The following is a 55,965-nucleotide window of genomic DNA, read 5'->3' on the forward strand; positions in this document are numbered from 1 at the left end:
AGAAGCGCAGCGTCCGCGTCGACACGTCGAATTCGCGGGTCAGTTCGGTGATCGAATAATATTCCCGCATCGTCACTCCAAATGCCGGAATCCCGGGTGATCGCCATGCGGCATCGCCCTCCCGTCCCGAACCAAACCCATGCCAAGCCGGAATCGACACAGCACCCCGCGCAAGCCTCGCACGGCATTTACGTAAAAGTCAATTGACGGCGCTACGCATGCTTCAGGGCACCCCGAACCACCACGTGGCAATGCCAAGGAAGGCGAAGAAGCCGACGACATCGGTGACCGTGGTGACGAAGACCGCCGAGGCGACCGCCGGGTCGACCTTGAAACGGTCGAGCAGCAGCGGAATCAGAATGCCGGCCAAGGCGGCCGCGAACATGTTGATGATCATCGCCGCGGCGATGATGCCGCCCAGATTGTTGTCGTGGAACCAGGTCGCGGCGACGATGCCGATCAGGATGGCGAACACGATGCCGTTGATGAAACCGACGCCCATCTCGCGGCGGATGATGCGGCCGGCATTGTAGATATCGAGATCCTTTGTCGCCAGCGCGCGCACCGTCACCGTCATCGTCTGCGAGCCGGCATTGCCGCCCATGCCGGCCACGATCGGCATCAGCACCGCCAGCGCCACGATATGCTCGATCGTGCGGTCGAACAGGCCGATCACCGAAGCCGCCAGAAAGGCGGTCAGAAGATTGACCAGCAGCCAGGGAACGCGCGAACGCGAGGTCGAAAAAATACTGTCGGAAAGCTCTTCGTCGCCGACACCGCCCATGCGCAAGAGGTCTTCTTCCGCTTCCTGCTGGATGACGTCGACGACGTCGTCGATGGTCAGCACGCCAACCAGCCGCTCGTTCTCGTCGACGACGGCGGCCGACAAGAGGTCATATTGCTCGAATTCCCGCGCCGCCTCTTCCTGGTCCATGGTGGCCGGAATGGCGTGCCGCGTCTCATGCATGACCTCCTCAACCTTGACAGCGCGCTTGGTGCGCAGGATCTGGTCGAGGTCGATGGCGCCAAGCAGCTTGAAGGTCGGATCGATGACAAAAATCTGGCTGAAGCGCTCGGGCAAGTTCTTGTCCTCGCGCATGTAGTCGATGGTCTGGCCGATGGTCCAGAACGGCGGCACCGCGACGAACTCGGTCTGCATGCGCCGGCCGGCCGTCTCTTCCGGATAGTCGAGCGAACGACGCAGCCTGATCCGCTCGGTGAACGGCAGTTGCGACAGGATCTCGTCCTGGTCTTCCTTTTCGAGGTCTTCGAGAATGTAGACCGCGTCGTCGGAATCGAGCTCCTGCACCGCCTGCGCAATCTGCGCATTGGGCAGGTTGTCGACGATCTCCATGCGGATCGCCTCGTCGACCTCGGTCAGCGAGGAGAAATCGAAGTCGGCGCCCAACAACTCAACCAGCAGGCGGCGCTGTTCGGGATGCAGCGCCTCGAGCAGGTCGCCAAGCTCCGACTGGTGCAGATCGTCGACTTCATGCTTGAGCGTGAGCGTGTCGCGATCGGCGATCGCCGCGCCGATCTGGGCCAGGAACGACGAAAGGACGACGCCGTCCTCGCCATAGATGTCGGCGTGGTGCTCGTCGGCGGCCCTGGCGCCGGTCGTCCGTTCGTCCTGGCCTTCCACTAGCGCCTCCCGCCATCGCGATCCCGGAAAAGGTGCCTCTCAGGTCTAGAGCATCGGACCCAAAAGTGGAAACCGGTTTTGGGAGAATCCGATGCTCAAGAAGAAGGTGGCGTAACGCGCGGGAATATCAAACGAAATGAGCCCAGCCCGCCGTTGGGCCGGAGGCCGACACAGATCAGATTCTGGGAAGAGAAAATGGTGCGGTCGAGAAGACTCGAACTTCCACGGGTTGCCCCACAGCGACCTCAACGCTGCGCGTCTACCAATTCCGCCACGACCGCACGTGGTAGGAGCCGGAACCGACCGGCTCGCGGCGTGTAGCAAATCGTTTCCGGCGAAACAAGTGCACGGCAAGCAATAATCTCCGGCGATTGGCATAACACTCCACAGGATTGGAAAGCGTGGCCGGAGCTGGACGTTTCAGCCTGATATCGCCATATGGAGAGCAAATGCATATCGCCCAGGAGTGCAAGGCGGTTTTGGGTACGATATGCATAAGCAAAAGCGACACGCCATGCCAGAACGCAGCCAGATCGCCACGTCGTTCCTGCCGTTGCCCGGTTCAGCGCCGGTCGAATGGCGCATCGAGCCCGGCCTCACCGCCTATCCCGATGCACTTGCCTTCATGGAGGCTCGCGCCGAGGCGATCCGAAGCGGCACCGCCGGCGAAATGGTCTGGCTGGTCGAGCACCCGCCGCTCTACACCGCCGGCACCAGCGCCCGCATCGAGGACCTGATCGACGCCAACCGCTTCCCGGTGTTCGCGGCGGGGCGCGGCGGCGAATACACCTACCATGGGCCGGGCCAGCGGGTCGCCTATGTCATGCTCGACCTGAAACGGCGGCGCGAGGATGTCCGCGCCTTTGTCGCCGCGCTCGAACAGTGGATCATCGGCACGCTCGCCGCCTTCAACGTGCATGGCGAGCGCCGCGAGGACCGCGTCGGCGTCTGGGTGGTACGGCCGGATCGCCCTGCCCTGCCGGACGGCTCACCGGCCGAGGACAAGATCGCCGCCATCGGCATCAGGCTGCGGCGCTGGGTGAGTTTTCATGGCATCGCCATCAATGTCGAACCAGATCTCGACCATTTCGGCGGCATCGTGCCGTGTGGCGTGCAGGACCACGGCGTCACCAGCCTCGTCGACCTCGGCCTGCCCCTGACAATGGCCGATCTGGACCTGGCGCTGAAATCCGCCTTCGAGGACGTCTTCGGTCCCGTCACGGCGTCGCATGTGGAAGCGGCCCGCAAGATCGGTTGACGCTTCCGGTCTGCGACTCTGTTCAGGTCAACTGCGCCGACGCCCACAAGACGCCATAGCCATGGATGGCGAACACCGCCAGCAGCGCTGCCGCCATGGCGAGGCGGTCGATAGTGCGGATCGGCTTCAGCTCTTGGCGCGGCTTTACCCCGCTGCCAACGGTCAACAGGCTGAGGATTGAAAAGATCGCTCCGGCCGCGAGCAGAAAGCCGGAGGAGAAGCCGGCCTGCCGGCCAAGCGCCAGGAAGGCAGAAAGCAGGAAGAACGAGGCCAGCGCCAGCGCGATCGGCCCCGGACAGATCTGGCGCAGCACCTGGCCGCCGTCGAACTTCCAGACCGGCACGAGATTGGCGATGTTGAACAAGGCGACGCAGCCAGCCAGCGTTGCCAGCAGCATCGCCGCCAGCCGATGTCCTTCCGCGCCGGCAAAGGTACTGGCGGCGATGACGACCGGTACCAGGAAGGCGGAAAAGCCGGCGCCCATCAACGCCACGAAAGCCACCTCGAAACGGCTGTCATAGGGCCGGCCTCCAATGGCGATGCCGCCGAGCATTGGGATGAAGATCATCCGCGCCTTGCTGTGCCCCATAAGGCGAAACGCCGCCATGTGGCCGAGCTCGTGCAAGGCCACGACCGACGTCAGGATCGCGGCCACCGCCAGCCCGCCGAGGTGAAGGCCGAAGAACGGCCACAGAATCAGCGCCGAAAGACCCGCGAAGCCGACCTGGCTCAGCGGATGCTCGAACCAGCCGCCCTTGCGATACTGTCCGGTCCTGGCCCAGCGCTGCAGCTTGCCGAGTTCGCGGCGCATGGCGAAATAGCGAAACACCAGGAAGGCAACGCCGCGATAGCGGTCGGTCTGTCTGAGCGTCACCCGCGTGCTGCCGCCCTCGGAAACGAGTTCGACGCTTTCGCGGTAGTTCGCCCAGAACGAGGCATCGAGCGCCGTGTCCTCGATGACGCGCATCGAGAAACGGCTACCCTCGACAACCTCCTCGAACCGCGACTTGCGCTCGATCGGCTTGCCGTCGCGGCCTTCCCAGGACAGCACGATGCGGGCCAGGCCCTTCCCGTCCAGCGCCTCGGCGGAAAGGATCTCGCCGGACCAGCCGGCATCGCTGCCCAGCGGCCACAGCGCTTGCCAGAGGCGGTGGCGATCCATCGCCACCAGGCGGCTCAGCCTGACCGTGCGCAAACCAAGCGGCACGGTCATCAAAAGAAAGATCAGCCCGAGATTGCTGGCCACGAGGATGGCCGTGACGATGGGCGGCACGTGACATTGCTCCTTGCCTCAGCAGGGACACCCTAACGTCACGACGGGCAAGAAAAGCTTAACGGCGGAGCGGTCTTTGCCCGCGCCGAGCAGTTCATCGTTTCACGGAAACGCAGAACTGCTCGGTCCCTTTGATTTGGCGCAATTCCCAAGGGAAGGCGCTAGGCGCTTTTCCCGAGAAAACCGTTTCACACATTTCCTGAATTGCGCAGCAACAGCAGCGGCTGATGCCGCCAGCTCACATGGCTCCGATCCAGATCGCCATGGAAATGAGAAAGGTGCTCATGCAGACCAGCGAGACGACATCCTGAACCAGATCGGTCATAACTCTCTCCTGTTGTTGATATGTTCTCAGTTTGTTCTAATTTTGTGCTATTGTCAACGACCAGGGTCCGGCCGCATCCGGAATTTCCGGTCGATCAGATCGGCAGGGTTAAGGAAAGGTTGACGGGCGTGCGGCGAGCACATGGTGGAGCGCAAACACGCCCCGGTGGCGGACTATCGGTGAGCCTGCCAGGCTATGTCGAGATTGAAGATCAGCCCGAGCCGAGGGGCACGACCTTGCCGTCGGCGAGCGTGACCCGCCGGTCCATGCGCGATGCCAGTTCGTGATTGTGTGTGGCGATCAGCGCCGCGAGGCCCGATTGCTTGACCAGTGCGCCCAGCGCATCGAACACATAGGAGGCGGTGACCGGGTCGAGATTGCCGGTCGGCTCGTCGGCCAGCAGCACCAGCGGTGCGTTGGCAACCGCACGCGCGATGGCAACGCGTTGCTGCTCGCCACCGGAGAGTTCGGATGGCCGGTGCGACGCGCGCTTGCCGATCTGCATGTAGTCGAGCAGCTGCGCCGCGCGCTCGGCTGCCTCCTTGCGCGGCAGCCCTTTGATCAGCTGCGGCATCATGATGTTTTCCAACGCCGAGAATTCCGGCAGCAGGTGATGGAACTGGTAGACGAAACCGACATCGTTGCGACGGATCGACGTGCGTTCGTCGTCGGAGAGCCGGCCGCAGGCACGACCGGCCAGAATCACGTCGCCAGCGTCGGGGCGCTCCAGCAGGCCCGCAGTATGCAGCAGCGTCGACTTGCCGCTACCGGACGGCGCCACCAGCGCCACCATCTCGCCGCGCTTCAGCGAGAAATCGGCGCCGTTGAGAATGGTGAGCTTGCGCGGACCCTGGACGTAGTGCCGCTCAACGCTCTTCAGCTCGATAATGGCCTCGGCCATCACTCATACCTCAAGGCTTCGACGGGATCGAGCCGGGCGGCCCGCCACGCCGGAAACACCGTTGCCAGGAAAGACAACCCGAGCGCCATGATGACGACATAGGTGGTCTCGCGTGGATCCATCTTCGCCGGCAACTGGCTGAGGAAGTACAGCTCCGGGTTGAACAGCACCTTGCCGGTCATCCACGAGAAGAACTGGCGGATGGATTCGATATTGGTGCAGATGACGATGCCCAGCAGAACGCCGGCGAGCGTGCCTGTCACGCCGATCGCAGCCCCCGTCATCAGGAAGATGCGCAGGATGGCCCCTCGGGTAGCGCCCATGGTGCGCAGGATGGCGATGTCGTGCCCCTTGTCCTTCACCAGCATGATCAGGCCGGAGATGATGTTGAGCGCCGCCACCAGCACGATCAGCGTCAGGATCATGAACATGACGTTGCGCTCGACCTGCAGGGCGGAAAAGAAGGTCTCGTTGCGCTGGCGCCAGTCGACGAGGTCGATCGGCCGCTGCGCCGCCTCCTCTACCTTCGGCTTCAGCGCGTCGACGTTGTCGGGATTGTCGACATAGATCTCGATCGTCTGCGCCCGGCCGTCCATGTTGAAATAGAGCTGCGCCTCCGAGAACGGCATGTAGACGATCGAACTGTCATACTCCGACATGCCGACTTCGAAGATCGCGGTGATCGGATAGCCCTTCATGCGCGGCGTCGTGCCGAGCGGCGTAACGTCGCCGTCGGGCGATATCAAGGTGATGGTGTCGCCGAGCGCCAGGCCGAGATTCTCGGCCATGCGCTTGCCGATGGCGACGCCCTCGCCCGTATCGAAACCGGCGATCGAACCCTGCTTGATGTTGCCGGCCACGATGGCGATCTTGCCCAGATCCTCGCCGCGTATGCCGCGCACCAGCGCGCCAGTGCCGCCACCGACATTGCCTTGCGCCAGCACCTGGCCGTCGATCAGCGGGATAGCGTATTTGACGCCGGGCACGCCGTTGATGCGGCCGGCGACCTGCGCATAGTCCTCAAGCGGCGAATCGAGCGGCTGCACGATCAGATGGCCGTTGACGCCGAGGATGCGCGTCAACAGTTCCGCCCTGAAGCCGTTCATCACCGCCATGACCACGATCAGCGTGGCGACTCCCAGCATGATGCCGAGGAAGGAGATCGAGGCGATCACCGAAATCACCGTCTCCTTACGCCGCGAGCGCAGATAGCGCCATGCAACCATGCGCTCGAAGATGGAAAAGGGTCCGGCGCCCGCCGATCTTGCCGCCACCGCCTCGCTCATGCGGCGACACCGAAGCGCTTTTTCGCGGCGGCGACCGGCAGCGTTTCGCGCTCGCCGGTCTTGCGATTCTTGATCTCGATCTCGCCGGCGGCGACGCCGCGCGGCCCGACGATCACTTGCCACGGCAGGCCGATCAGATCGGCGGTCGCGAACTTGCCGCCAGGCCGCTGGTCGGTGTCGTCGTAGAGCACGTCCTTGCCGGCGGCGACGAAAGCGGCATGCAGTTCGTCGCAGACGCGGTCGCACTCGGCGTCGCCCGCCTTCATGTTGATCAGCCCGATGTCGAACGGCGCCACCGCTTCCGGCCATATGATGCCGTTATCGTCATGGCTGGCTTCGATGATCGCCGCCACCAGCCGCGACGGCCCAATGCCGTAGGAGCCCCCGGAAACGAAATGATCCTTGCCGTCGGGCCCGGTCACCTTGGCTCCCATCGGCTTGGAATATTTGTCGCCGAAATGGAAGATGTGGCCGACCTCGATGCCGCGCGCCGAAACCTTGTCGTTTTCGCCGATCTTTTCCCAGGCCGCCTCGTCATGCATCTCGTCGGTGGCGGCGTAGGGCGTCGTCCACGTCTTGACGATGTCGCCGATCTCGGCGTCGTTGGCGAAGTCGGTATTCTCGCCGGGCACATCGAGCGAAAGATAATCGCGATGGCAGAAGACCTGGCTCTCGCCGGTGTCGGCGAGGATGATGAATTCGTGGCTGAGATCGCCGCCGATCGGCCCCGTGTCGGCCCGCATCGGAATCGCCTGCAGCCCCATGCGCGTGAAAGTCCTGAGATAGGACACGAACATGCGGTTATAGGCCGCCTTTGCTCCCTCGAAGTCGAGATCGAAGGAATAGGCGTCCTTCATCAGGAATTCTCTGCTGCGCATGACACCGAAGCGCGGCCGCACTTCGTCGCGGAACTTCCACTGGATGTGGTAGAGATTGAGCGGCAGGTCCTTGTAGGATTTCACGTAGGCGCGGACGATCTCGGTGACCACTTCCTCATTGGTCGGACCGTAAAGCATGTCGCGATCCTGGCGATCCTTGATGCGCAGCATCTCCTTGCCATAGTCGTCATAGCGACCGCTTTCGCGCCACAGATCGGCCGATTGAATGGTCGGCATCAGGATTTCCAGCGCACCGGCGCGGTTCTGCTCCTCGCGGATGATGCGGCAGACCTTGTCCAGCACCCGCTTGCCGAGTGGCAGCCACGAAAAACTGCCTTGCCCCTGCTGGCGGATCATGCCTGCGCGAAGCATCAGCCGGTGCGAGACAATTTCGGCCTCTCGCGGATTTTCTTTGAGTATAGGCAGGAAATAGCGCGACAAACGCATGGACTGTTCCGTGAGAGAGGATGGCCCCGCCGGAATCGGCGCGACGCAGGCTGCTTGCCCCGGCTTCATAGCCATTTCATGACGGAATGGAAACCCGGACGCATCGGCCCGAAAATCGGAAAATCAATTTTCAGAATAACACGACGCCTGGGGTCAAAAGGGTTGCAGCGCCCATCGCGTCCAGTGGATGCCCGGCGATCCAAGGCGCCGCGATTGCCTTGCACATCTTACTGGCCGTTTCCCAAGCAACGCCTGCCGCACTATTGTGCAGTGCAGCACGAGAATGCCCGTTTCAAGGCAAAATTCTTCGTGACATTTTCATTCGCGTTAGGCTAATGTGCCCTGATAACCGAGAGGGTAGAAAAAAATCTGCTCTCCTACGCGGTCAAAGTCTTGGGAGGATGCGATCTAGGCGCGGTTACTCGCTGCCGCCGGAAACCGGAAACAGATCGGACGCGTTTAAATTGCAAGGCCTCGTGCCTTGCATTTTTTTTGTGCAATCATCTGCTTAGCGCAACGAGTTGCCAAGCCACTTTACCTTGCGTCAGCAGCCATCTGGCGTGAGACGCGCTGTCGCTTCGCGAGAGAGAATGCATTGGTTCCGCGGGCCGAAAGGCCGTTGCCGGGCGGTCTATTTCGAGGGAGTCTGGCCGAAGTCCGGCACGATGTGCGGGATGTCGTTGAGGCTGTATCCCAGCCCATGCGTCAGGCCGTAGAAAATGCCCATCAGAACCGCCGTGGCGATGGTGGTGCGCACGACCGCGCGCAGCATATGGGGGCCGCGCGGCGCGCTTGGAACCGTGCCCAGCGTCACGTCGTGATCCTCATCCTGCGTCCTGATGCTGAACGGCAGCACGGCAAACAGCACCACCCACCAGGTCGCGAAAAACAGCGCGGTGAACGAAACCCAGCTCATGATTGCTCCAGTTCGATCAGCGTGCCGAAGAAATCCTTCGGGTGCAGAAACAACACCGGCTTGCCATGGGCACCGGTCTTCGGATTGCCGTCGCCCAGCACACGGGCGCCGGAAGCCTTGAGTTGATCGCGCGCGGCCAGGATATCGGCGACCTCGTAGCAAAGATGATGCATGCCGCCGGCAGGGTTCTTGTCGAGGAAGGCGGCGATCGGCGAGCCCTCGCCCAACGGCTCGAGAAGCTCGATCTTGGTGTTGCCGACATTGACGAAAACCACGGTGACGCCGTGCTCCGGCAGCGCCTGCGGTTCGGTCACTTCGGCGCCGAGCGTATTGCGATAGGCGGCAACGGCCGCGGCCAGGTCCGGCACGGCAAGCGCGACATGATTCAGGCGTCCGAGCATAGGGTGCTCCGTGGAAAGTCGGGGGAGGAGCAGGGCCTACTCCCCTGTGCCTCACCTCGTGACGAACACCGTCACCAGTGGTTTCTTGCCCCAGGCTTCGTTGGCCGCACCGCGCACCGCGCGCCGTACGGCTTCTTGCACGAGGTCGAGGTCTTTTCGGCGCTGACGGGGGATCGAGTCCACCGCGCCGATTGCCGCATCGATCATCAGGTCCTCGAGCGTCTCGCCGCCGGCGTCGGCCTCGGCGACGCCAATGGCCACCAGATCGGGATCGCCGGCGAGCTCGTACTTCTCGTCAAGCACGACATTGACCGCGACATGGCCGGCGAAGGAGAGCTTGCGCCGGTCGCGAATGCCCATCGCCTGGTCGGTGCCGATCAGCCTGCCGTCCTTGTAGATACGGCCGAACGGCACCTGGTCGATGATGGTGGCAGGGCCAGGCGCAAGCCTCAGCATGTCGCCGTCGCGCACCTGCGCCACCTGGCCTATGCCTGAGGTCGACATCAGCGAGCCCTGCGCCACCAGATGCGCGGCTTCGCCATGCACCGGCACGCCGATCTGCGGTCGCACCCACTCATACATCTTGCGCAATTCGCTGCGGCGCGGATGGCCGGAGACATGCACCAATGCGTCGCCGTCCTCGATGATCTTGATGCCGAGATCGATCAGCCGGTTCTTGATCTCGAGGATCGCCTTCTCGTTGCCGGGAATGGTGCGCGAGGAAAACACCACCGTGTCGCCAGCCGTCAGCGACACCGATTTCATCTCGTCGCGTGACAGCTTGGCAAGGGCCGCCAGCGGCTCGCCCTGGCTGCCGGTGCAGATGATGACGAGGTTTTCGCGCGGGATGAAGCCGAAATCCTCTTCGGCGATGAACTCCGGCAGCCCGTCCATGTAGCCGAGCTCGTCGGCCACGTCGATGACCCGCTTCAGCGAGCGGCCAAGCACCAGGCACTGGCGGCCAGCATCGCGCGCCGCCTTGGCAATGGAGACAATGCGCCCGACATTGGAGGAGAATGTGGTGACGGCGACACGGCCCTTGGCGGCCTGGATGACGCCCTTGAGGCCTTCGCCGACGGCCACTTCCGAAGGCGAATCGCCTTCCCTCATCGCATTGGTCGAATCGCAGATCAGCGCCAGGACGCCCTTGTCGCCATAGGCGCGGAAGCGCGCCTCGTCGGTCTTCGGACCGATCGTCGGTTCCGGATCGATCTTCCAGTCGCCGGTGTGGATGACAGTGCCGGCAGGCGTGGTGATCGCCAGCGACATCGGCTCGGGGATCGAGTGCGCGACAGGAATGGCTTCGATCTCGAAAGGACCGACGGTGAATTTCTCCCCTCCCCGATAGATCGTCAGCGGGATCTTCGGCGCACCCTGCTCGCCCTGCCGCTTGGCTTCCAGCAAACCGGCGCTGAACGGTGTCATCCACACCGGCGCCTTCAGCTTCGGCCAGGTGTCGAGCAACGCGCCATAGTGGTCTTCGTGCGCATGGGTGATGATGATGCCGCGCAGATTGGCGAGATTCTCCTCGATGAAACGCGTGTCGGGCAGCACCAGGTCGACGCCAGGCAGGCTGGCATCGGGAAAGGTCACGCCGACATCGATGACGATCCACTCGCGCGCGCTCGGCGGGCCGTAGCCGTAGAGAGCGAAGTTCATACCGATCTCGCCGACGCCGCCGAGCGGCACGAAGACGAGTTCGGCGTTTTCCGCTTTCGCCATGATTTTTTCCTTCCTGGCCCTCAGGCCAAGCCCGTTAGATCCGGGCAGACGCGACCGCGCCGAAATGCACGTCGCCGGCGGCGATCGTCAGAACCGAACCTTCATCGTCGCGGATCACGAAACGGCAGTCCTCGTCAATGGTTTCAAACACCCCACGCACCACATTACCGTCAATTCTGACAGCAACCTCGCCGCCGAGCCCCGCCGCCCGAGCCAGCCAGCGTCGCCTGACGGCGGCAAGTCCGCGCCCCTCATCCCACAGCCTGGCATTCTCGCTCCAGGCATCCGATAGCGCCAGGAACAGCGTTTCGGCATCGCATGTCGCGCCCAATGCATTGAGCGAAGTCGCGGGATAAGGCAAATCCTCGGGATAAGCCACAACATTGACGCCGATGCCAACCGCCACCGCGAAGCGGCCGCCTTCCAGTATCGCCGATTCCAGCAGGATGCCGGCCAGCTTGGCGCCCGAGGCAAGCACGTCATTCGGCCACTTCAGCTCGAACCGGTTTTTGCCCGCGCTTGCACCGTCGAGGCCGATGGTGATCCGGCCCTTCGGGACGACGGCGTCGAGCGCATCGGCAAGCGCCAGGCCGGCGACAAAGCCGAGCGTCGCGGCAAGGCGAAGCTCGGCACTGGTGATGACAAGCAGCGTCGCCGCCAGATTGCCTTCGGGCGTCGCCCACACACGGCCGCGGCGGCCGCGCCCGCTTTCCTGCTTCTTGGAAACGACCCACAATTTGCCCGAGTCGCCCGCCCGGGCGTGGTCCAGCGCCAACGCATTGGTGGAGCCGACGCTGTCATGCGCCTCGAGCCGGAACCCTTCCGACGCCGAGGTAGGAGCCAGCCGAAATCCCATGCCGGCTAGAAAAAGGTCTTGGCGGCGGCTTCGGCATAGGTGCCGATCGGACCGCCGATCAGCACGTAGAACAGCACGAAGGCGCCGGAGACGCCGAGCACGAGGCGCAGTTCACTGGCCATCGGCACGAAGCCGCCGACCGGTTCGTCGAACCACATGATCTTGATGATGCGCAGATAGTAATAGGCGCCCACCACCGAGGCCAGCACGCCGATGATCGCCAGCGCGTAGAGGTTGGCGTTGATGGCGGCGAGGAACACGTACCATTTCCCCCAGAAGCCGGCGAGCGGCGGAATGCCGGCCAGCGAGAACATCAGGATGGTGAGGATCGTCGCCATGATCGGATTGGTCGACGACAGACCGGCCAGATCGCTGATCTGCTCGACATTGCCTTCCTTGCGCCGCATGGCGAGGATGAAGGCGAAAGTGCCGAGCGTCATCACCAGGTAGATCAGCATGTAGATGGCAACGCCACGCACGCCGGCCTGGCTGTTGGCGGCAAGACCGACCAGCGCGTAGCCCATATGGCCGATGGAGGAATAGGCCATCAGCCGCTTGATGTTGGTCTGGCCGATGGCGGCGAATGCGCCGAGCGCCATCGACGCGATCGAAATGAAGACGATGATCTGCTGCCAGTCGGCGGCGATCGGCTTGAACGCCCCCATGGTGACGCGCACCATCAGTGCCATCGCCGCCATCTTGGGTGCCGCCGCCAGGAAGGCCGTCACCGGCGTCGGCGCGCCCTCATAGACGTCGGGCGTCCACATATGGAACGGCACCGCCGAGATCTTGAAGGCAAGGCCGGCCAGCACGAAGACGAGGCCGAAGACGAGACCAAGCTGGCGCTCGCCGCTGCCCAGCGCCGTGGCGATCTCCTGGAAACCGGTGTTGCCGGTGTAACCATAGATCAGGCTGATGCCATAGAGCAGCATGCCCGACGACAGCGCGCCGAGAACGAAATACTTCAGGCCGGCCTCGGTCGAACGCAGATTGTCGCGGTTGATCGCCGCCAGCACATAGATCGCCAGCGATTGCAGTTCGAGGCCGAGATAGAGCCCGATCATGCCATTGGCCGAAATCATCAGCATCATGCCGAGCGTGCAAAGCAGGATCAGCACCGGATATTCGAACTTGTCGAAATGCTCCGTCTTGGCAAAGCGCATCGACATGACCAGCGTTACAGCCGAGCCGATCAGGGCCAGCACCTTCATGAAACGGGCGAAGGAATCCTGGATGAAGGCGTTGCCATAGGCGCTGCCCTGCCCCGTGGAAAAGATCAGCCAGGCGCCAGCGATCACCAGCACGGCGACGGCAAGGCCGGTCACGGTGTTGGCGGTGTTGGCGCGCGAATAGGCACCGACCATCAGCAGCGCCAGCGCGCCGATGGCAAGGATCAGCTCTGGCGTCGAAAGCGACAGGCTGGAGAGAAGGTCCGGCGTCATGGTTCGCAAAACCCCTGGTCAGTTCGCCGCCGCGGTCTGCGCGGCGCCGATGGATGCAGTGACATTGGTGACGAGCGACTTGACCGATTCGGCCGTCGCGTCGAAGACCGGTGCGGGATAGACGCCGAAGAAGATGACCAGCACGACCAGCGGATAGATGATGACCTTCTCGCGCGTCGACAGGTCGAGCAGGCCCTTCAGGCTGTCCTTGGTCAAGGCGCCGAAGATCACCCGGCGATAGAGCCACAACGCGTAGGCGGCCGACAGGATGACGCCGGTGGCGGCGAAGAACGCCACCCAGGTGTTGACCCGGAATACGCCGAGCATGGTCAGGAACTCGCCGATGAAGCCGCTGGTGCCGGGCAGACCGACATTGGCCATGGTGAAGATCAGGAACACGGTGGCGTATTTCGGCATGTTGTTGACCAAGCCACCATAGGCGGCGATCTCACGCGTATGCATGCGGTCGTAGATGACGCCGACGCACAGGAACAGCGCGCCGGAGACGAGGCCGTGGCTGAGCATCTGGAAGATGGCGCCCTGCACGCCTTCCTGGTTCATGGCGAAGATGCCCATGGTGACGAAGCCCATATGGGCCACCGACGAATAGGCGATCAGCTTCTTCATGTCCTCCTGCATGAGCGCCACCAGCGAGGTGTAGATGATGGCGACGACCGACAGCGCGAAGACCAGCGGCGCGAACATTTCGGAAGCCAGCGGGAACATCGGCAGCGAGAAGCGTAGGAAACCGTACCCGCCCATCTTCAAGAGGATGGCCGCCAGGATGACCGAACCGGCGGTCGGCGCTTCGACGTGCGCGTCGGGCAGCCAGGTGTGCACCGGCCACATCGGCATCTTCACCGCGAAGGAAGCGAAGAAAGCGAGCCACAGCCATGTCTGCATGTTGGCCGGGAAGTTGTGCGTCAACAGCGTCGGGATGTCCGTCGTGCCGGACTGATAGAACATCGCCATGATGGCGAGCAGCATCAGCACCGAGCCGGCCAGCGTATAGAGGAAGAACTTGAACGAGGCATAGACGCGCCGCTTGCCACCCCAGACGCCGATGATGATGAACATCGGGATCAGGCCGGCTTCGAAGAAGACATAGAACAGCACGATATCCAGCGCGCAGAACACGCCGATCATCAGCGTCTCGAGCAGCAGGAAGGCGATCATGTAGGCCTTGACGCGCTTCTCGATCGATTCCCACGACGCCAGGATGCAGAGCGGCATCAGGAACGTCGTCAGGATGACGAACAGCATGGAAATGCCGTCGACGCCCATGTGATAGGAGATGCCGGAATCGAGCCAGGCGACCTTCTCGACGAACTGGAAGCCGGACTGCGAATTGTCGAAGCCGGTCCAGATGAACAGCGAGATGATGAACGTGAACGTCGTCGTCAGCAGCGCGATGGCGCGGATGTTGCGGCGCGCGTTTTCACTGTCATCATTGATGAACAGGATGAGCAGCACACCAACCAGCGGCAGGAAGGTGACCAGCGAGAGGATTGGCCAAGCGGTCATCAGAGCATCATCCAGGTGACGAGTGCGGCAACGCCGATCAGCATGGCGAAGGCATAGTGGTAAAGGTAGCCGGTCTGCAGCTTGACGACGCGGTTGGTGACATCGACGACACGTGCCGAAATGCCATCCGGACCAAGTCCGTCAATGACGGTGCCGTCGCCGGTCTTCCACAGGAAATGACCGAGGCGCTTGGCGGGCCGCACGAACAGGAAGTCGTAGAGCTCGTCGAAATACCATTTGTTGAGCAGGAAGGCGTAGAGCCCGCGATGCTGCGCCGCAAGGTTCACCGGCATTTCCGGCGAGCGGATGTAGAACTTCCAGGCCAGCGCGAAGCCAATCAGCATGGCGATGAAGGGGGACAGCTCGACCCACAGCGGCAATTCGTGGATCTCGTGCAGGATGTGGTTGTCCGGCAGCATGAACAGCGACGCCTTCCAGAATTCGGCATAGCCCTCGCCGATGAAGGCGCCGTGGAAGATGATGCCGGCAAACAGCGCGCCGGCGGCCAGGATGAACAGCGGCACCAGCATCACCGGCGGCGATTCATGGACATGGTGCATCACCTCGTGGCTTGCCCGCGGCTTGCCGTGGAAGGTCATGAAGATCAGCCGCCAGGAGTAGAAGGAGGTGAAGCAGGCGGCGATGACCAGGGCCACGAAGGCGAGGCCGGCAACCGAATTGTGGCCGGCGAAGGCGCTCTCGATGATGGCATCCTTGGAGAAGAAGCCGGCGGTGCCGATGACCGTCACCGGAATGCCGACGCCGGTCAGTGCCAGCGTGCCGATCACCATCATCCAGTAGGTGGTCGGGATCAGCTTCCGCAGGCCGCCCATCTTGCGCATGTCCTGCTCGTCGGAGACGGCATGGATCACCGAGCCCGAGCCGAGGAACAGCAGCGCCTTGAAGAAGGCATGCGTGAACAGGTGGAAGATCGCGGCACCATAGGCGCCGACGCCGAGCGCGACGAACATGTAGCCGAGCTGCGAGCAGGTCGAATAGGCGATGACGCGCTTGATGTCGTTCTGGACGAGACCGACGGTCGCCGCGAAGAAGGCGGTGAAGGCGCCGATGAAGGTCACGACCGTCAGCGCCGAATGCGACAGCTCGAACAGCGGCGACAGGCGCGCCAGCATGAACACGCCGGCCGTCACCATGGTGGCGGCATGGATCAGCGCGGACACCGGCGTCGGGCCCTCCATGGCGTCCGGCAGCCAGGTGTGCAGCGGCACCTGCGCCGACTTGCCCATCGCGCCCATGAACAGCAGCAGGCAGACGACGGTCATTGCCGCCTGCTTGTCCAGCGCATGGCCGAGGAAGGTCAGCACGGCAGCGCCCTGCGGGGCGCCTTCGGCCGGGATGAACGTCGCTGCATTGGCGAAAATGGTGCCGAGGTTGACCGAGCCGAACAGCACGAAGAGGCCGAAGATGCCAAGCGCGAAGCCGAAATCGCCGACGCGGTTGACGACGAAGGCCTTGATGGCGGCGGCATTGGCCGACGGCTTCTTGTACCAGAAACCGATCAGCAGGTAGGAGGCGAGGCCCACCCCTTCCCAGCCGAAGAACATCTGCACCAGATTGTCAGCCGTCACCAGCATTAGCATGGCGAAGGTGAACAGCGACAGATAGGCGAAGAAGCGCGGCCGGTTCGGATCGTGGTGCATGTAGCCGATCGAATAGATGTGAACCAGCGCCGACACGGTGTTGACCACCACCAGCATCACCACCGTCAGTGTGTCGATCCTCAGCGCCCAGGATGCCTCGAGCCCGCCGGACTGGATCCAGCGCAGCACCGGCACGGTGAACACCTCGCCATGGCCGAAGCCGACGGTGAAGAAAGCGATCCACGACAGCACCGCCGAAATCACCAGGAAACCGGAGGTGATATATTCGGACGCCTTGGCGCCGAGCGACGTGCCGAACAGGCCGACGATCAGGAAGCCGAGCAGTGGAAGGAAGACGATGGCCTGATACATGGTGGTTCCGTCAACCCTTCATCATGTTCACGTCTTCGACCGCGATCGAGCCGCGGTTGCGGAAGAAGACGACGAGAATGGCAAGTCCGATGGCAGCCTCGGCCGCCGCGACCGTCAGCACGAACAGCGCGAACACCTGGCCGACCAGATCGCCGAGCGAGGCCGAGAAGGCGACGAAGTTGATGTTGACCGCAAGCAGGATCAGCTCGATCGACATCAGGATGACGATGACGTTCTTGCGGTTGAGGAAGATGCCGAACACGCCGAGCGTGAACAGGATCGCCGATACGGTCAGATAATGCGCGATGCCGACAACCATCTCAGAGTCCCTCGCCCGTCTTGACCTTGCGGATTTCCATGCCGGTCGCCGGCGTACGGCCGACCTGGGCTGCGATCGACTGCCGCTTGACCCCTTCCTTGTGGCGCAGCGTCAAGACGATGGCGCCGATCATGGCGACCAGCAGGATGAGGCCCGAAATCTGGAAGTAGTAGAGGTAGTCCGTATAGAGGATATCGCCGAGTGCGGCCGTGTTCGAACGCGTTGCGAGATCCGGGATGGGTTTCGAGACCGTCGAGGCGAGCTGCGGCGCGAATGTATAGCCGCCGAGCACGACGATCAGCTCCGCCGCCAGGATCAGCCCGACCAGCGCGCCGATCGGCGCGTATTGCAGGGCGCCGCTCTTCAGTTCGGCGAAGTCGACGTCGAGCATCATGACGACGAACAGGAACAGCACCATCACCGCGCCGACATAGACGACGAGCAGGATCATCGCCAGGAACTCGGCGCCCGTCAGCATGAACAGGCCGGCGGCGTTGAAGAAGGTCAGGATCAGGAACAGCACCGAATGCACCGGGTTGCGCGACGAAATGACCATGAACGCCGACGCCACCGCGATAAAGGCGAAGAGGTAGAAAAAGGCCGCCTCTAGTCCACTCAACATGGGGTTCCCCCGGGTTCCTGTCCGGACGGGCTCTCACCCTGTCCGCTTCTTTGGCCTGGTCCCGCCTCGGGGTTCCAAGCCGCGTTGTCCTTAGACGAGGCCCCTCGCCCCGTCCATGCGTCAAATATCAGCGATACGGCGAGTCCAGCGAGATATTGCGCGCCAGTTCGCGCTCCCACCGGTCGCCATTCGCCAACAGCTTGTCCTTGTCGTAGTAAAGTTCCTCGCGCGTCTCCGTCGCGAATTCGAAATTCGGCCCCTCGACGATGGCGTCGACCGGGCAGGCTTCCTGGCAGAAGCCGCAATAGATGCACTTCACCATGTCTATGTCATAGCGCACCGTGCGGCGGGTACCATCATTGCGGCGCGGACCCGCCTCGATGGTGATCGCCTGTGCCGGGCAGATCGCCTCGCACAGCTTGCAGGCAATGCAGCGTTCCTCGCCGTTGGGATAGCGGCGCAAGGCGTGCTCGCCACGGAAGCGCGGACTGGTCGGCCCCTTCTCGTGCGGATAGTTGATCGTCTCCTTCGGCGCGAAGAACTGGCGCATCGACAGGAAGAAGGCGCTGACGAAATCCTGCAGCAGCAGCGATTTTGCGGCTTGGGACAGAGCGGACATCACGCAAACCCCGTGATCTTGAGGAAGGCTGCGGTGGCGACCACCATGAACAGCGAGATCGGCAGGAACACTTTCCAGCCGAGTCGCATCAGCTGGTCGTAGCGGTAGCGCGGCACGAATGCCTTCACCATGGAAATGCCGAAGAACACGAAGCAGACTTTCAGCACGAACCAGATGACGCCGGGCACCCAGGTGAATGGCGCGAAGTCGAAGGGCGGCAGCCAGCCACCGAGGAACAGGATGGTGGCCAGCGCGCACATCAGCACGATGGCGACATACTCGCCGAGGAAGAACAGCAGGAACGGCGTCGACGAATATTCGACCATGTGGCCGGCGACCAGTTCCGATTCGGCTTCGACCAGGTCGAAGGGCGGCCGGTTCGTCTCGGCGAGCGCCGAGATGAAGAAGATGACGAACATCGGGAACAGCGACAGCCAGTTCCAGTCGAGGAAGGTGTTGGGCAGGCCAAGCCGCGTGCCAAGCCCGTCATGCTGCGACAGCACGATGTCGGACAGGTTGAGCGAGCCGGCGGTGAGCAGAACCGTGACGATGACGAAGCCGATCGAGACTTCGTAGGACACCATCTGCGCCGCGGAACGCAGCGCGCCGAGGAATGGATATTTCGAATTGGACGCCCAGCCGCCCATGATCACGCCATAGACCTCGAGCGAGGAGATGGCGAAGACATAGAGGATGCCGACATTGATGTTGGCGATCGCCCAGCCCTGACTGACCGGAATGACCGCCCAGGCCGAGATCGCCAGCACCGCGGACACCAGCGGTGCCAGCAGGAAGACGCCCTTGTTGGCGCCGGACGGGATGATCGGTTCCTTGAAGACAAACTTCAGCAGGTCGGCGAAAGCTTGCAGCGTGCCCCAGGGGCCGACGACGTTGGGACCGCGGCGCAGTTGCACCGCCGCCCATATCTTGCGGTCGGCGTAGAGGATGTAGGCGACGAAGACCAGCAGCACGACAATCAGCACGACCGACTTGAGAAGGATCAGCAGCGCCGGCAGCACGTAGAAGGAGAAGAAAGTATCCATGCTTATTCCGCCGCCTGCTTGAAGCCGCTCTTGGCCAGCGCCGAGCATTCCGCCATCACGGCCGATGCCCGCGCGATCGGGTTGGTCAGGTAGAAATCCTTGACCGGCGAGGTGAACGTGCCCTTGTTCAGCCGCCCGCCGAGCTTCGCCACCCTGGCGATGTCCTCGGCGTTACCGGCCGCGACCTGATCGATGCGGGCCAGATGCGGATACTCGCCGTAGAGCTTGGCGCGCAGCTGCGGCAGCGAATCGAATGGCAGCTTCTTGCCCAGCACATCCGACAGCGCCCTGATGATCGCCCAGTCTTCGCGGGCATCGCCGGGTGCGAAGCCGGCGCGGTTGGTCTGCTGCACGCGCCCTTCGGTGTTGACATAAGTGCCCGATTTTTCGGTGTAGGCAGCGCCCGGCAGGATGACGTTGGCGCGGTGCGCGCCGGCGTCGCCATGAGTGCCGATATAGACGACGAAGGCGCCGCCGGTCTTGCCCATGTCGATCTCGTCGGCGCCGAGCAGGAACAGCACGTCCATCTCGCCCAGCATGCCGGCAACGCTCTTGCCGCCCTCGCCCGGCACGAAGCCGAGATCAAGACCACCAACGCGCCCAGCCGCGTTGTGCAGCACGGCAAAGCCGTTCCAGTCAGCCCTTGCGGCATTGACGGCCGTGCTAAGCTTCGCCGCCTGGCCGAGCACGGCGGCGCCATCGGCGCGCGCCAACGCGCCCTGGCCGACGATGATCAGCGGATGCGTCGCCTTCTTCAGCGTCTGGAAGAACTTGCCATTGCCGTCGGCCAGATCCTTGAGCGAATCCGGCCCGGCACCCAGCTGTTCATACTCGTAGCGCGTGTCGCCGATATCGCCGATGACGCCGACCGGCAGGTTGCCGACCCGCCAGCGCTTGCGGATCCGGGCATTGAGCACGGAGGCTTCATAGCGCGGATTGGCGCCGATGATCAGCACCGCGTCGGCCTGCTCGATGCCTTCGATGGTCGGGTTGAAGATGTAGCTGGCCCGGCCGAGCGACGGATCGAGCGCCGCGCCATCCTGGCGACAGTCGGTGTTCTTCGAACCAAGCGAGGCCATCAGCAGCTTCAGCGCGTAGATTTCCTCGACCGCGGCGAGATCGCCAGATATGGCGCCGACCTTGTCGGGGGCCGCCTTCGACACCGCGTCCTTGATCGCCGAAAAAGCCTCGGCCCAACTCGCGGGAACCAGCTTGCCATCCTTGCGCACATAGGGGCGGTCGAGGCGCTGCGTGCGCAGGCCGTCCCAGATGAAGCGGGTCTTGTCGGAAATCCACTCCTCGTTCACCTGCTCGTTGATGCGCGGCAGGATGCGCATCACTTCGCGACCTCTGCTGTCGACGCGGATCGCCGAACCGACGGCGTCCATCACGTCGATGGATTCGGTCTTGGTCAGCTCCCACGGCCGCGCCTGGAAGGCGAAGGGCTTGGAGGTCAGCGCGCCGACGGGGCAAAGGTCGATGACGTTGCCCTGCAGCTCCGAGGTCATCGCCTGTTCGAGATAGGTGGTGATCTCGGCGTCCTCGCCACGGCCGATCAGGCCGAGCTCGGAGATGCCGGCGACCTCGGTGGTGAAGCGGACGCAACGCGTGCAATGAATGCAGCGGTTCATCACCGTCTTGACCAGCGGGCCGATATACTTGTCTTCGACCGCGCGCTTGTTCTCGTGATAGCGCGAGGAATCGACCCCGAAAGCCATCGCCTGGTCCTGCAGGTCGCACTCGCCGCCCTGGTCGCAGATCGGGCAATCCAGCGGATGGTTGATGAGCAGGAATTCCATCACGCCTTCGCGGGCCTTCTTGACCATCGGCGTGTTGGTGAAGATTTCCGGCGGCTCGCCATTCGGGCCGGGACGCAAGTCGCGCACGCCCATGGCACAGGATGCCTGCGGCTTGGGCGGCCCGCCCTTCACCTCGATCAGGCACATGCGGCAGTTGCCAGCGATCGACAGCCGCTCATGGAAGCAGAAGCGCGGCACTTCCGCGCCTGCGTCCTCGGCCGCCTGCAGCAGCGTATAGTGGTCGGGTACAGTGATCTCTTTCCCGTCGACCTTGAGCTTTGCCATTCGCCTCAAACCCCTGCGGATTTCCCGCAATCTCTTTTTCCGGGCGCGATCGAAACCGCGTCCCGCATTTCATTCACTTCTTGACGGCGAGCGCCGCCGCTTGGGCAGTCCAATCGTCGCGGCCGATGCGGCCGGAAAGCGACAGATAGTCCTCGACCCAAGCAACCTCTTCCTGCGTCCATGCAGCGATCTGGGCATACGTCCAGATGCCGAGGCCGTTCAGCACCTTCTCAAGCTTCGGGCCGACGCCCGATATCGCCTTGAGGTCCGACGGCTTCGCCGGCTTGTCCATGGCCTTGGGCTGCCTGAAATCCTCCGGCATCAACCCGGCCGGTACCGCGCCCGCTGTCGGGCCGGCATCGACGACTGGCGCCGTGTCGGCTGCTTCCCTGGCAACCATGTCGGTCACATCCTGCGCGAAGGACTGGGCTTCGGCGATCAAGGTCTTGGTCGCCGCGCGCGCCTTGGAGGCACTTCTTTCCGTCTCCGACAAGCGCTCGGTGCGCGCCTCGAAGTCGTCGACGATCGGCTGCAGCAGTCGCTGCGAGGCTTCGGCCGCGCCCGAAAGCGCACCCATCCAGACGCCGAAAGCGTGGTTGGCGAGCCCAATGCCGAGCGCCGACATGGCCGCGACACCAGCAACAGGGTGCGCAAGAAGGTTGACGGCGCTCGCCATCTCCTTCGGCATCATCCTGGTCAGGTCCTGGTTCATCTTCTCGAGCTGGTCCAAATTGGGCATCAAAGGGTGGGGTGTCGAATACGGCGCCATAGATATCTCCTGGTCGTTTGTTCGTTCGCCCGCCCCGGCTTTCTTGCTTCGGGCCTTCGCCCGCATTCACAAATTCTTCTATTCCGCCGCCACCATCACCGGCTCGGCCCGATGCGCGTTGCGCGAAAACTCGTCGATGCGACGCTCCACCTCGCCGCGGAAATGCCGCATCAGGCCCTGGATCGGCCATGCCGCCGCATCGCCCAGCGCACAGATCGTGTGGCCTTCGACCTGCTTGGTGACATCGAGCAGCATGTCGATCTCGCGCTTCTGCGCCTCACCGCGCACCAGCCGCTCCATCACCCGCCACATCCAGCCGGTGCCTTCGCGGCACGGCGTGCATTGGCCGCAGCTCTCATGCTTGTAGAAGTAGGAAAGCCGCGCGATCGCCTTAACGACATCGGTCGACTTATCCATAACGATGACAGCCGCCGTGCCGAGGCCGGACTTGAGGTCGCGCAGCGCGTCAAAATCCATCGGCGTGTCGATGATCTGCTCGGCCGGCACCAGCGGCACCGAGGCACCACCCGGAATGACCGCGAGCAGATTGTCCCAGCCGCCGCGAATGCCGCCGCAATGCGTCTCGATCAGTTCGCGGAACGGGATCGACATCGCCTCTTCGACCGTGCACGGATTGTTGACGTGGCCGGAGACGCAGAACAGCTTGGTGCCGACATTGTTCGGCCGGCCGAAGGACGAGAACCAGGCAGCACCGCGACGCAGGATGGTCGGCGCCACCGCGATCGATTCAACATTGTTGACGGTGGTCGGGCAGCCATAGAGGCCGACATTGGCCGGGAATGGCGGCTTCAGCCGGGGCTGGCCCTTCTTGCCTTCCAGGCTTTCGAGCAGCGCCGTCTCCTCACCGCAGATATAAGCGCCGGCGCCGTGATGCATGTAGATGTCGAAGTCGTAGCCGGACGTGTTGTTCTTGCCGATCAGCTTGGCTTCGTAAGCCTCGTCGATGGCCCGCTGCAACGCCTCGCGCTCGCGGATGAACTCGCCGCGCACATAGATGTAGGCGGCAATCGCGCCCATGGCGAAACCGGCGAGCAGCGCACCCTCGACCAGCGTGTGCGGATCATTGCGCAGGATGTCGCGGTCCTTGCAGGTGCCGGGCTCGGATTCGTCGGCATTGATAACGAGGTAGCTCGGCCGGCCGTCGCTCTGCTTGGGCATGAACGACCATTTCAGGCCGGTCGGGAAGCCGGCGCCGCCGCGTCCGCGCAGGCCAGACGCCTTCATCTCGTTGACGATCCAGTCGCGCCCCTTGGCAACGATGCCGGGCGTGTTGTCCCAGGCACCGCGCGCCATCGCGCCGGCCAGCGACTTGTCGAAGAGGCCGTAGATGTTGGTGAAGATACGGTCTTTGTCCTGGAGCATTTTTCGTCCCTCAGACCGGCTTCTTGCCGAAGACGCGGATGTATTCGGCGACACCGCCCTTGGCGAGCGCCTTGGCCTGCTTGACCCAGTCGTCGCGCTCGATACGGCCTTGGAAAGAGAGGTAGCCGTCCACCCACTCGCGCTCGGCCTTCCTCCACGACGCGACCTGCGCGAAGGTGAAGATGCCTAGCGTATGCAGGATGCTCTCGATCTTCGGGCCTACGCCGGAGATTAGCTTGAGATCGTCGACCAGCGCCGGTTTGGCGATGCCGGCCGGGCGGTTCTTGTCTTCCAGCGACGGTTTGGCGGCAGCCTTCGCGGCCGGCGCCTTGGTTTCCGGTGCCTTGTAAGCAGCGGCAGGCTCGGCCTTGGTCTTGGGACCATTGCGCTGCTTGGAGACCTGCTCGACCTCTGGAGCGGCCGTGTTGGCATTGGCGGCCGAATGCAGCGGTGCGGCCACACTCGCCGCCTTTTCAGCCGCCGGCGCGACCTTGGTCTTTGAGGGTGTCTTCAAGGCCGGGCTGGTTTCAGGGGCATCGGTCTTTGGCTTGCTGGCATTCGAAGGCGCCGCCGGGGCGGCCGATGCCTGCGCCGCCGGTGCGGCAGCGGCCGGAGCGGTGGCAGCAGCTGGTGCCGCGTCCTTGGCGGCCTTGGTGGCTGCCTTGGCTTCCTTGTCGCGGGTCGACTTGAGGATCGCCTTTTCGCTCTTGAGCGTCGTCAGGCCAGAGGCCGGCTCCGAGCCGGCGCGGCCGTTCTGCGGTCCCGGGGCCACCGAGGCACCCTTGCCGGACTCGTAGAGATCGATGATCTCGGCAAGCCGTTCCGGCGTCAGATCCTCGAACGTGTCCTTGAAGATCATCACCATCGGCGCGTTGACGCAGGCGCCGAGGCATTCGACCTCTTCCCACGACAAGGTGCCCTTGTCGTTGGTGTGGAACTGGTCGTGATGGATCTTGGAGCGGCACACATCCATCAGCGCTTCGGAGCCGCGCAGCATGCAGGGCGTGGTCCCGCAGACCTGGATGTGCGCGCGCGTGCCGACCGGGTTCAGCTGGTACTGCGTGTAGAAGGTCGCGACTTCGAGGCCACGGATTCGAGGCATGCCGAGCATGTCCGAAATCGTCTCGATCGCCGCCTTCGTCACCCAGCCTTCCTGCTCCTGCGCCAGCATCAAAAGCGGGATGATCGCCGACTGTTCGCGGCCCTTCGGGTACTTCTTGATCCATTGCTTCGCCGCTGCCGCGTTCGCCCGGTTGAAGGCGAAGGATGCTGGCTGGACGCTGGCTTCTGCGAGACGGCGGACTGACATTTAGCGATCGACCTCACCAAACACGATGTCGAGGGAGCCGAGAACGGCGGTGACGTCGGCCAGCATGTGGCCGCGGCAGAGGAAATCCATAGCTTGCAGATGCGCGAAGCCGGGTGCGCGCAGCTTGCAGCGATAGGGCTTGTTGGAGCCGTCGGAGACCAGGTAGACGCCGAACTCGCCCTTTGGCGCCTCGACGGCAGCATAGACCTCGCCGGCCGGCACGCGGTAGCCCTCGGTGTAGAGCTTGAAGTGATGGATCAGCGCTTCCATCGAGCGCTTCATCGCCTGGCGCTTGGGCGGCACCACCTTGCCGTCGAGGTTCGACACCGGGCCGGTGCTTTCCTTGCCGAGCAGGAGATCGACGCACTGGCGCATGATCTTCGCCGACTGGCGCATCTCTTCCATGCGCACGAGGTAACGGTCGTAGCAGTCGCCATTCTTGCCGATCGGAATGTCGAAGTCCATTTCCGAATAGCATTCATAGGGCTGCGACTTGCGCAGGTCCCAGGGCGCGCCAGAACCGCGCACCATGACGCCGGAAAAGCCCCAGGCCCAGGCGTCGGCCAAGGAGACCGTGCCGATGTCGACATTGCGCTGCTTGAAGATGCGATTGCCGGTCAAAAGCGCATCGAGATCGTCGATCGACTTCAGGAACGGGTCGATCCACTTGCCGATGTCCTCGACCAGCTTCTGCGGCAGGTCCTGGTGGACGCCGCCGGGACGGAAATAGGCGGCATGCATGCGCGAGCCGGAGGCGCGCTCATAGAACACCATCAGCTTTTCGCGTTCGACGAAGCCCCACAGCGGCGGCGTCAGCGCGCCGACGTCCATCGCCTGCGTCGTCACATTGAGGATGTGCGACATGATGCGGCCGATTTCGCAGTAGAGCACGCGGATCAGCTGGCCGCGCTTCGGCACGTCGATGCCGAGCAGGCGCTCGGCGGCGAGCGCGAAGGCATGCTCCTGGTTCATCGGCGCGCAATAGTCGAGCCGGTCGAGATAAGGTATGGCCTGCAGATAGGTCTTGGCCTCGATCAGCTTTTCCGTGCCGCGGTGCAGCAGCCCGATATGCGGATCGACGCGATCGACGACTTCGCCGTCGAGCTCCAGCACAAGGCGCAAAACGCCGTGCGCCGCCGGATGTTGCGGGCCGAAATTGATGTTGAAATTGCGGACGGAGGTTTCAGCCATTCTGGCGCCTCAATTCGTCTTGGCTTTTTCGTCCCCGGGCAGCACGTAGTCGGTGCCTTCCCAGGGGGAAAGAAAATCGAAATTGCGGAATTCCTGCTTGAGCTCGACCGGCTCGTAGATGACGCGCTTGGCCTCGTCGTCGTAGCGCACTTCGACGAAACCGGTCAGCGGGAAATCCTTGCGCAGCGGATGGCCTTCGAAACCGTAATCGGTCAACAGGCGGCGCAGGTCGGGATGGCCCGAGAACAGCACGCCATAGAGATCGTAGGTCTCGCGCTCGAACCAGTCGGCGCCGGGATAGACGTCGGTGATCGACGGCACCATCGTCTCCTCGTCGGCCTGCACCTTGACGCGGATGCGCACGTTCTGCTTCGGCGACAACAAGTGATAGACGACGTCGAAGCGCTTGGCCCGCGACGGATAGTCGGCGCCGCAGACGTCGATGATCGAGATGAACTGGCAGCGCGCATCGTCGCGCAGGAAGGTCATCACCTCGACCAGATCGCGCGGCTCGACATGGACGGTGAGTTCGCCATAAGCGATATCAGCGTCATTCACGCGGCCGATCAGCTTCTCGCCGAGATAGGTCGACAGTTCGCTCAGGGATGCGGTCATGGATTTACCGTTCGATCGTGCCGGTGCGGCGGATCTTCTTCTGCAGGAGAAGAATGCCGTAGAGCAGCGCTTCGGCGCTCGGCGGGCAGCCGGGCACATAGATGTCGACCGGCACGATGCGGTCGCAGCCACGCACCACCGAATAGGAATAGTGGTAGTAGCCGCCGCCATTGGCGCACGAGCCCATCGAGATGACGTAGCGCGGCTCCGGCATCTGATCGTAGACCTTGCGCAACGCCGGCGCCATCTTGTTGGTCAGCGTGCCGGCGACGATCATGATATCGGACTGACGCGGAGACGCGCGCGGCGCGACGCCGAACCGCTCCGAGTCGTAGCGCGGCATCGAGGTGTGGATCATCTCGACCGCGCAGCAGGCAAGGCCGAAAGTCATGAACATCAGCGAACCGCTGCGCGCCCAGGTGATCAGCGCCTCGGTAGAAGTGACGAGAAAGCCCTTGTCGGCCAACTCATTGTTGATCTCGAGGAAGAAGGGATCGTCCTCCCCCACCGGCCTGCCGGTGTTGGGATCGATCAGGCCCTTGGGCTTCGGCGCGATGAGCGTGCCGGAACTGTCGTTCAATCCCATTCAAGCGCTCCTTTTTTCCATTCGTAGGCAAAGCCGATGGTCAGCACTGCCAGGAACACCATCATCGACCAAAAACCGAGCATGCCGATCTTCGAGAATGATACCGCCCACGGAAACAGGAAGGCCACTTCCAGATCGAAGATGATGAACAGGATCGACACCAGGTAGAAACGGATGTCGAACTTCATGCGGGCATCGTCGAACGAGTTGAAGCCGCACTCGTAGGCGGAAAGTTTTTCGGGATCGGGATTGCGGTAGGCCACCAGGAAGGGTGCGGCCAGCAGCGCCAGGCCGACAACCAGCGCCACGCCGATGAACAGGACGATGGGCAGGTACGAACTGAGAAGTGCGTTCATGCAGCGGCTTTCCGTTGGCGCCAATCCATTCTGATTACAGCACCGGACCTTATTGCGGAAGCGTGACAGTTTAACCGCTGAACCGTTTTAAGGGGCCTATGCTGCAACGCGGCGAGGGTTAGCGCAGCACTTCCGGCGAAGCAAGTCAAACCTTGTTCAAAACGATGACCTGGACGGCATATACGGGGAAACTGGTCCGATCCGCTCCTGTTTGATTTCCTTCACTTTTTACTCCACTTTTCTCTCCTGACATATATGCTGCCAAAACCCTGCTAGCATCCCGCGGAATCACGATCCCCTGCCCGCCCGAACCCGGTTTAGAGTCGCATCAGCATGAAGGAAAAAATATCGCTTCCCACGGCCAGGCGCATAGCACTCGCCGCCCAGGGTTTTGCCGACGCCAGACCGGCCGCCACGCCTGATCGACGGCATCTGACCCGCGTGCTTGCCCGCACCGGCTTGCTGCAGATCGATTCCGTCAGCGCCGTGGTGCGCGCTCATTATATGCCGCTTTATTCGCGCCTTGGCCCCTACCCGCTCGCTTTGCTCGACAACGCCGCGGTGACGCGCAAGCGCACCGTGTTCGAATACTGGGCGCATGAGGCCTCGTTCCTGCCGGTCGAGACGTACCCGCTGATGCGCTGGCGCATGCAGCGGGCCGAGCGCGGCGATGAGATGTATTCGGGCCTGGCCAAATGGGGCCGCGAACACGCCGCCTATATCGAAGAGATCTACCGCGCGGTCGTGGAGCGCGGCCCGATCGCCGCTTCGGCACTGGAAGGCCAGAAAGGCTCGGGCGGCTGGTGGGGCTGGAGCCATGCCAAGCATGCCTTCGAATGGCTGTTCTGGGCCGGCCGCATCACCACGGCGCACCGCCGTGGCTTCGAGCGTTTCTATGACCTGCCGGAGCGCGTGCTGCCGCAGGCGATCCTCGATCTGCCGGTGCCAGCCGCCGAGGACGCGCACCGCGAATTGCTGCGCATTTCCGCCCGCGCCCACGGCATCGCGACGTCAGGCGATTTGCGCGACTATTTCCGTCTGTCGCCCGCCGACATGAAAGGCCGGCTGGAGGAACTGGTCGAGCTCGGCGAGCTGGTGCCGGTGCGTGTCGACGGCTGGGATAAGCCAGCTTACCTTCACAGGGACGCACGCATACCTCGAAAAATCGAGGCACGCGCTCTGCTGGCGCCGTTCGATCCGGTCGTCTTCGAGCGGTCGCGCTCGGAGCGATTGTTCGATTTCCACTATCGCATCGAAATCTACACGCCGGCCGATAAGCGCCAGTACGGCTATTACGTCCTGCCCTTCCTGCTCGGCGACAGGATCGTGGCCCGCGTCGACCTCAAGGCAGACCGACCTGCCAGCGTATTGCGTGTCCATGCGGCCTATGCGGAGCCAAGTGCACCCGCCGAAACCGCCTCCCAGCTGTTCGAGGAATTGAAGCAGATGCAGGGCTGGCTGGGCCTCGAACGCATGGAAGTGACGCCTGCAGGCGACCTCGGACAGCCACTTGCCGACATTGCCGCGTCGTAGACGTGCGTTGACACGGCTGTCCCTACAAGCCTAAATCCGGTCCAGACGGTCTCCTCTCGGCAAAGGGAGGAGCCAAGAGGGAATGCGGTGCGGGATCGCAAGATTTCAAATCCGCGGCTGTCCCCGCAACTGTAAGCGACGAGCCTGGGCCGAAAACCACTGGGATGTTCCCGGGAAGGCGGCACCGAGGCGATGACCCGCGAGCCAGGAGACCTGCCGTCTGAGAGATAAAGAATCCGATCGCCTGGCGGGTTTTCCGGGCAAGGAGCCTGATTTGGAACGCGACAGCAGTTTTTCGGCTGAGACAGCGGACGTATTGTCCGATGACGCCTTGACCGGCGTTACCGTGATCGTCTGCGCCTCCTGTCGCGACGAAACCGGTTCCGACGCCCATCCCCGCGCCGGCGAATTGCTTGCGGACGACACACGCCGCGCCGCCTCTGGGGAAGATATCCGCATCCGCAGCGTCGAATGCCTCGGCAATTGCAGGCGCCGGCTGAGTGCTGCGATCCTGCGCGACGGCTGCTGGAGCTACGTCTTCGGCGACCTGAGCGCGACCAGCGGCGCCGATCTCGTCACCGGCGCAAAGCTCTTCGCCACCTCGACGGATGGCCTCATCCCATGGCGGGGCCGTCCCGACTCGCTCAAGCGCGGCCTCGTGGCCCGCATTCCTCCCCTCGACATGCTGAAGGACCAGATATGACAGCCTCCGTCTCCCGTATTCCCTGCACTGTCGTCACCGGCTTCCTCGGCGCCGGCAAGACGACGCTGATCCGCCATCTCCTGGAAAACGCCGGCGGCAAGCGTATCGCCATCATCGTCAACGAGTTCGGCGACATCGGCATCGACGGCGAGATCCTGAAGGGTTGCGGCATCGACACTTGCCCGGAGGAAAACATCGTCGAGCTGGCCAACGGTTGCATCTGCTGCACCGTCGCCGATGATTTCGTGCCCGCGCTCGACCAGATCCTGTCGCTGACGCCGAAGGTCGACCATATCCTGATCGAGACTTCCGGCCTCGCTCTGCCCAAGCCGCTGGTCCAGGCCTTCCAGTGGCCGACTGTGAAGAGCCGGGTGACCGTCGACGGCGTTATCGCGGTGGTCGACGGCCCGGCGCTGGCCGAAGGCCGCGTCGCCAACGACATGGACGCACTTCAGGCGCAGCGCGCTCAGGATGGGACGCTCGATCACGACGACCCGGTCGAGGAGGTGTTCGAGGACCAGATCGCATGCGCCGACCTCATCATCCTGTCGAAGAGCGATCTGATGGACGCCGCCGGCTCCGCCCGCGCCAATGCCATCATCAATGAGCACATCGCCCGCGCCGTGAAGATCGTGCCGACCTCGCAGGGCAAGGTCGATCCCTCGGTGCTGCTGGGCCTCGGTCTCGCCGTCGAGAACGACATCGAAAACCGCAAGACCCACCACGACGACGAGCTCGACCACGAGCATGACGACTTCGACAGCTTCGTCATCGATATTTCCTCGATCGCCAACCCGGAAGAGCTGGCAAGACGCGTCGCCACCGCAGCCGAGGAAGAAAACGTGCTGCGTGTAAAAGGCTTCGTCGAGGTCGGCGGCAAGCCGATGCGGCTTTTGCTGCAGGCCGTCGGGCCGCGCGTCAATCATTACTATGACCGCGCCTGGACCGCAGCGGACGACCGCCGCTCTCGCCTCGTCGTCATTGGCCTGAAGGGGCTGAACCGCCCGGCGATCGAGCGTATCCTCGCCGGCTGATTTTAACGCCATGCACATCCTCACCACGACCTCCGCCTCTCTCGACGACCTCGCCGAGCCGGTCGATCTGCGGCAGACGCCGGCGGACGTCGTGGCACTGTCCTTCACCGACAGTGATCTCGCCGGGCTGGCGGCGGCGTGGAAGGCGGATGCCGCCCGCCTGCCCTCGATGCGGCTGGCAGCACTTCGTGACCTGCGCCATCCCATGTCCGTCGACCTCTGGGTCGACAGCGTCGCCCGCCACGCCAAAATCATCCTCGTTCGCATTCTCGGCGGCTACGACTGGTGGCGCTATGGCTGCGACCAGCTTGCCTCGATCGCCCGCGACCGTGGCATGAAACTGGCGCTGCTGCCCGGCGAGTGCCGCGACGAGGATCTGCGCCTGATCGAGGCCTCGACCCTGCCGCGCGAAGAGCTCGACGGCCTGCTCGACTATTTTCGCGAGGGCGGCCCGGCGAATATGAGCGCGCTGGTGCACCGGCTTGCACGGTTGGCGGGATCGGATGCGGCTGTCGCCGAACCGGTCGCGGTTCCGAAGGCTGGATTTTACGAGCCGGGACATGGCGTCATGGAGCGCAGCCTTCCCTTCGAGGGGGAGGGAAACGTCGTGCCCATCCTGTTCTATCGTTCGATGCTGCTCGCCGCCGATGTCGCCCCCATCGATGCCCTTTTTGAAGCGCTGCGGCAGCGCGGCATGCGCCCGGCCCCCATCTTCGTCGCCAGCCTGAAAGACCCGGTATCGCTGGCGTTCGTCGAGACCGCGCTCGCCGCGCTGAAACCCGCCGCCATCATCACCGCGACCGCTTTCGCCTCCGGCGCTGAACCCGGCATCGAAACCCTGTTCGACCGCGCCGGGGTGCCGGTCTTCCAAGTCATCGTCGCCACCACCCGCCGCGACATCTGGGAGAACAACCAGCGTGGACTGGCGCCCGCCGACCTCGCCATGCATGTCGTGCTGCCCGAACTCGACGGCCGCATCCTTGCCGGCGCGATTTCCTTCAAGGGCGAGAGCGAGACCGATCCGGCGCTTGGTCACCGCGCCTTCGCCAACCGGCCGGAGCCCGACCGCGTGGCACAGGTGGCGGACCGTGTCGCGGCCTTCATCAAGCTACAAAGAACGCCACGCGCCGAGCGCAAGCTCGCCATTCTCATCCCCGACTATCCGAGCGCCCCCGGCCGCACCGGCTATGCCGTCGGCCTCGACGTACCGTCCAGCGTGCTGGCCATGCTGAATGACCTCAGGGAACAGGGCTATGCCGTTGAGGGGATTCCACAAACGCCGCGTGAGCTGCTGGATTTGCTGGAACGCGGCAATGACGGGCTGGGGCTGGGGGACTATCGCTCCTTTTCGACCGAATTGCCGAGGGCGGCAGTCGATGCGGTAGAGGCGGCTTGGGGGAAGCCGGAAGGTGAAACAGGTTTGTACGAGGCGCCCCCCTCTGTCCTGCCGGACATCTCCCCCACAGGTGGGGAGATTGCGCCCTCATCTCCGCTTTCGCCAATCCTAGGCGCTGCAGAAAGAGAGCCCGCAGCGGAACTGCCGATCTCCCCCCAAGTGGGGGAGATGTCCGGCAGGACAGAGGGGGGCGCGACGGAACGCCAGCCTTCAAAGCGAATTGGCGAAAATGGCTTCCCCTTCCGCGCCGCGACCTTCGGCAACATCACCGTGGCGCTCGCGCCGGACCGCGGCCGTTCCGCCGACCGCCGCGCCGACTATCACGACCCGACGCTGCCGCCGCGCCATGCTCTGATCGCCTTCGGCCTGTGGCTGCGCAAATCGCTCGGCGTCCATGCGCTTGTCCATGTCGGTGCCCATGGCACGCTGGAATGGCTGCCGGGTAAGACCGTTGCCCTCTCGCAAAACTGCTTTCCAGAGATCGTCACCGGTCCCCTGCCCGTGATCTATCCCTTCATCGTTTCCAACCCCGGCGAGGCGGCGCAGGCCAAGCGGCGCATCGCCGCCGTCACCCTTGGCCATCTGCCACCGCCGCTGATCGGCGCTGGACTGAACGAAAACCAGCACAGACTTGAGCGCCTGGTCGACGAATATGCCCAGGCCGACGGGCTCGACCGCCGCCGGCGCGATCGTCTGGCCAAGCTGATCGTCGAAACCGCGCAAAAGACCGGCCTCGCCTCCGAAGCCGGGGTCGCCAGGACCGACGCGCCGGACGAAGCCTTGCGCCGCATCGACGCCTGGCTCTGCGACCTCAAGGATTTCGCCATCAAGGACGGGCTTCATATCTATGGCCGCTCGCCCGAAGACGAGCCCGACGCCATACGCCGCGAAAGTGCGGCCGCCGAAAAGACGGCATTGCTCGCCGCACTCGACGGCCGCCACGTCAAGGCCGGTCCGGCCGGAGCACCCGCACGTGGCCGCTCCGATGTTTTGCCAACCGGCCGCAACCTGTTCACCTCGGACCCGCGCACCATGCCGACACCGACCGCCTATGATCTCGGCCGAGCGGCGGGGGAGGAAGTGGTGCGCGGCTACATGCAATCGCATGGCGACTGGCCGCGTTCGCTGGTCATCGATCTCTGGGGCTCGGCATCGCTGCGCACCGGTGGCGAGGAGATTGCGCAGGGCCTGGCGCTGATGGGATGCCGGCCGCAATGGGACTCAGCGACCGGCCGTATCACCGGCATCGAGGTGTTGCCGCCGGCCACGCTTGGCCGCCCGCGCGTCGATGTCACCTGGCGTATCTCAGGCCTGTTCCGCGACATGTTCCCGACCCAGATCGCGCTGATCGATGCAGCCGCCAACGCCGTTGCCGCCCGCAACGAGGAGGATTCCGAAAATCCGCTCGCGGCGAGAACCCGCGCTGAAGGCAAGATCAGCCCACGCATCTTCGGCACCTCTCCCGGCACCTACGGCGCCGGCGTCGAGGATCTGCTGTCGAGCGGCGACTGGGCGGCGCGCGAGGAGATCGGCCGCGCCTATCTCGACGCCACCTCGCATGCCTATGGCGGCGAAGGCGGCGAAGGCATCTCGACGCCCGGCGCCTTCGAGGGCCGCATCGCCGAGGCCGATCTTCTCGTCCACACCGGCGACGACCCCGGCCGTGACATTCTCGAAGGCTCCGCCGACGTCGCCTTTATCGGCGGCTTTTCGGCCGCCCTTGCGGCCCTCGGCAGGAACGCCGACGTCATCGTGCTCGACACCACGGATCCGCAGAAGCCGAAGCCGCGCTCGATCAGTGAGGCGGTGGCCCGCGTCGTGCGTGCCCGCGCCGTCAATCCCCGCTTCATCTCAGGCCAGATGCGACATGGTCCGCGCGGCGCCTCCGAATTCGCCGAAACGGTCGACCGGTTGGTCGGCTTCGCCGAAACCACCCACGCCATTCCGGGCACGCTGATCGAGGCCGTGCACGACGCCTATGTCGGTGATCCCGAGGTCCGCGCCTTCATCCTGCGCGAAAACCCAGCCGCCGCGAAGGTCATTGCCGGGCGCTTCCTGTCGGCGCGCCGACGTGGTCTGTGGCATCCCTTGCGCAATTCCATCGACGACGATCTGGCCGCGCTGATTGCCGAGGCCGAGGCGCTTGAGGTAGCAGCATGAACGCCTTTTCGCGCCGTGGCGCCTGCCCCGCTTTGGCAGCCCCTATGCAGACCGGCGACGGCCTGCTGGTGCGGCTCAACCCTGTCGCTGGAGGATTGTCGCCGAAGTCGTTGATCGGGTTGGCCGAATCCGCCCTGCGGCACGGCAACGGCATCATGGAAGTCACCGCGCGCGGCAGTCTGCAGATACGCGGCCTGACACCGGATAGCGCGCGACTTCTGGCGACCGAGGTTGATGCGCTGGGCATTGCAGTGCGCACCGGCTTGCAGGTCGAGACCGGGCCGCTGGCGGGCATCGATCGATATGAGATTGCCGATGCGCGCCCGCTGGCTGAACGAATTCGGGTAGCGGTTGAAGAAGCTGGGCTCACGCCACGGCTCGGCCCGAAAGTGTCGGTCGTTGTGGACGGCGGCGGGCAACTCGGACTGGGTTCGATGATGGCCGATGTGCGGCTGAAGGCGGTACGAGCCGACAACGACATCGTTTGGAGCGTATCGGTTGCCGGCGACGGCCGAAACGCGAAGGTGTTGGCAACGGTCGATGCGGATGCCGCTAAAGAGATAGCCGTCGCTGCACTGAGGATGGTCGCTGAAAAAGGCCGCGAAGCGCACACGCGGGATTTGTCGGATCGACAGTTGGCCTCGCTCGCAGGCTGGCATTCCTTCGCGCCACCCTCTGTCCTGCCGGACAGGACAGAGGGTGGCGCGAAGGAATGCCGACCGATCGGTCTTTTCCCCTTAGCCGGCGATGTCAATATCCTCGGCATCGCCCTACCCTATGGCAGCATGCCCGCCGACAAGATCATCGGCCTCGCACAACGCGCCCTCGCTCTCGGCACCACCGAAATCCGCCTCGCCCCGGGTCGCGCCCTGCTTTTCCTCGGTCAGCCGGCAGCCGCCAATCAGCGCCTTCAAAACACAGCCACCAGCCTCGGCTTCGTCACCGACGCCTCTGATCCGCGCACGCGCATTGCCGCTTGCCCCGGCGCGCCGGCCTGCGCATCCGGCCGGATCGCCACGCGCGACATTGCGGAGACGATCGCCGCTGAAAACGCCGACATCCTCGACTTCACCCTGCACATTTCCGGCTGCGCCAAGGGCTGCGCCCACCCCGGCCCGGCGGCGCTGACCATCGTCGGCGACGAAAACGGAGCCGGACTTGTCGTGAACGCGACGGCAAAGTCCCTTCCTGCCGGGTACAGGCCGCGCTATGACGCCGCGCGCGGCGTCAGCCGCGTCGCGGCGATGATCCGCAGCGCACGACTTCCAGGCGAAACAGCCGCCGCTTGCCTGACACGGCTTGGCGCGGCCGGCATCGCCGAGGCTTACCGACAGGAATGAGCATGGCCGCCTACGACTACATCCACGACGGCACGGCGATCTACGAGCGCTCCTTCGCCATCATTCGCGCCGAGGCGGACCTGTCACGCTTCTCCGAAGCCGAGGCCGATGTCGCCATCCGCATGATCCATGCCTGCGGCCAGGTCGAAGCCGCCAGGCATTTTGTTTTTTCCACGGATTTCGTGGCCGCGGCGCGCAAGGCGCTTTCGGCGGGCGCGCCGATCTTCTGCGATGCGGAAATGGTCTCCCATGGCGTCACCCGCGCCCGGCTGCCGGCCGGCAACGAGGTGATCTGCACCTTGCGCGACCCGCGCACGCACGAAATCGCCAGGGAGATCGGCAACACCCGTTCGGCCGCCGCGATCGACCTTTGGGGCGAGCGCATGGCGGGTTCGGTGGTCGCCATCGGCAATGCGCCGACCGCGCTCTTCTATCTGCTGGAAAAACTGCGCGACGGCGCGCCGAAGCCGGCGGCCATCATCGGCATGCCGGTCGGCTTCGTCGGGGCCGCGGAATCCAAGGATGCGCTGGTCGATAATTCCTACGGCGTGCCCTATGCCATTGTGCAAGGCCGGCTTGGCGGCAGCGCCATGACCGCCGCCGCGCTCAATTCGCTGGCGAGGGCTGGCCTGTGAACGCGCTTGCCAAAGGCCGTCTCGTCGGCGTCGGCACTGGTCCCGGCGACCCCGAACTGTTGACGCTGAAGGCCGCGCGGGCCCTGGCCGAGGCCGATGTCGTGGCCTATTTCGCCAAGCGCGGCAACAACAGCAACGCGCGCGCCATCGTCGAAGCGCAGTTCCGCCCCGGCATGACGGAACTGCCGCTGCTCTATCCCGTCACCACCGAAATCGACAAGGATCACGACGACTACCGGTCGCAGATCACCGGTTTCTACGAGGAATCGGCCGAGAAGGTCGCCGAGCATCTCGAAGCAGGCCGAATGGTTGCCGTGCTTTCCGAGGGCGATCCGCTTTTCTACGGCTCCTACATGCATCTGCATGTGCGCCTGGCTCATCGTTTTCCAACCGAGGTCATTCCCGGCATCACCGCCATGTCCGGCTGCTGGTCGGCGACCGGCCTGCCGATCGTCCAGGGCGACGACGTGCTGACCGTGCTGCCGGGCACGATGAGCGAGTTCGAGCTGACGCGCCGGCTGGCTGACACCGATGCCGCCGTCATCATGAAGGTCGGCCGCAACCTGCCCAAGATCAGGCGCGCCCTGGAAGCGACCGGCAAGCTGACGCGTGCCGTCTATGTCGAGCGCGGCACGATGCCGGGCAGCATCTCGATGAAGCTTGCCGACAAGCAGGACGACAAGGCCCCCTATTTCGCCATCGTGCTGGTCGCCGGCTGGTCTGGCCGGCCCGGCCCGCTGGGAGCCGAGGCATGAGTGGCCGTCTCACCGTCATCGGGCTTGGGCCCGGCAATACCGATCAGGTCACCCCTGAAGCCAGCCGCGCCGTGGCGCAGGCAAAGTTCTTCTACGGCTACAAGCCCTATCTCGACCGGCTCGAGCTGCGACCGGACCAGACCCGGGTCGCCTCCGACAACCGCGAGGAACTCGCCCGCTCCAAGGACGCTTTGACGAAAGCAGCCGAAGGTCACGATGTCGCCGTCGTCTCCGGTGGCGATCCCGGCGTGTTCGCCATGGCTGCCGCCGTCTGCGAAGCGATCGAGAACGGCCCGGCCGAATGGCGCGCGGTCGATGTCGCCGTCGTGCCCGGCATCACCGCCATGCTTGCGGTCGCCGCGCGCATCGGCGCGCCGCTCGGCCATGATTTCTGCGCCATTTCGCTGTCCGACAATTTGAAGCCGTGGGACTTGATCGAGCTGCGCCTGCTGGCTGCGGCCGGCGCCGGCTTCGTCATCGCGCTCTACAACCCGATCAGCAAGGCACGCCCCTGGCAACTTGGCCGCGCCTTCAAATGCCTGACCGCGATCCTGCCCGGCACCACGCCGGTCATTTTCGGCCGCGCCGCAGGCCGCCCGGACGAGCGCATCGAGGTCTATCTGCTGGCCGACGTCGATGCGCGCAAGGCCGACATGGCGACCTGCATCATCATCGGTTCGCCGGAAACCCGGATCATCAGGCGCGGCGAGAAGCCGGCTCTGGTCTACACGCCGCGCTCGTCCACGAGTCAGAGAAAATGATCCACCATCGCGGCCAGCGCTTCGACGGTTTCAGCCGAGGGAACGTCCGGCAGATCAGGCCTGCGCACCATGACCAACTCGATACCCAGCGTCCGCGCCGCGGCGATCTTGCCATAGGTCGCTTCGCCGCCGCTGTTCTTGGACACGACGATTTCGATGTGATGCTTTTCGAGCAGTGCGCGTTCTTCGGTCTCGCCAAACGGGCCACGAGCCAACAGATAGCTCGCATCTGGAACCGCCAACTTCGGCTCGACCGGATCGACGCTGCGGATGAGATAGTGGTGCTGGGGTGCCGCTTCAAAAGCGGCGACCTCTTGCCGGCCGAGTGCCAGGAAGACGCGACGTGGCGCCGGCCCAAGCGCTCGCACGGCATCGCCAACCGTATCGACCGGTGTCCAGCGGTCGCCTTCGGCAGGCTCCCAGCCGGGGCGCCGCAGGGCAAGGATCGACACACCGGTGGCGCGCGCGGCCTGCGCGGCATTGGCGGAGATTTGCGCCGCATAGGGGTGCGTGGCGTCGATCAGCAGATCGGTGCCGGTTTCTCGGAGATGGATGGCCAGTCCTTCGGCGCCGCCAAATCCTCCGCTTCGCACAGGTACGCCCTGTGCCACCGGGCTTTCGGTACGCCCGGCCAGCGACAGCGTGACCGACAGATCGTCGCGCGCGGCCAGCATTCCAGCCAGCTGCCGGGCTTCCGTGGTTCCGCCGAGGATCAGAATACGGTGGGTCATCATGCCTGCTGAGGGTCCGCGCGGTGCCAAGCTCAACTCACGATGGCTGACGGTGGTCGGCATCGGCGAGGACGGTTTAGCGGGTCTCGGCGACGAGGCCAAGCAACTGATAGCCGAGGCGGAAGTCATCTTCGGCGGCAAGCGGCACCTGGCGCTTGTCGCTTCCTTCGCCAAGGGCGAGCGGCGCGCCTGGCCGGTTCCTTTTGATGCCGGGATGGCTGACGTGCTGGCGCTTGCCGGCAGGCGCGTCTGCGTGCTCGCCTCCGGGGATCCATTCTTCCACGGTGTCGGAGTTACCCTCGCCCGCAAGGTCGAGCCGCACGAGATGCGTGTCATTCCCGCGCCATCGGCCGTTTCGCTGGCGGCCGCACGACTGGGCTGGGCGCTGCAGGACATCGAAACCGTCTCATTGCACGGCCGGCCGCTCGACCTGATCCGGCCGCTGCTGCAGCCGAACGCACGCATATTGGCGCTGACGTCGGATGGCGAAGCGCCGGCGGCAATCGCCCGCCTGCTCGCCGAACTCGATTTCGGCGCATCGCGGCTGACGGTTCTGGAGGCGCTGGGCGGGCCAAACGAGAAGCTGCGCACGGCCCGCGCCGACGCCTTCGATCTCGAAAACATCAATCCGCTCAACGTTCTGGCCATCGAAGTTGATTCAAATCCGCATGCGCGTGTCCTGCCGCTCACGGTTGGCCTTGCCGACCATCTGTTCGACCATGACGGCCAGATCACCAAGCGCGAAATCCGCTCGATAACCCTGTCGACGCTGGCGCCGAGGCGCGGCGAACTGCTGTGGGACATCGGCGCCGGCTCCGGTTCCATCTGCATCGAATGGATGCTCGCTCATCCTTCCATGCGCGCCATCGCCATCGAGGCCGACCCGACCCGCGCCGCCCGGATTGGCCGCAACGCCGCCGCCTGTGGCGTTCCCGGCCTTGTCGTGGTGGAAGGCAGCGCGCCCAGGGCGCTTGCCAGGCTGGACACGCCCGACGCGATCTTCATCGGCGGTGGCGGCAGCGACACCGGCGTGTTGAACGCCGCCATCAAGGCCCTGCGCACTGGCGGCCGCCTCGTCGCCAATGCGGTGACGCTGGAGATGGAGGCCCTGCTTCTTGCCCGTCACGTCTCGCTTGGCGGCGATCTCATCCGCATAAATATTTCCCGCGCGTCGCCGGTCGGCACGATGCAGGCATGGCGGCCGGCGATGCCGGTCACGCAATGGAGCTGGGTGAAGCCATGATGGTCGCGGGCATCGGCAGCCGCAAAGGCGTGAGCGTCGAGGACGTGCTTGCGGCGATAGAAACCGCTGTCGAAGCGCATGGCCTGACGATGACGGCGCTGTCTGCCTTGGCGACCGTTCCTCTGAAGCAGGACGAAAAGGCCATTTTTGCCGCCGGACATCGGCTCAATCTTCCGGTCATCGTCGCCGATGCGGCCGCGACCGAGGCTGCCGCATCAGCCACATTCAGCCGCTCCAGCCTGTCGCAGGATCTGGCCGGAACACTATCGGTTTCCGAGGCATCCGCCCTTGCCGTTGCCGGCAAAGGCGCCAGACTGCTCGGCCCCCGCACGGTGCTCGGTCCGGTCACCTGCGCCATCGCCATCGGCGGAGATGCGCCATGACCGTTCATTTCATCGGCGCCGGTCCAGGTGCCGCCGACCTCATCACGCTGCGCGGCGCGAGGCTGCTGGCAAGCTGTCCGGTCTGCCTCCATGCCGGGTCGATCGTCGCGCCTGAACTGCTGCAGCACTGCGCGCCGGGGACAAAACTGATCGACACCGCGCCGATGTCGCTCGACGAGATCGAGGCCGCGTATCTCGATGCCCACAGGGCCGGCCATGATGTCGCCCGCCTGCATTCCGGTGACCTGTCGGTGTGGAGCGCTGTTGCCGAGCAAATCCGCCGGCTGGAAAAGCATGGCATTCCCTACACGTTGACGCCGGGCGTCCCTTCCTTCGCCGCCGCGGCCGCAGCGCTTCGCCGCGAACTGACCATTCCCGAAGTCGCGCAAAGCCTGGTGCTGACCCGCGTCTCCGGCCGCGCCTCGAAGATGCCCCCCGGCGAAACGCTGGCCGGCTTCGGACGCACCGGCGCCACGCTGGCCATTCATCTGGCCATCCACGCGATCGATCGCGTCGTCGCCGAGCTGACGCCGCACTATGGCGGCGATTGCCCGGTCGCGATCGTCTTCCGTGCCTCCTGGCCGGACGAGCGCGTGATGACGGGAACATTGGAAACGATCGAGGCGCAGCTCGCCGCCGACCCGATGGAGCGCACGGCGATCATCTTCGTCGGCCGTTCGCTGGCGGCGGAAGGTTTTGGCGAGAGTTCATTGTACGACGCCCATTACCAGCGGCGTTTTCGCGGACGGGACGGATTGTGAGCGGCAGCACCAATAACAAGGGCGAAAACGCCACGCTCGAACAGGCGCTCGCGCGGCTGAACTTCAAGCCACGCCCGCTTGAGCCGGGCCATGTCTGGCTGGCCGGTGCCGGCCCCGGCGACCCCGGCTGCCTGACGCTGGAAGTGCTGGCGGCTTTGGCCGAAACGGATGCGCTGGTCTACGACGCGCTGGTCTCCCCCGATGTCGTCGCCGTTGCGGAAAATGCCGAGCTTTTCTTTGCTGGCAAGCGCGGCGGCAAGCCATCGATGAAACAGGACGACATCACGGCACTGCTGGTCCGACTGGCGCGCGACGGCCGCCGCGTCGTCAGGCTGAAGGGCGGCGATCCCTATATTTTCGGCCGTGGCGGCGAAGAGGCGCTGGCGCTGGCGCGGGAAGGTATCCCGTTCCGCGTCCTGCCCGGCCTGACCTCGGGCCTCAGCGCGCTTGCTGCCACCGGCATCCCGGCCACCATGCGCGGCATCAACAAGGCGGTGATCCTGGCAACCGGCCACGCCGCCGGCACCGACGACGACATCGACTGGGCGGCAATCGCCCGCACCGGCCAGCCTGTTGTGGTCTATATGGGCATGGCCAATTTGCCCCTGATCGCCGCGGCCCTGCTTGACGGTGGGCTGGCGCCATCGACGCCGGCGGCAGTGATCGTCGCCGCGACCACGCCGCAGGAACGAACCGTCGTCGCCACGCTCGCCACCATTGCCGAGGAAGCGGCCGCCGCCGGGCTGGCCTCGCCGGCGCTGATCGTCGTCGGTGGCATCGTAGCCATGCGCGCGGCACTGGCGGGCCAGACATGACGGCCCGTGCCATCATTATCGGCGCGCCGCGCTCCGGCTCGGGTAAGACCAGCGTCACCATCGGCATCTTGCGCGCGCTGACCCGACGCGGCCTGAAAGTGCGCGGCGCCAAATCCGGTCCCGATTACATAGACCCCGGTTTTCATACTGCCGCCACGGGCTTGTCTGGCGTCAATCTCGACAGTTGGGCGATGCCGCCATCGCTGCTCAACGCGCTCGCCGCGCAAGCGGCCGACGATACCGATTTCGTCATCCTCGAAAGCGCCATGGGCCTGTTCGACGGCATTCCGGCCTCGCCGGGGCGCACCGGCTCTGCCGCCGATCTCGCCCGGCTCTACGGCCTGCCGGTGCTGCTGGTGCTTGACGTTTCCGGCCAGTCGACCACGGCGGCTGCCGTCGCCAAGGGCTTTGCCACCTACGACCCGGACGTTCGCATGGCCGGCGTGGTGCTGAACCGGCTGGGCAGCGAGCGCCACCGCCGGCTGTCCGGCGACGCCATCGAGGCACTCGGCCTGCCGGTCGTCGGCGCCATCCTGCGCGATCCCACGCTCAACCTGCCCGAGCGCCACCTCGGCCTCGTCCAGGCCGGCGAATATGATGATCTGATGGCGCATCTAGACCGGCTGGCCGACATGGCGGAAAAATCGCTCGATCTCGATGCCATCATGGCGCTGGCAACGCCCCTCACCCCGGCAGAAGGCGCCTTCGACGACGCGCTGGCGCCGCCAGGCCAACGGATTGCGCTGGCCGAGGATGCCGCCTTCACCTTCCTCTATCCGCATGTCGCAGCCTATTGGCGCAAGGCCGGTGCCGAGATCGTACCGTTCTCGCCGCTCGCCGACGAGGCACCTGCTGACGACTGCGACGTCTGCTGGCTGCCAGGCGGCTATCCCGAGCTTCACGCCGGCCGGCTTGCGGCGGCGGGGAACTTCAAAACCGGCATGGCAAGATTCGCCGCGGCGAAGCCAATCCATGGCGAGTGCGGTGGCTTCATGGTGCTCGGCGAAGCGCTGGAGGATGCCGCTTCCGAGACGCACACGATGCTCGGCCTGCTCGGCCATTCCACCAGCTTCGCGAAGCGCAAGATGAATCTCGGCTACCGCGAGGCGCGGCTGCGCGCCGATTGCCCGCTGGGCGCGCAGGGCGCACTGATCCGCGGCCACGAATTCCACTATGCGCAAATGACCGCGACCGGGAACGACGACCCGCTGGCCGACCTCGCCGATGGCCAGAGCAATCCGATCGGTGCCTCTGGCTACCGGCGTGGCCATGTCAGCGGCACCTTCTTCCACGCCATTGCGAGGGGCTAGAGCATGATCCCGAAAAGTGGCAATCGGTTTTCGGAAAAGATCCGACTCATGTTCCAGAACATGAGCCTTTCGCCCAGGCAGATCCTCGATGATATCGCGCTCTGCCTGGTCTTCTTCACCCGCCTGCCGTTGCCCGTCTTCGATTTTCGCGGCCGCGGCCTTGCCGCCGCGATCTGGGCCGCACCGGTCGCTGGCCTCGCCATCGGGCTGATCGGCGCGATCGTCTACGCCACGGCGGAGAGGTTTGGCCTTGCCATGGGCCCGGCGGCAGCCCTTGCCCTTGCGGCAACCCTCACCACCACCGGCTGCCTGCATGAAGACGGGCTTTCCGATGTCGCGGACGGCTTCGGCGGCGGCAACTCGCGCGGCCGGAAACTCGAGATCATGCGCGACAGCCGCATCGGCGCCTATGGTGCTGCGGCGCTGGCCCTGTCGCTGCTGATCCGCTGGAGCGCGCTTTCGGAATTCGTCGACCCCACACAAGCCCTCTTCGCCCTCGCGGCCGCACACGCGTCCTCGCGTGGCGTGCTCGGCTCCTTCATGCATCTCTTGCCCTCCGCGCGGTCCGAAGGCCTCTCTGCCGGCGCTGGCGCCGTCGCTGCTGAAACCGCCATCGCCGGCGCTGTGCTGGGCGCGATCCCGCTCCTCTTGCTGGGGCTCGGTGGTGCGGTCTTCGCGCTCATCCTGCTTGGCCTGCTGTTTGCCGCGTTCCGCGCCCTTTGCCTCAACCAGATTGGCGGCCAGACCGGCGACACGATCGGCGCCTTGCAGCAGGTGAGCGAAGTCGCCGTGCTGCTTGTCGCTTCCGTAGCCCTTTCCTAATTCCCTTTGGTCTGATTCCCTTTCGGAGACGTTGCCCCCATGCCCTTCAAATCACTCGATGAACTGCGCGCCGCCTGCCTCGACCTGCCCGCCGGCAGCGATGCCGCCGCAACTGCCGTCGCTCGCCGCCAGGACACGCTGACCAAGCCGCAAGGCAGCCTCGGCCGGCTGGAAACAATCGCCGCGTGGCTGGCGCGCTGGCAGGGCCGCGATATGCCCAGGCTCGACCGGGTGAAGGTTTTCGTCTTCGCAGGCAACCATGGCGTCACCGCGCAAGGCGTGTCGGCCTATCCTTCTGAGGTCACCGTGCAGATGGTGGCGAATTTCGCTGGCGGCGGTGCGGCGATCAACCAGCTAGCCCGCATCGCCGGCGCCGAACTCGACGTCATCCCGCTCGACCTCGATCATCTCACCGGCGACTTCACGCAAGTGCCGGCAATGGATGACAAGGCCTTCCTCGCCGCCGTCTCTGCCGGCTACGACGCGGTGACGAAGGACCTCGACCTCATCTGCTTCGGCGAGATGGGCATCGGCAACACCACGCCGGCAGCCGCCATTTCAGCCGCCCTGTTCGGCGGCGGTGCGGAAAAATGGACCGGACGCGGCACCGGCGTCGATGACGCCGGCCTGAAGCGCAAGGTGGTCGCCATCGAAGCCGGCCTGAAGCGCCACGCCGCTGTCCTTGCCGATCCGCTTGGCATCGCCGCCGCGCTTGGCGGACGCGAACTCGCCGCCATCTTCGGCGCCACGCTGGCCGCCCGCCACTTGGGCATACCCGTCTTGCTCGACGGCTTCGTCTGCACCGCCGCCGCCGCGCCGCTGGCAAAGCTGCACCCGGCCGGCCTCGCCCACACCATATCAGCCCATGTCTCGGCCGAATCGGGTCACCGCGGCTTGCTCGAAGCCCTCGACCTGCCGCCTCTGCTCGATCTCGGCATGCGGCTCGGCGAAGGCTCCGGCGCCTGCCTCGCCGTCAACATCGTCCGCTCGGCGCTGGAGTGCCATGCGAGGATGGCGAGCTTTGCCGAGGCGGGGGTCTCGGAGAAGTAGCTCCAGACTTCGCCCCCTTCGGTCGGCAAAGCCGCTCTCATCACAGAGCGTGGCATCTTCCGCTTGCGGTGATTCTCGAATAGATTTGGCGGATGAAAAAACTTCATCCCGCCGCCGCTGCTGTGGCTATGGCCGTAGTGCTTGCTCTTGTGATTCGGCGCAGCGGATACTCCAGCTACGGCCCGATCGACACTGCGATTTTCTTAGTTTTCCTGGTTTTCTTCTGGTGGCTCATCAGCGATTTTTCGGGCGGAAAAGGCGGAAATGATGCCGACGAAGCTACAAGCGTAGAAAAGAACTTTGCTTTTCGGTTCGGCAGATCTCTAAGCCGCATTTTTGGACGCAGATAGATTGCCATGAGCGCCAAGGTAGCGTTGCTGGCCAAGGTAGCGTTGCTGGTTGAAGAACCGCTGTCAGGCGCGTGGCCCGAGACGCGCCAAACGCGTCTCGCTTTCAGGGTCTTTCCACCAAGTCTTTGAAGAATTTGGTGGGTGCGCACAGGATTGAACTGTGGACCCGCTGATTAAGAGTCAGCTGCTCTACCAACTGAGCTACGCACCCACTCGGCCGGCAAAAACCGGCGTTGGCGGGCATATAGCCGCCACCATCGGTCCTGTCCAGCCCTGCCGGAATCATTTCCCGACAAATCGCTTAAGTGCCGCACGCCTCAGACGAACAGCTTGCCTTCCGCAACCTTGATCGCGTTGCCGCCGATGCGCGCCGAGGCCAGTTTTCCGCCTTCAACATTCAGTTCGAGGCGAATGCGCGACGGCCGGCCCATCTCCAGCCCCTGCTCGATCCACAGCTGCGAAATGCCGTCGGTTGGACCATCGAAATGCATGATGGCGCCGGCAAAGGCGGCCGCCGCCGAGCCGGTCGCCGGGTCCTCATAGGAAGGCGTGCCCGGCACGATCATACGCACATGGAACGCGCTTTCGTGGTTCACCGTCTCACGGCAATACACATACGGGCTGGCGAAGGCCCAGTCGCTCTTGCGCGGCGCCAACTCCGACCACGCCTGGTTGTCGAGCCGGATTCGCCCCGCCGCCTCGAGATTGGCGACCGGGATGGTCACATAGGGCACGCCCGCCGACCAGAACGCGACGCGGTGATTCTCGAAGCCGATTTCGTGCGGCGCCAGGCCAAGGGCAGCACCAATCGCATGCGGATCGGCCTCGAGCTTTAACGGCTCCGGCAATTTCGCCAGGTCGAATTCGGCGAAGGTGGCGCCATCGTGCTTGCTGACGGCGCAGCGCACCGGGCCAATGTTCTCTTCCAGCACGAAGATGCCGGCGCCGCCCTCTTCGGCCAATTCGGCCAGCGCGATCGCGGCGCCAACAGTCGGATGGCCGGCGAACGGCATTTCATAGTCGGGCGTGAAGATGCGGATGCGGTTTTTATGCTTGGGATTGTCCGCCGGCAGCACGAAAACGGATTCGGACAGGTTGAATTCGCGCGCGATGGCCTGCATGGCGCGCGTGTCCAGACCTTTGCAATCCAGCACGACGGCCAGCGGATTGCCGGCCAGCCGCTCGGTCGTAAACACATCGTAAAGCAAGTAGTTCCGGGTTTTCATTCCTGCCTCAATCCAAACATGGGCGAAATTTAATTTGATATTCGAACCAGTAAGCCTGATCTGTGCACAGATAGGGATACTGCGCATTATAGGGGTCCGGCGTGGACCAGATTGTCAATCTGCCAAAGACGGAATCGGATTCCACCATCGAGACCGCGCTCGGACTCGACAGGCGAGGTCTGCGCCAGTCGCGCCGGCGCGGCTGGCTTTATGCGCTGCTGGCACTGATCGTGCTCGCCGCCAGCCTCGGCGTCTATCAGTGGTATGCTGGCTCGCCCACCAGGATCGATTACACCACCGTGCCGGCCGCCAAAGCCGACCTCACTGTCCAGGTGTCCGCGACAGGCACGCTGCAGCCCCTCACCCAGGTCGATATTTCCAGCCAGCTCTCCGGCATTATCCGTTCGGTTTCCGTCGAGGAGAACCAGCAGGTCAAGAAGGGCGATGTGCTGGCCGCTCTCGACACCACCAAGCTGCAGGTCCAGATCGAACGGGCGGAGGCGTCCTCCAAGGCGGCGGCCGCCAATGTCGAGGACGCCACTGTAACGCTTGCCGAGAACGAAAGCGGGCTTATCCGCGCGGCGGCATTGACCAAGCGCGGCATGGCGACCGACCAGTCGCTCGAAGCGGCGACCGCGACGCGCGACCGTTCCAAGGCGGCGCTCGACAGCGCCAGGGCCAATCTCGCCATCGCCAATGCCGATCTGAAATCGCAGCAGACCGACCTCGCCAACAGCACCATCTATGCGCCGATCGACGGCATCGTGCTGACGCGCTCGGTTGACCCCGGCCAGACGGTCGCCTCGTCGCTGCAGGCGCCGGTGCTGTTCATCATCGCCGCCGACCTGAAGAACATGGAACTGGTGGCGGCGGTCGACGAGGCCGACATCGGCACGGTGAAGACCGGCCAGCATGCCCGCTTCACCGTCGACGCCTTCCCGGAGCGGCCGTTCGATGCCGAGATCCGCGACATCTCCTATGCCTCGGTCACCACCGATGGCGTCGTCACCTACAATGCGCGGCTCGAGGTCGACAACAACGAGCTGTTGCTGCGGCCCGGCATGACCGCCACCGTTTCGGTCGTCACCCGGCAGGCCAAGGGTGTGCTCACCGTCCCGGCAACCGCCTTCCGCTATCGACCCCCGGCACCTACGGCCCGCGCGTGGAGCCTGAGCGACCTGTTCACCGGCCGCATGGGTCGTCCCGGCGGCAATCGCCAGCGCCAGGTTGCGCCGCCCATCGACGGCTCACGCACGCTCTACGTGCTGGAGAATGGGCGGCCCCGTCCGGTCAACGTCAAGATCGGCTCGACCGATGGCGAACTGACCGAGATCACCTCGGGCCTGGAGGAAGGCGCGCAGGTCATCACCGCGTCGCAGCAGCGGAGCTGAGGCCGTGGCTTCGGGCGCGCACCTCATCACCTTCGACAAGGTCTGGAAGAGTTATGGTCAGGGCGAGGCCCAGATCCATGCGCTGGCCGGCGTCGACCTTGCCATAAAGCGTGGTGAATTCGTCGCCATCATGGGCCCGTCCGGCTCCGGCAAATCGACAGCATTGAACATCATCGGCTGCCTCGACACGCCGACGGCCGGAACCTACTCCTTCATGGGCATCGATGCCGGCCGGCTCGACCGCAACCGCCGTGCAATGCTGCGCAACCTCTATGTCGGTTTCGTCTTCCAGGGCTACAATCTGCTGGCCCGCACCACCGCCGCGGAGAATGTCGAGCTGCCTCTGATCTATCGCGGCGTTGCCGCCCGCGAGCGTCGCGACCTCGCCATGCAGGCGTTGGCCCAGGTTGGCCTTGTCGGCCGCGAGCACCACACGCCGGCCGAGTTGTCCGGCGGCCAGCAGCAGCGCGTGGCGATCGCACGCGCCATCGTCACAAGGCCGACACTGCTCGTCGCCGACGAGCCGACCGGCAATCTCGACACCGCCCGCACGCATGAAATCATGGAGCTGCTGACGAAGCTGAACAAGGAGCTTGGCCTGACCATCACCATGGTCACCCACGAGGCCGATGTCGCCGAATATGCCAAGCGCACCATCCGCTTCGTCGACGGCCGCGTCGCCTCCGACACCGCGAAGCTGGAAGTGGCTCAGCCATGATCCCGATAAGTGGAATCCGGTTTTCGGAGAAGATCATGGCCAAACACAGAGATAGAGCCCCATCCCGGTTCTATCGGGACGGAAGGCTCTGACCATGATCTGGGAAACCGTCCGCCTGTCGCTCCGCTCGATCCGCCGCAACGTACTGCGCTCGTTCCTGACATTGCTTGGCATTGTCATCGGCGTTGCCGCCGTCATTGCCATGCTCACCATCGGCTCCGGCACCACCGAAAAGGTCAAGGCCGACATCTCCAAGCTCGGCAGCAACCTGCTGGTCGTCCGGTCCGGCCGCCCGGCCGGTCCCGGTGGTCCGGGCGGGCTCGATCAGGTGGTACGTCCGCTGGCCGAGAAGGATCTTGCGGCGCTGGTTGCGCATCTCACCGGCGCGCGTGTCATTTCGCCGGCCTCGCAGAAGCAGGTGCGTGTCATCTTCGGCACCGAGAGCCTGACCTCGGGCGTCACCGGCACCGACAGCGCCTATCTCGATGCGCGCGACTGGAAGCTGGTTTCCGGCCGCCCGTTCAGCGATTCCGAAACCCGCTCGGGCACCGGCGTGTGCCTGATCGGCGAGACGGTGCGCCAGCAGTTCTTCGGCTCAGGCGACCCCGAGGGGGAGATCATCCGCGTCAACCGCACCTCCTGCAAGATCGTCGGCCTGCTCGAACCCAAGGGCTATACCGGCTTCGGCCAGGATCAGGACAATGTCGTGCTGATGCCGCTGCACGCCTATCAGCGCCGCATCGCCGGCAACCGCGACATCGACAGCATCTACATCGCCGCCGACGACCGCACGCCGACCAGCGAACTGCAGCCGCGCGTCGAGGACATTTTGCGCGATGCGCGCCGCATCACGCCCGACCGCGAAAGCGATTTCGCCATTCGCGACATGACCCAGATCGCCGACGCCATGGCCAGCGCCACCGCCACCATGACCGGCATGCTGGGCGCGGTCGCCGGCGTCAGCCTGCTGGTCGGCGGCATCGGCATCATGAACATCATGCTGGTGTCGGTCACCGAGCGCACCCGCGAGATCGGCATCAGGCTGGCCATCGGCGCGCATGAAAAGCATATCCTTATCCAGTTCCTGGTCGAGGCGACGGTGCTGTCGCTGCTCGGCGGCATCATCGGCATCCTGATCGGCCTGGCGTTCGCCGGCCTCGCCTCGGTGACGCTGACCATCCCGTTCGCACCGAACCCGGCCGTCATCCTGCTCGCCGTCGGTTTTTCGGCGTTGATCGGCATGGTGTTCGGCTTCTTCCCCGCGCTGCGCGGCGCTCGCCTCGATCCGATCGACGCGCTACGGCATGAGTAGGACGGGGCCTGCATCCGGCATCCGATTTGATCTGCACAACTTTTGACGTTTCCGCCCCGTGCCTCCACTGTCGCGGTGCGGTTCGCGATGTTAGGGCAAGGCATCTCTGGTCGAGGAATGGCGTGATGAGCAAGAAAGCGCGACTGATCCTGGTGATGGTGGTCATCGAAGCCGTCCTTGCCGGCATCTGGTGGTATCTAGCCCGCTTCGGCATGGCCAATCCCGACCGCCTCACCGCCGATTTTCAGGCGGTTGTCGGCCAGACGATGGGAATGGCCATGGGTGGGTTGCTGGGGATCGGCGTTATCTTGTTCTTCGTCGCCGCCCGCAACGATCGCAAGGCAGCGCAGGGCAAGGCGCGCCGCTAACCCTTGCCCGCGAAATGCCACTCGATCAGCGGCTTCATGTGTGCCGACAGCCCGGCCGGCAGGTCGGCGGCATGGCGGATGATCACCGGCCCCTCGATCTCCGGATCGGTCTCGGCCGCGACAAAGGCCGAGATTCGCCGAGCGATCTCGTCGGCAGGCGCCGGCTCGTGATAGCGGCGAAAGATCACCGTGCCGCTGTTCGTCGACAAAGCGTGATAGCGATGGCCGCGTTCAGCAACCGACAGGTCCAGGCCCGTCTCTTCGCGCACCTCACGGATCATGTTGAAATCGACATCGACTAGCCCGTCGCGGAAATCGGCCGGTTCGAACGAGCCGGCGGCAAAGTAGACGCGGCCGGCATTGACCGTGCGCGGTCCCATGCGGATCGCCACCAGCGCATTGTCGCCAGCCACCAGCATGGCATGCGCATAGGCATGCTCGGCGCCCGAATTCTCGCGCCGCTTACGCCATAGCATGAACGTGGAGTAGTTGACCGCGTGGCAGCGCCCGACGAGGCGATTGTCGCGCCAGGCGAGTTGCGACAGCAGCACCACCGTGCCATCGAACAGCGCCGGATTGGCTGATATCTCGCGGTGCCAGTTCTCGGCGATCGCCTCGGCGTTGTCCTGCGCGAAGGGGTGCGGACCAGGATCGAGCCGGACGTCGACGGCGTCGACCGGCAGGATGACATTGCGTGGCAGATCGAAGCTCATGAGCGTATCAAGCCATGTCCAGGGTGATCGCCACCGGGCAGTGGTCGGATGCCTTCGGCCGGTCCCAGCCGGCGCGCGGAAAGCGCTCCACCTCCTGGCCCGGCGGAAAGATGGTGCGCCAGGGCTGGCCATTGCGGACGATGTCGGGAATAGCCGTGGCGTTCTTCTCCGCCAGCCCCTTGGAGAGCAGGATATAGTCGAGTTGGCACAGGTGCCGCTCTTCAGGCCCACGCGTGTGGTAGAAGCTCCAGCGGTTCATCTCCGGCCGCCGCTCGACGACGTTCTCGCAAAAGCCGCCTGCCGTCAGCACGTTGATGCAGGACTGGTTCTCATCGATCACCTCGAAGCGGTAGCCGTCGACGGCATCGCCGGCGATCTTCACGCGCTGCCGGTAATCGTTCATGTCGCCGCAGATCGCCCAGCGCATGTCGGCTGCGTAATCCTTGCCGAAGCGCTCCTCGATGATGCGGCGCACCGCCTGCGCCTCGGCGATGCGCAGCGGCATCGTCGCTTCGCGTCCGTCAAGCCCATTGCGCGGCGAGCCCATCGATTTGAAATGCACGAGATAGAGCGTCAGCGGCACGCCGCCGACAGTCACATCGATTTCCAGGCAGTCGCGGCGGAAGATGCGCTCATTGGCTTGATTGCCAAGAGCTTCCAGTTCCGGCGTGTGCAGGCCGAACTGTTCGAAGGTGACATAGGCGTGGCTGGTCATGCGCACGAATTCGATCGGCTGGCCCTGCGCGGTCTCGGCGCGCATCATCACGGCCACATCGATGCCGCGCGAATCGTTGCCAGCAGTGGTGTATTTCTGCCGGTAGCCCTCCCCCACCATCTTGAACAGATAGCCGTATTCGAAGGCCTTCAGCGCCTCGATACTGTCGACCTCCTGCATGCAGATGATGTCGGCGCGGGTCGCCGCGATCGCCAGCGCCGTCAGCTGGCGCGTGTCGTCGGACTGCGCGATGGCGCGGGCCTGCTCCAGCATCTTGTATTCGGCTTCGCTCTGGATATCGAAAAGCGCCAGCGTGCGATCCTCGTTGAGCTGGTTGCGATACCCGGAAAAATCGAACCTGCTCATCAGGTTCTCGACATTGAAGGTGGCGAGGCGCAGCGACATGTCCTGACCTTTGCCCACAAGCGCGCGAGAAAACAAGGTCGCAGGACCACTGTCGATATCGATTGGTCCTGACGGCGTACGCGCCATGGTTGACGGAACCTTTCCGTTCATCCGCCGTTCACACGCAAAGGTCCACATTGGCCCCATTCCCAGGGTGGGCGTGGGGCCTGTATCTCTAGGAGAGTGCAATGAGTTCGCTCTTTTCTTCCTCTGTCAAATCCGGGCTGATAGCGCTCGGTATCCTCTCGGGCATCACGGCACCGTCCGCGGCCGGCCCGATCCTGCAGCCGGACCTGTCGATTCCCTCAAGCACGGCGGCGCCGACGATCACGCCGGTGCGCGATGAATGGGCGGGCGGCAATGACCGGCAGCTCTATAACGATTGGAGATGGCGCCGGTCGGGCCATTGGAGTGGCAACCGACACTGGAACGGTGGAAACTGGAACAGTGGAAACTGGAACGGTGGAAACAACTGGCGTTGGCGTCACCGCCACTATCACGGCCGCTACTATGATGATGGTGCGAGCGCCGCGATCCTGGGCCTTGGCCTCGGGCTTGGCCTTGGCAGCATGTACAACAACTACGATTACTACGACGCGCCGCCGCCGCGCCGCTACTACCGCGCGGGCCGGCTTTCGAGCGCCCATGTCCAGTGGTGCTACAACCGCTACCGCTCGTATCGCGCTTGGGACAACACGTTCCAGCCTTACAACGGCCCGCGCCAGCAGTGCTGGTCGCCCTATAGCTGAGCTAAGCTGTGGCTGAGCCACAATGAAAAAAAACGGCGCCGTGTGGCGCCGTTTTTGATTCTGGCTGTTCGAAGCTACCGGACTTCGAGCATTTGGATTTCGGTCAGTTCTTGGCCTTGTCGACCAGCTTGTTCTTCGAAATCCACGGCATCATCGCGCGCAGCTTGGCGCCGACTTCCTCGATCTGGTGGCTGTCGTTCATGCGGCGGATGCCTTTGAATCGAGACATGCCGGCGCGGTATTCTTGCATCCATTCCGAGGTGAACTTGCCGGTCTGGATATCCTTCAGCACGCGCTTCATCTCGGCCTTGGTCTCGGCGGTGATGATACGCGGGCCCGAGACATACTCGCCCCATTCGGCGGTGTTGGAGATCGAATAGTTCATGTTGGCGATGCCGCCTTCATAGATCAGGTCGACGATCAGCTTGACCTCGTGCAGGCACTCGAAATAGGCCATCTCAGGCGCATAGCCGGCTTCCACCAGCGTCTCGAAGCCGGCGCGGATCAGTTCGACCAGGCCGCCGCACAGCACCACCTGTTCGCCGAACAGATCGGTCTCGCATTCCTCGCGGAAATTGGTCTCGATGATGCCCGAACGGCCACCGCCGACGCCGCAGGCGTAGGACAGAGCCAGATCAAGCGCGTTGCCCGAGGCGTCCTGGTTGACGGCGACCAGGCACGGCACGCCGCCGCCCTTCTGGTATTCGCCGCGCACCGTGTGGCCCGGGCCCTTTGGCGCGATCATGACGACATCGACCGAAGCCTTCGGCTCGATCAGGCCGAAATGCACGTTGAGGCCGTGCGCGAAGGCGATCGCCGCGCCGTCGCGGATGTTCGGCGCGATCTCTGATCTGTAGATGTCGGCCTGCAGTTCGTCGGGCGTCGCCATCATCATCAGGTCGGCCCATTTGGCGGCATCGGCCACGCTCATCACCTTGAGCCCGTCGGCCTCGACCTTCTTGGCGGTCGCCGAGCCGGCCTTGAGGCCGATGGCGATGTCCTTGACGCCGGAATCCTTGAGGTTGAGCGCATGCGCCCTGCCCTGGCTGCCATAGCCGATGATAGCGACCTTCTTGCCCTTGATCAGGTTGAGATCGGCATCACGATCGTAATAGACACGCATTTTGTCTTCCTTCCCGTTTTATAAATCAGAGGCCTTGCGGCCCGGTTTTGCTCCATGAAGAGCGAGAAACTGCTGCGTCGCCCGTGCGGCATCGCCGCCAATCGCCGCCTCAGTCAATTCCAGCCGGTCGCCAAGCAGCAGACGGATCTGCACGTCGCGGGCGACCAGCCCGAAAAAGGTGCGGAACGCCGTCTCGGCGTCCGAAAATTCCAGCAGCCCGGCCTGCCGGCCTGCCTCAAGCACCGGCTTCAGCCGCTTCGCCAGCGCGAAACGGCCATTCTCCAGCACGACGGCGCCGAGATCGTCCTTGCCGGAACCGGCATGACCGACCGCCACGCGGTTGAGCGCGATCGAGGTGTCGCTCGAAATCACCTTCAGCCAGTCCGAGGCGAAGCGCTCAAGGCTTGCCGTCAGCGACGCAAGATCGAGCCCCTTGCCGTCGACCGGAGCCACCCGCACTTTCGAGGCTTGCCATTGGACCGTCGCCGTCAGCAGCCCGTCACGGTCGCCAAACCATTTGTAGAGCGTTTCCTTGGAACAGCTCGCGCGGCGCGCCACGGCGGTCATGGTCAGGTGATCGCCTTCCTCGACCAGCAGGCGAAGCGCCGCGTCCAGAACGGCCTTCTGCCGCTCCGTCAGCGCTTGGCTGTTGTCGATGTCGGCGTTCGCCAGCAACACGCTTTTTTCCCGTTTGATAGTGGCGGCAGCACGTTTCAAACGGCAGCCGTACCGTACGTTACGGTTCGGCATATTGCGCAATTCGATGATTGGCGCAAGAGGACGCACTGAAAAATATCTCAAAGCAGCCGCACAATGCCGGCGGCGAGTTTGCTCAATCGCTGGCAGGCGGATGGCGCAGCCGGCCAAGCAGTGCCGACACCATGTTCAATTGATCCACCGAGAGTTTCGCGCCGACCAGTTCGGCGATCGATCGGCCATAGACGGACCACATCCGACGGCGCGTGTCGCGCCCCTTGGCCGTAATGCGGATGGTCTGACCGCGGCCGTCATCGGCCACCGGCAGCTTCTCGACCAGCCCGTCAGCCTCGAGCCGCGCCAGCAGCCGCGAGATATTGTACTGCGCAAACAGTGTGCGCTCGATCAACTGGAATGGCCGCAGCCCGCCCTCGCCCACCTCGGCCAGTTCATGCAGCACGTCGTACCAGGCGAGCGGCGGCAGGCCACCCTCTTTCAACGCCTCTTCGGCATGTTCGATGAGCTGACGCGAAACCCGCATCAGGCGGGCCCAGGCCTTGATGGCCTCGGGCGAAGGCGTGGCTTGCTCCGTCATGACTGCATCCTAGGCGATAGATGCAAATGCATCAAGCTTGACGATCGATGCACATGCATCTATATAGATGCAATTGCATTAACTCTGGATGGCAAATCCCATGAAACATGAAATCTGCAAGGTTGACGACATTCCACGGACGGGCAGCATGATCGCGCCGTTCTTCGGCCGTGAGGTCCATGTCTGGCGCAGCGGCGAGCGCATCCGAGCCGCCGCCAATGTCTGTCTGCATTTCGGCGGACCGCTCGACTGCAAGGACGGCAGGCTGGTCTGCCAATGGCACGGCGCCTCCTTCGACATGGCATCAGGCGATCGCCTTGACGGTCCGGCGCCAAAGGGTTCTCGCCTGATGTTCCTGTCGACACGCGTCGAGGACGGCGCGTTGAATTATGTCTGGGGAGAATGAGATGGCCGACAAGCTCATTCTCGTCA

At 64.2% G+C, this 55,965-nt stretch carries 56 protein-coding genes, 2 tRNA genes and 1 riboswitch (2 of these 59 only partly in view); of the genes, 24 read left to right on the plus strand and 34 right to left on the minus strand.

Features of this window, described 5'->3' with window-relative positions; translation table 11 throughout:
- The 3 genes from BLS48_RS03370 to BLS48_RS03380 all read right to left on the minus strand — a co-directional run.
- Positions 1–70, minus strand: the beginning of a protein-coding gene (locus tag BLS48_RS03370; protein ID WP_006203215.1) for a MerR family transcriptional regulator. 317 nt of this gene lie to the left of the window's left edge; the window shows 70 of its 387 coding nt (coding positions 1–70); the start codon lies at positions 68–70; its stop codon lies off the left edge, out of view.
- A 153-nt stretch (positions 71–223) separates the two neighbouring features.
- The gene (gene mgtE / locus BLS48_RS03375) at positions 224–1,642 is read right to left on the minus strand and encodes a magnesium transporter (RefSeq protein WP_091575536.1); all 1,419 of its coding nucleotides are present in this window, start codon (positions 1,640–1,642) and stop codon (positions 224–226) included.
- A 196-nt stretch (positions 1,643–1,838) separates the two neighbouring features.
- Positions 1,839–1,923: transfer RNA gene (locus tag BLS48_RS03380), tRNA-Leu, on the minus strand.
- Positions 1,924–2,156: 233 nt separating this feature from the next.
- Here BLS48_RS03380 and lipB point away from each other — a divergent pair.
- On the plus strand, positions 2,157–2,900 hold the full coding sequence (gene lipB, locus BLS48_RS03385; RefSeq protein ID WP_091575537.1) for a lipoyl(octanoyl) transferase LipB: 744 nt from the start codon (positions 2,157–2,159) through the stop codon (positions 2,898–2,900).
- A 22-nt stretch (positions 2,901–2,922) separates the two neighbouring features.
- On the opposite strand, the gene BLS48_RS03390 is transcribed toward lipB, so the two are convergent.
- The 23 genes from BLS48_RS03390 to BLS48_RS03500 all read right to left on the minus strand — a co-directional run bounded on the left by BLS48_RS03390 (position 2,923) and on the right by BLS48_RS03500 (position 27,740).
- Complete coding sequence (locus BLS48_RS03390; RefSeq protein ID WP_091575538.1) at positions 2,923–4,173, minus strand: site-2 protease family protein; 1,251 nt, start codon at positions 4,171–4,173, stop codon at positions 2,923–2,925.
- 536 nt (positions 4,174–4,709) lie between these two features.
- Complete coding sequence (locus BLS48_RS03395; RefSeq protein ID WP_208604575.1) at positions 4,710–5,402, minus strand: ABC transporter ATP-binding protein; 693 nt, start codon at positions 5,400–5,402, stop codon at positions 4,710–4,712.
- Positions 5,399–6,685 carry a lipoprotein-releasing ABC transporter permease subunit gene (locus tag BLS48_RS03400; protein ID WP_091575540.1) on the minus strand — a complete coding sequence of 429 codons (1,287 nt, stop codon included), beginning with the start codon at positions 6,683–6,685 and terminating at the stop codon, positions 5,399–5,401. The genes BLS48_RS03395 and BLS48_RS03400 overlap by 4 nt, the downstream gene beginning before the upstream one ends.
- The gene (gene proS / locus BLS48_RS03405) at positions 6,682–8,010 is read right to left on the minus strand and encodes a proline--tRNA ligase (RefSeq protein WP_091575541.1); all 1,329 of its coding nucleotides are present in this window, start codon (positions 8,008–8,010) and stop codon (positions 6,682–6,684) included. The genes BLS48_RS03400 and proS overlap by 4 nt, the downstream gene beginning before the upstream one ends.
- 631 nt (positions 8,011–8,641) lie before the next feature.
- Positions 8,642–8,926, minus strand: coding sequence for a DUF1467 family protein (locus BLS48_RS03410; RefSeq protein ID WP_091575542.1), 285 nt, complete (start codon positions 8,924–8,926; stop codon positions 8,642–8,644).
- Positions 8,923–9,327, minus strand: a complete 405-nt coding sequence (gene mce / locus BLS48_RS03415) for a methylmalonyl-CoA epimerase (RefSeq protein WP_091575543.1) — start codon at positions 9,325–9,327, stop codon at positions 8,923–8,925. The genes BLS48_RS03410 and mce overlap by 4 nt, the downstream gene beginning before the upstream one ends.
- Positions 9,328–9,378: 51 nt before the next feature.
- Entirely contained in the window at positions 9,379–11,049 is a 1,671-nt protein-coding gene (locus BLS48_RS03420) for a ribonuclease J (RefSeq protein ID WP_091575544.1), read from the minus strand.
- A 34-nt stretch (positions 11,050–11,083) separates the two neighbouring features.
- Positions 11,084–11,905: a biotin--[acetyl-CoA-carboxylase] ligase gene (locus BLS48_RS03425; protein WP_091575545.1), complete on the minus strand. Its 822-nt coding sequence runs from the start codon at positions 11,903–11,905 to the stop codon at positions 11,084–11,086.
- Positions 11,906–11,910: 5 nt separating this feature from the next.
- Positions 11,911–13,347, minus strand: a complete 1,437-nt coding sequence (nuoN, locus tag BLS48_RS03430; RefSeq protein WP_091575546.1) for an NADH-quinone oxidoreductase subunit NuoN — start codon at positions 13,345–13,347, stop codon at positions 11,911–11,913.
- An 18-nt stretch (positions 13,348–13,365) separates the two neighbouring features.
- Positions 13,366–14,871: an NADH-quinone oxidoreductase subunit M gene (locus tag BLS48_RS03435; RefSeq protein ID WP_091575547.1), complete on the minus strand. Its 1,506-nt coding sequence runs from the start codon at positions 14,869–14,871 to the stop codon at positions 13,366–13,368.
- Positions 14,871–16,844 carry an NADH-quinone oxidoreductase subunit L gene (gene nuoL, locus BLS48_RS03440; RefSeq protein WP_091575548.1) on the minus strand — a complete coding sequence of 658 codons (1,974 nt, stop codon included), beginning with the start codon at positions 16,842–16,844 and terminating at the stop codon, positions 14,871–14,873. Before nuoL ends, BLS48_RS03435 begins: the two co-directional genes overlap by 1 nt.
- Before the next feature lie 10 nt (positions 16,845–16,854).
- Positions 16,855–17,163 (minus strand): NADH-quinone oxidoreductase subunit NuoK, encoded by a 309-nt coding sequence (gene nuoK, locus BLS48_RS03445; RefSeq protein ID WP_091575549.1) that lies wholly within the window; start codon positions 17,161–17,163, stop codon positions 16,855–16,857.
- Between the two features lies 1 nt (position 17,164).
- A complete protein-coding gene (locus BLS48_RS03450) occupies positions 17,165–17,785 on the minus strand; it encodes an NADH-quinone oxidoreductase subunit J (RefSeq protein ID WP_091575550.1) in 621 nt (206 codons plus the stop codon).
- A 127-nt stretch (positions 17,786–17,912) separates the two neighbouring features.
- Entirely contained in the window at positions 17,913–18,404 is a 492-nt protein-coding gene (nuoI, locus tag BLS48_RS03455; protein ID WP_023812382.1) for an NADH-quinone oxidoreductase subunit NuoI, read from the minus strand.
- A complete protein-coding gene (nuoH, locus tag BLS48_RS03460) occupies positions 18,404–19,447 on the minus strand; it encodes an NADH-quinone oxidoreductase subunit NuoH (RefSeq protein ID WP_091575551.1) in 1,044 nt (347 codons plus the stop codon). The genes nuoI and nuoH overlap by 1 nt, the downstream gene beginning before the upstream one ends.
- A 2-nt stretch (positions 19,448–19,449) precedes the next feature.
- Positions 19,450–21,531, minus strand: a complete 2,082-nt coding sequence (gene nuoG / locus BLS48_RS03465) for an NADH-quinone oxidoreductase subunit NuoG (protein WP_091575552.1) — start codon at positions 21,529–21,531, stop codon at positions 19,450–19,452.
- A 73-nt stretch (positions 21,532–21,604) separates the two neighbouring features.
- Positions 21,605–22,300 (minus strand): NADH-quinone oxidoreductase subunit E, encoded by a 696-nt coding sequence (locus BLS48_RS03470; protein WP_091575669.1) that lies wholly within the window; start codon positions 22,298–22,300, stop codon positions 21,605–21,607.
- Between the two features lie 78 nt (positions 22,301–22,378).
- A complete protein-coding gene (gene nuoF, locus BLS48_RS03475; RefSeq protein WP_091575553.1) occupies positions 22,379–23,683 on the minus strand; it encodes an NADH-quinone oxidoreductase subunit NuoF in 1,305 nt (434 codons plus the stop codon).
- A gap of 10 nt (positions 23,684–23,693) precedes the next feature.
- Positions 23,694–24,992, minus strand: a complete 1,299-nt coding sequence (locus tag BLS48_RS03480) for an NADH-quinone oxidoreductase subunit E (RefSeq protein ID WP_091575554.1) — start codon at positions 24,990–24,992, stop codon at positions 23,694–23,696.
- A complete protein-coding gene (locus BLS48_RS03485; protein ID WP_091575555.1) occupies positions 24,993–26,183 on the minus strand; it encodes an NADH-quinone oxidoreductase subunit D in 1,191 nt (396 codons plus the stop codon). It abuts the gene before it with no gap.
- Positions 26,184–26,192: 9 nt separating this feature from the next.
- Complete coding sequence (locus BLS48_RS03490; protein WP_091575556.1) at positions 26,193–26,798, minus strand: NADH-quinone oxidoreductase subunit C; 606 nt, start codon at positions 26,796–26,798, stop codon at positions 26,193–26,195.
- A 4-nt stretch (positions 26,799–26,802) separates the two neighbouring features.
- Entirely contained in the window at positions 26,803–27,384 is a 582-nt protein-coding gene (locus BLS48_RS03495) for a NuoB/complex I 20 kDa subunit family protein (RefSeq protein ID WP_091575557.1), read from the minus strand.
- Complete coding sequence (locus BLS48_RS03500; protein WP_010910112.1) at positions 27,375–27,740, minus strand: NADH-quinone oxidoreductase subunit A; 366 nt, start codon at positions 27,738–27,740, stop codon at positions 27,375–27,377. Before BLS48_RS03500 ends, BLS48_RS03495 begins: the two co-directional genes overlap by 10 nt.
- Positions 27,741–28,073: 333 nt before the next feature.
- Here BLS48_RS03500 and BLS48_RS03505 point away from each other — a divergent pair, with 333 nt between their 5' ends.
- The 8 genes from BLS48_RS03505 (at position 28,074) to BLS48_RS03540 (ending at position 38,057) form a co-directional block, all read left to right on the plus strand.
- The gene (locus BLS48_RS03505; RefSeq protein WP_091575558.1) at positions 28,074–29,273 is read left to right on the plus strand and encodes a winged helix-turn-helix domain-containing protein; all 1,200 of its coding nucleotides are present in this window, start codon (positions 28,074–28,076) and stop codon (positions 29,271–29,273) included.
- A gap of 29 nt (positions 29,274–29,302) precedes the next feature.
- A riboswitch (cobalamin riboswitch) is annotated at positions 29,303–29,508 on the plus strand.
- Positions 29,509–29,547: 39 nt separating this feature from the next.
- Positions 29,548–29,976 (plus strand): DUF1636 family protein, encoded by a 429-nt coding sequence (locus BLS48_RS03510; RefSeq protein WP_091575670.1) that lies wholly within the window; start codon positions 29,548–29,550, stop codon positions 29,974–29,976.
- Positions 29,973–31,010, plus strand: coding sequence for a cobalamin biosynthesis protein CobW (gene cobW, locus BLS48_RS03515; protein WP_091575559.1), 1,038 nt, complete (start codon positions 29,973–29,975; stop codon positions 31,008–31,010). Before BLS48_RS03510 ends, cobW begins: the two co-directional genes overlap by 4 nt.
- 10 nt (positions 31,011–31,020) lie before the next feature.
- Complete coding sequence (locus BLS48_RS03520; protein WP_091575560.1) at positions 31,021–34,566, plus strand: cobaltochelatase subunit CobN; 3,546 nt, start codon at positions 31,021–31,023, stop codon at positions 34,564–34,566.
- Positions 34,563–35,906: a precorrin-3B synthase gene (gene cobG / locus BLS48_RS03525; protein ID WP_091575561.1), complete on the plus strand. Its 1,344-nt coding sequence runs from the start codon at positions 34,563–34,565 to the stop codon at positions 35,904–35,906. The genes BLS48_RS03520 and cobG overlap by 4 nt, the downstream gene beginning before the upstream one ends.
- Before the next feature lie 2 nt (positions 35,907–35,908).
- Positions 35,909–36,541: a precorrin-8X methylmutase gene (locus BLS48_RS03530; RefSeq protein ID WP_091575562.1), complete on the plus strand. Its 633-nt coding sequence runs from the start codon at positions 35,909–35,911 to the stop codon at positions 36,539–36,541.
- The gene (locus BLS48_RS03535) at positions 36,538–37,296 is read left to right on the plus strand and encodes a precorrin-2 C(20)-methyltransferase (RefSeq protein WP_091575563.1); all 759 of its coding nucleotides are present in this window, start codon (positions 36,538–36,540) and stop codon (positions 37,294–37,296) included. Before BLS48_RS03530 ends, BLS48_RS03535 begins: the two co-directional genes overlap by 4 nt.
- Positions 37,293–38,057: a precorrin-3B C(17)-methyltransferase gene (locus BLS48_RS03540; protein ID WP_091575564.1), complete on the plus strand. Its 765-nt coding sequence runs from the start codon at positions 37,293–37,295 to the stop codon at positions 38,055–38,057. The genes BLS48_RS03535 and BLS48_RS03540 overlap by 4 nt, the downstream gene beginning before the upstream one ends.
- Here BLS48_RS03540 and BLS48_RS03545 read toward each other — a convergent pair.
- The gene (locus BLS48_RS03545; RefSeq protein ID WP_091575671.1) at positions 38,045–38,788 is read right to left on the minus strand and encodes a cobalt-precorrin-6A reductase; all 744 of its coding nucleotides are present in this window, start codon (positions 38,786–38,788) and stop codon (positions 38,045–38,047) included. The genes BLS48_RS03540 and BLS48_RS03545 overlap by 13 nt on opposite strands.
- A 1-nt stretch (position 38,789) precedes the next feature.
- On the opposite strand from BLS48_RS03545, the gene cbiE reads away from it, so the two are divergent.
- From cbiE to BLS48_RS34800, 8 genes are all read left to right on the plus strand, one after another.
- The gene (gene cbiE / locus BLS48_RS03550; RefSeq protein ID WP_091575565.1) at positions 38,790–40,031 is read left to right on the plus strand and encodes a precorrin-6y C5,15-methyltransferase (decarboxylating) subunit CbiE; all 1,242 of its coding nucleotides are present in this window, start codon (positions 38,790–38,792) and stop codon (positions 40,029–40,031) included.
- On the plus strand, positions 40,028–40,414 hold the full coding sequence (locus BLS48_RS03555; RefSeq protein ID WP_091575672.1) for a cobalamin biosynthesis protein: 387 nt from the start codon (positions 40,028–40,030) through the stop codon (positions 40,412–40,414). Before cbiE ends, BLS48_RS03555 begins: the two co-directional genes overlap by 4 nt.
- Complete coding sequence (cobM, locus tag BLS48_RS03560) at positions 40,411–41,175, plus strand: precorrin-4 C(11)-methyltransferase (RefSeq protein WP_091575566.1); 765 nt, start codon at positions 40,411–40,413, stop codon at positions 41,173–41,175. The genes BLS48_RS03555 and cobM overlap by 4 nt, the downstream gene beginning before the upstream one ends.
- Positions 41,172–41,990, plus strand: coding sequence for a uroporphyrinogen-III C-methyltransferase (cobA, locus tag BLS48_RS03565; RefSeq protein WP_091575567.1), 819 nt, complete (start codon positions 41,172–41,174; stop codon positions 41,988–41,990). Before cobM ends, cobA begins: the two co-directional genes overlap by 4 nt.
- Positions 41,987–43,300: a cobyrinic acid a,c-diamide synthase CobB gene (locus tag BLS48_RS03570; RefSeq protein ID WP_091575568.1), complete on the plus strand. Its 1,314-nt coding sequence runs from the start codon at positions 41,987–41,989 to the stop codon at positions 43,298–43,300. The genes cobA and BLS48_RS03570 overlap by 4 nt, the downstream gene beginning before the upstream one ends.
- A 48-nt stretch (positions 43,301–43,348) precedes the next feature.
- Positions 43,349–44,122, plus strand: a complete 774-nt coding sequence (locus BLS48_RS03575) for an adenosylcobinamide-GDP ribazoletransferase (protein ID WP_425284650.1) — start codon at positions 43,349–43,351, stop codon at positions 44,120–44,122.
- Positions 44,123–44,161: 39 nt separating this feature from the next.
- Positions 44,162–45,172: a nicotinate-nucleotide--dimethylbenzimidazole phosphoribosyltransferase gene (cobT, locus tag BLS48_RS03580; RefSeq protein WP_091575570.1), complete on the plus strand. Its 1,011-nt coding sequence runs from the start codon at positions 44,162–44,164 to the stop codon at positions 45,170–45,172.
- 92 nt (positions 45,173–45,264) lie between these two features.
- Positions 45,265–45,522, plus strand: a complete 258-nt coding sequence (locus BLS48_RS34800; protein WP_143019382.1) for a hypothetical protein — start codon at positions 45,265–45,267, stop codon at positions 45,520–45,522.
- A gap of 135 nt (positions 45,523–45,657) precedes the next feature.
- On the opposite strand, the gene BLS48_RS03585 is transcribed toward BLS48_RS34800, so the two are convergent.
- Positions 45,658–45,733 (minus strand) — tRNA-Lys (locus tag BLS48_RS03585).
- Between the two features lie 106 nt (positions 45,734–45,839).
- Positions 45,840–46,748, minus strand: coding sequence for a PhzF family phenazine biosynthesis protein (locus tag BLS48_RS03590; protein WP_091575571.1), 909 nt, complete (start codon positions 46,746–46,748; stop codon positions 45,840–45,842).
- Between the two features lie 101 nt (positions 46,749–46,849).
- Here BLS48_RS03590 and BLS48_RS03595 point away from each other — a divergent pair, with 101 nt between their 5' ends.
- The 4 genes from BLS48_RS03595 (at position 46,850) to BLS48_RS03610 (ending at position 50,537) form a co-directional block, all read left to right on the plus strand.
- On the plus strand, positions 46,850–48,139 hold the full coding sequence (locus tag BLS48_RS03595) for an efflux RND transporter periplasmic adaptor subunit (protein WP_091575572.1): 1,290 nt from the start codon (positions 46,850–46,852) through the stop codon (positions 48,137–48,139).
- Positions 48,140–48,143: 4 nt separating this feature from the next.
- Entirely contained in the window at positions 48,144–48,857 is a 714-nt protein-coding gene (locus tag BLS48_RS03600; protein ID WP_091575573.1) for an ABC transporter ATP-binding protein, read from the plus strand.
- A gap of 94 nt (positions 48,858–48,951) precedes the next feature.
- The gene (locus tag BLS48_RS03605; protein ID WP_091575574.1) at positions 48,952–50,169 is read left to right on the plus strand and encodes an ABC transporter permease; all 1,218 of its coding nucleotides are present in this window, start codon (positions 48,952–48,954) and stop codon (positions 50,167–50,169) included.
- A 125-nt stretch (positions 50,170–50,294) separates the two neighbouring features.
- On the plus strand, positions 50,295–50,537 hold the full coding sequence (locus BLS48_RS03610; RefSeq protein WP_091575575.1) for a hypothetical protein: 243 nt from the start codon (positions 50,295–50,297) through the stop codon (positions 50,535–50,537).
- Here the strand turns inward: BLS48_RS03610 and BLS48_RS03615 are convergent.
- The gene (locus BLS48_RS03615; protein ID WP_091575576.1) at positions 50,534–51,250 is read right to left on the minus strand and encodes an NUDIX hydrolase; all 717 of its coding nucleotides are present in this window, start codon (positions 51,248–51,250) and stop codon (positions 50,534–50,536) included. The genes BLS48_RS03610 and BLS48_RS03615 overlap by 4 nt on opposite strands.
- Before the next feature lie 7 nt (positions 51,251–51,257).
- Positions 51,258–52,370: an endonuclease/exonuclease/phosphatase family protein gene (locus BLS48_RS03620; RefSeq protein WP_091575673.1), complete on the minus strand. Its 1,113-nt coding sequence runs from the start codon at positions 52,368–52,370 to the stop codon at positions 51,258–51,260.
- Positions 52,371–52,558: 188 nt separating this feature from the next.
- Between BLS48_RS03620 and BLS48_RS03625 the strand changes: the two genes are divergently transcribed.
- Entirely contained in the window at positions 52,559–53,119 is a 561-nt protein-coding gene (locus BLS48_RS03625; protein ID WP_091575577.1) for a BA14K family protein, read from the plus strand.
- Positions 53,120–53,222: 103 nt separating this feature from the next.
- On the opposite strand, the gene ilvC is transcribed toward BLS48_RS03625, so the two are convergent.
- The 3 genes from ilvC to BLS48_RS03640 all read right to left on the minus strand — a co-directional run bounded on the left by ilvC (position 53,223) and on the right by BLS48_RS03640 (position 55,533).
- Positions 53,223–54,242 (minus strand): ketol-acid reductoisomerase, encoded by a 1,020-nt coding sequence (gene ilvC / locus BLS48_RS03630; RefSeq protein WP_091575578.1) that lies wholly within the window; start codon positions 54,240–54,242, stop codon positions 53,223–53,225.
- Positions 54,243–54,260: 18 nt separating this feature from the next.
- Positions 54,261–54,992, minus strand: coding sequence for a TetR/AcrR family transcriptional regulator (locus BLS48_RS03635; protein ID WP_091575674.1), 732 nt, complete (start codon positions 54,990–54,992; stop codon positions 54,261–54,263).
- Between the two features lie 82 nt (positions 54,993–55,074).
- Complete coding sequence (locus tag BLS48_RS03640) at positions 55,075–55,533, minus strand: MarR family winged helix-turn-helix transcriptional regulator (RefSeq protein WP_091575579.1); 459 nt, start codon at positions 55,531–55,533, stop codon at positions 55,075–55,077.
- 100 nt (positions 55,534–55,633) lie between these two features.
- Here BLS48_RS03640 and BLS48_RS03645 point away from each other — a divergent pair, with 100 nt between their 5' ends.
- Together BLS48_RS03645 and BLS48_RS03650 are read left to right on the plus strand one after the other, a co-directional pair.
- Complete coding sequence (locus BLS48_RS03645) at positions 55,634–55,939, plus strand: Rieske (2Fe-2S) protein (RefSeq protein ID WP_091575580.1); 306 nt, start codon at positions 55,634–55,636, stop codon at positions 55,937–55,939.
- A gap of 1 nt (position 55,940) precedes the next feature.
- Positions 55,941–55,965, plus strand: the start of a protein-coding gene (locus BLS48_RS03650; protein ID WP_167364923.1) for a glutathione S-transferase family protein. It continues 704 nt past the right edge of the window; the window shows 25 of its 729 coding nt (coding positions 1–25); it begins with the start codon at positions 55,941–55,943; its stop codon lies off the right edge, out of view.

It is taken from the genome of Mesorhizobium qingshengii (assembly GCF_900103325.1).
GTDB classification, from domain to species: Bacteria; Pseudomonadota; Alphaproteobacteria; order Rhizobiales; family Rhizobiaceae; genus Mesorhizobium; species Mesorhizobium qingshengii.

Coding starts and splice junctions, on each gene's coding strand:
- BLS48_RS34800 (WP_143019382.1), top strand. CDS start 45,265: ATGAAAAAACTTCATCCCGCCGCCGCTGCTGTGGCTATGGCCGTAGTG.
- BLS48_RS03635 (WP_091575674.1), bottom strand. CDS start 54,992: ATGCCGAACCGTAACGTACGGTACGGCTGCCGTTTGAAACGTGCTGCC.
- BLS48_RS03625 (WP_091575577.1), top strand. CDS start 52,559: ATGAGTTCGCTCTTTTCTTCCTCTGTCAAATCCGGGCTGATAGCGCTC.
- BLS48_RS03495 (WP_091575557.1), bottom strand. CDS start 27,384: ATGGGATTGAACGACAGTTCCGGCACGCTCATCGCGCCGAAGCCCAAG.
- BLS48_RS03640 (WP_091575579.1), bottom strand. CDS start 55,533: ATGACGGAGCAAGCCACGCCTTCGCCCGAGGCCATCAAGGCCTGGGCC.
- nuoK (WP_091575549.1), bottom strand. CDS start 17,163: ATGGTTGTCGGCATCGCGCATTATCTGACCGTATCGGCGATCCTGTTC.
- cbiE (WP_091575565.1), top strand. CDS start 38,790: ATGCCTGCTGAGGGTCCGCGCGGTGCCAAGCTCAACTCACGATGGCTG.
- BLS48_RS03620 (WP_091575673.1), bottom strand. CDS start 52,370: ATGTCGCTGCGCCTCGCCACCTTCAATGTCGAGAACCTGATGAGCAGG.
- BLS48_RS03480 (WP_091575554.1), bottom strand. CDS start 24,992: ATGTCAGTCCGCCGTCTCGCAGAAGCCAGCGTCCAGCCAGCATCCTTC.
- BLS48_RS03505 (WP_091575558.1), top strand. CDS start 28,074: ATGAAGGAAAAAATATCGCTTCCCACGGCCAGGCGCATAGCACTCGCC.
- BLS48_RS03500 (WP_010910112.1), bottom strand. CDS start 27,740: ATGAACGCACTTCTCAGTTCGTACCTGCCCATCGTCCTGTTCATCGGC.
- BLS48_RS03615 (WP_091575576.1), bottom strand. CDS start 51,250: ATGAGCTTCGATCTGCCACGCAATGTCATCCTGCCGGTCGACGCCGTC.
- nuoH (WP_091575551.1), bottom strand. CDS start 19,447: ATGGATACTTTCTTCTCCTTCTACGTGCTGCCGGCGCTGCTGATCCTT.
- cobT (WP_091575570.1), top strand. CDS start 44,162: ATGCCCTTCAAATCACTCGATGAACTGCGCGCCGCCTGCCTCGACCTG.
- BLS48_RS03610 (WP_091575575.1), top strand. CDS start 50,295: ATGAGCAAGAAAGCGCGACTGATCCTGGTGATGGTGGTCATCGAAGCC.
- BLS48_RS03400 (WP_091575540.1), bottom strand. CDS start 6,685: ATGAGCGAGGCGGTGGCGGCAAGATCGGCGGGCGCCGGACCCTTTTCC.
- cobG (WP_091575561.1), top strand. CDS start 34,563: ATGAACGCCTTTTCGCGCCGTGGCGCCTGCCCCGCTTTGGCAGCCCCT.
- BLS48_RS03470 (WP_091575669.1), bottom strand. CDS start 22,300: ATGGCGCCGTATTCGACACCCCACCCTTTGATGCCCAATTTGGACCAG.
- BLS48_RS03645 (WP_091575580.1), top strand. CDS start 55,634: ATGAAACATGAAATCTGCAAGGTTGACGACATTCCACGGACGGGCAGC.
- nuoG (WP_091575552.1), bottom strand. CDS start 21,531: ATGGCAAAGCTCAAGGTCGACGGGAAAGAGATCACTGTACCCGACCAC.
- mce (WP_091575543.1), bottom strand. CDS start 9,327: ATGCTCGGACGCCTGAATCATGTCGCGCTTGCCGTGCCGGACCTGGCC.
- BLS48_RS03575 (WP_425284650.1), top strand. CDS start 43,349: ATGTTCCAGAACATGAGCCTTTCGCCCAGGCAGATCCTCGATGATATC.
- BLS48_RS03435 (WP_091575547.1), bottom strand. CDS start 14,871: ATGACCGCTTGGCCAATCCTCTCGCTGGTCACCTTCCTGCCGCTGGTT.
- ilvC (WP_091575578.1), bottom strand. CDS start 54,242: ATGCGTGTCTATTACGATCGTGATGCCGATCTCAACCTGATCAAGGGC.
- nuoL (WP_091575548.1), bottom strand. CDS start 16,844: ATGTATCAGGCCATCGTCTTCCTTCCACTGCTCGGCTTCCTGATCGTC.
- nuoI (WP_023812382.1), bottom strand. CDS start 18,404: ATGTCCGCTCTGTCCCAAGCCGCAAAATCGCTGCTGCTGCAGGATTTC.
- BLS48_RS03530 (WP_091575562.1), top strand. CDS start 35,909: ATGGCCGCCTACGACTACATCCACGACGGCACGGCGATCTACGAGCGC.
- BLS48_RS03420 (WP_091575544.1), bottom strand. CDS start 11,049: ATGGCGAAAGCGGAAAACGCCGAACTCGTCTTCGTGCCGCTCGGCGGC.
- proS (WP_091575541.1), bottom strand. CDS start 8,010: ATGCGTTTGTCGCGCTATTTCCTGCCTATACTCAAAGAAAATCCGCGA.
- nuoN (WP_091575546.1), bottom strand. CDS start 13,347: ATGACGCCGGACCTTCTCTCCAGCCTGTCGCTTTCGACGCCAGAGCTG.
- BLS48_RS03490 (WP_091575556.1), bottom strand. CDS start 26,798: ATGACCGCATCCCTGAGCGAACTGTCGACCTATCTCGGCGAGAAGCTG.
- BLS48_RS03545 (WP_091575671.1), bottom strand. CDS start 38,788: ATGACCCACCGTATTCTGATCCTCGGCGGAACCACGGAAGCCCGGCAG.
- nuoF (WP_091575553.1), bottom strand. CDS start 23,683: ATGCTCCAGGACAAAGACCGTATCTTCACCAACATCTACGGCCTCTTC.
- lipB (WP_091575537.1), top strand. CDS start 2,157: ATGCCAGAACGCAGCCAGATCGCCACGTCGTTCCTGCCGTTGCCCGGT.
- BLS48_RS03570 (WP_091575568.1), top strand. CDS start 41,987: ATGACGGCCCGTGCCATCATTATCGGCGCGCCGCGCTCCGGCTCGGGT.
- BLS48_RS03540 (WP_091575564.1), top strand. CDS start 37,293: ATGAGTGGCCGTCTCACCGTCATCGGGCTTGGGCCCGGCAATACCGAT.
- BLS48_RS03605 (WP_091575574.1), top strand. CDS start 48,952: ATGATCTGGGAAACCGTCCGCCTGTCGCTCCGCTCGATCCGCCGCAAC.
- BLS48_RS03590 (WP_091575571.1), bottom strand. CDS start 46,748: ATGAAAACCCGGAACTACTTGCTTTACGATGTGTTTACGACCGAGCGG.
- BLS48_RS03520 (WP_091575560.1), top strand. CDS start 31,021: ATGCACATCCTCACCACGACCTCCGCCTCTCTCGACGACCTCGCCGAG.
- BLS48_RS03410 (WP_091575542.1), bottom strand. CDS start 8,926: ATGAGCTGGGTTTCGTTCACCGCGCTGTTTTTCGCGACCTGGTGGGTG.
- BLS48_RS03485 (WP_091575555.1), bottom strand. CDS start 26,183: ATGGCTGAAACCTCCGTCCGCAATTTCAACATCAATTTCGGCCCGCAA.
- BLS48_RS03450 (WP_091575550.1), bottom strand. CDS start 17,785: ATGTTGAGTGGACTAGAGGCGGCCTTTTTCTACCTCTTCGCCTTTATC.
- cobW (WP_091575559.1), top strand. CDS start 29,973: ATGACAGCCTCCGTCTCCCGTATTCCCTGCACTGTCGTCACCGGCTTC.
- BLS48_RS03555 (WP_091575672.1), top strand. CDS start 40,028: ATGATGGTCGCGGGCATCGGCAGCCGCAAAGGCGTGAGCGTCGAGGAC.
- cobM (WP_091575566.1), top strand. CDS start 40,411: ATGACCGTTCATTTCATCGGCGCCGGTCCAGGTGCCGCCGACCTCATC.
- BLS48_RS03425 (WP_091575545.1), bottom strand. CDS start 11,905: ATGGGATTTCGGCTGGCTCCTACCTCGGCGTCGGAAGGGTTCCGGCTC.